Genomic DNA, 43,005 nt, shown 5'->3' with positions numbered 1-43,005 from the left:
GTGCCATCGCCTGTCGGCACCGCCGGCCCTGCGTTCCGCTCTGGCGCGGGCCGGCAGGACGCCGACAGGGAGCGGGGGCAGGCGGGTGCGTTCCCCGCATGTGGGGAAAAACGCCCCCCACCGGAAAGCCACGTGGCAGCGGCGAAGTTGTCCGTTGCACGCGTCATTCGCGCCAGCCCCCTTGCAGCGAGGGTCCGGACGTGGGAAGGTTCGAGCGCGAGGAGGGGGCGGGTAGTCAGTGGCTCGCCTGATGCTTGGACCTGCCCGGGAGGACTTCAATGCGTTCGATCAAGGCGCTGCGGCCGTTCGGTGGATGGTGGTCGACTGCGCGCGACGAGCAGCCTGCGCGCTCTGCCCGGGCGGGGGCCAGGCGGGTGCTTCGCGCGATGCAGGTCCGGTTCTTCCGCCTGTCGCTGTCGCAGCAGTTCCTGCTGTTGAGCTTCCCCATCCTGCTGGGCGGCACGCTGCTGATCGGCCACTGGATCGGCCTGCGGGTCCAGTCCAGCGTGGTCCACCGCATGGGTGCCGTGACGGCGCTGTACGTGGACAGCTTCATCGCCCCCCACTCGCAGACGCTGCTGCGCTCCGACGACCTCACCGAGACCGACCGGGCCGAGCTTGCCCGCCTGCTGGAGAGCACTCCACTGGGCCAGAAGGTGGTCAGCCTGAAGATCTGGCGTCCCGATGGCCGGGTGCTGTTCAGCACGACGCCGGAGGAGGTCGGGAAGACCTACCCGGTGGACGAGGGCCTGGCGGCGGCGCTGGCCGGCGGAATCTCGTCGGAGCTGAGCGTGCGCGAGGACGAGGAGCAGCAGGCGCACGGGCAGCCGCGTCCCCGCATCATCGAGACGTACACGCCGATCCATGCCGACAAGGTGGGCAAGATCATCGCGGCGGCTGAGTTCTACGAGGAGGCCGACGAGGTCGACCGCGAGGTCGCCGTGGCCCAGCGCCAGAGCTGGTTGCAGATGGCGGGGGCCATGGCCGCCATGTACCTGCTGCTGTTCGTGGTGGTGCGGCGCGGCAGCCAGACGATCGAGCGGCAGCAGCGCGAGCTGGGTGACAAGCTGGCGCAGCTCACGGTGCTGAACGCGCAGAACGCCGACCTCCACCATCGCGCCCGGCGCGCGGCGGTGCGGGCCACGGCCCTCAACGAGAACTTCCTGCAGCGCTTGTCGGCCGATTTGCACGACGGGCCGGGCCAGGACCTCGGGTTCGCCCTGATGCAGCTGACCACCGAGGACCCGGCCTGCACCGGAGCCGATGGCAGGAGCTGCCGCGTGACGGGCCAGCTGGCGCCCGTGCGCGCGGCCGTGCATGCTGCCCTGGCCGACCTGCGTGCGATCTCGGCCGACCTGCAGCTGCCGGATGTGCGCAACCTCACGCTGGCCGACCTGGTGGCGCGGGCCGTGCGCGACTACGAGGTCAAGACAAACTCGAGCGTGCTGGTCGAGTGCGACGTGCACGGGCTGGTGGTCCCGGCCCGCACCAAGATCACCGTCTGTCGCGTGCTGCAGGAGTCGCTGGCCAATGCCTACCGCCATGCCAAGGGCAGCGGCTGCCGGGTGAAGGTGCATGCCGACCGGGACAGCTTGACCGTCGAGGTCAGGGACGAGGGCCCGGGGCTTGCGGCCGACTACGCGCGCAAGGGCCGGCTCGGGCTGGTCGGCATGCGCGAGCGGGTGGAGATCGCGGGCGGCACCCTGGCCGTCGAATCGGCGCCGGGCCGGGGCGCCCTGGTGCGGGCCGTGCTGCCGCTGGGCGCGCAGGAGGAAGACAATGGTTGATCGCATCAGCGTCGTGGTGGTCGACGACCACCCCCTGTTCCGGCACGGGGTGGTCACCTCCCTGGCCGGCGAAGCCGACCTGGAGGTGGTCGGCGAGACCGATTCGGGCGAGCAGGCCCTCCAGCTGGCGCGCACCCTGATGCCGCGCCTCATGCTGCTCGACATCAGCATGGAGGGCTGGGACGGCATCGTCACGGCCGAGAAGGTCAGCACCGCCTGCCCCGCCACCACCATCGTCATGCTGACCATGTCCGACGACAAGGACCGTCTGCTCGCCGCCTTCAAGGCGGGCGCCCGGGCCTACGTGCTCAAGGGCGTGTCGGGGCAGGAGCTGGCCCGCGTGCTGCGCGCGGCCGCCGCGGGCGAGGTCTACGTCTCGCAGTCGCTGGCCGGCGAGATGCTCGTCTCGCTGACCCAGGGCAAGGCGCCCGACCCGCTGCAGGAGCTGACCCCGCGCGAGCGCGACATCCTGGCGCTGATCGGCGACGGCTACACCAACCGCGAGATCGGCGAGAAGATCTTCCTGTCCGAGCAGACCATCAAGCACTACGTGACCAACATCCTGCAGAAGCTGCAGGTGCGCAGCCGGGTCGAGGCGGCCCTGCTGGCGAGCCGGCACGGCAAGCCCTCGCGCTGAGGGGGCGCCCCGCTGGAGGGGCGCTTCCCCTACTTCTCCTTCTTCGGCTCCTTGTCGTCCTTCTTGTCCCCCTTGACGTCCGCCTGCTTCGCCTCGACGAAGGGCGTTCCCAGGTCGTCCTTCATGCAGGGGCGGGGCGCGACACCCTTGGCACCGACTTCCGGCAGGTCGATGAACTCGTCGACCGCCTTGATGTCGTTCCTGACCGCGGTCAGCTTGGTCGTGGTTCCGGAATGGCCGTTGGGAATGCGCAGCGCCGGGTGGTCGAACGGGGCCCGCTCGCAGGCCACGCGGCGGTCGGTCAGCGCATTGCGCAGGAAGGCCACCAGGTCGTTCTTCTCCGCCGGCGTGAGGCCCAGCGGGCGGATCGCGGGATGCACGTTCGAGCCGCCGCCGTTCGGTGCCGTGGCGCCGCCGAAGCCGGTGGTGTCGTTGCCGTCCGGCCCGCGGCGGTCGCCACCCCGGTTGTAGAACTCGACCACCTGTTCCAGGGTGAAGCGGCTGCCGTTGTGGAAGTACGGCTGGGTGAGGGCGATGTTGCGCAGGCTGGGCACCTTGAAGGCGCCGTCGACACCGACCCGCGAGAGCGCCGGCGAAGGCGGCAGCCAGCAGCTGAACGCATGGCTCTTGACCGAGAACAGGCAGGGGTCCACCAGGAAGCGGTCCGGCGCCGGCTGGCCGCCCAGCCGGGCGAGGTACTGGCGCGAGAACGACAGGGAGTTGCCGAACGGGTCGGTGCCGCCGACCCCGACGTCCTCGGCCGTCGGCCGCACGCCGATGTTGTAGAAGCCCGAGTCGTACAGGCCCAGCGTCCCGCGGCCCACGAACATCTGCTCCACCAGGTTGGTTTCGCCGCGGGTCTGCTGCAGCCCCGAGCCCGCCGAAGTGAACTCGGCGCCGCGGTGGCACGACACGCAGGTGGCCTTGCCGCCGCGGAAGATGGCCAGTCCGCGCCGTTCCTGCACCGACAGCGCATTCGGATCCGGCGGGCTGCCCGACCAGCCGACGAAGCGGTCGATCGGTGCCTCGTCGGAGACCAGCGTCGTCTCGTAGAGCATGATCGCCAGGCCCCACAGCATGGAGAAGTTCGACTCCATCTGGCTGAAACCGGCGTAGGTGCCCGGCGCGCTCCACCACTCGGGCAGGAAGGCCGCCTTGATCATCTGCTCGTAGGTCTGCGTCAGCCCCACGCCCGTGGAGTCGCGCAGGGGCGCGAGCACCGAGTCTTCCGCGTGGACCTTCTGCCCGGACAGGGCCCGCAGCGGGATCATCTTGCGGCCGAGGTAGGGGAAGGTCTTGTTGGCGCACGACATCTCGAAGTCGCTCAGCGCCGGCCCGACCGCCTGCGAGGCCAGGCTGGCGTTCGGCAGGTGGATCCGGACCCAGGCCGCCTGGCCCTGGCCCTGCCGCTGCAGCACCCGGGCATCGGGGTCGCGCTCGCCGAACGGGTTGTTGCCGTTGAAGGTGTTGTTGGCGCGGCCGTCCCAGAAGTTGCGGTAGTTGAAGACCGCGTTGATCACGGTCGGGGCGTTGCGCGGGGCCACCCGGCGCGTGAGGATGCCGTGCACGCTGAATTCGTCGACCGGGCGGTTGCCGCACTTCTCGGTGCCGCCGGAGGCCAGGCCCATGAAGTCGCCGGCGAAGGTGCCCTGCGAGGAGACGACGTCGTTGGTCTGGAACGTGATGGCGGAGTTGCGGTCGAGGGGATTGAGCAGCCGCAGGAACGGGAAGTCCTCGGGCTTGAGCACGTAGTTGGGCCCGCCCTCGCCGGTGAACGTGCGGTTGAAGAGGTTGTCGCTGCCCCGCTGCCCGGGGTTGAGCTGGTTCTTCAGGCGGTTGTCCGCGCCGGCCGAGAAGTGGCAGCTTGCGCAGGCCTGGCCATCACTGCCGACCTTGGCGTCCCAGAACAGGGCCTTGCCCAGCGCGATCGCGGCGGACCTGTCGCGCACGAACTGCTCGATCCCGGTGACGGGCGGAATGGGCGTGGCCTTCAGGGACACGAGCGGCGGCACCAGGTCGACCGTGCCGATGTGCGCGTTGACGGCGGGAATGGCGGGCCGGCCGCCCACCGTGGCAGTTGCCGCGACGCCCTGCAGCGGGACCATCAGCTCGCCGGAATCGGAGATGACGGTCTGCCCCATCGTCATGGTCTCGGGCGAGCCGCGGATGGCGTCGATGGAGACGGTGAGGGGCTGCTCGCCGGAGGCGTCCACGCTGGAGCCCGGCACGCTGGGGTTGCCCGGCAGGCGTTGCGTGGGATCGAGGCTGGCGGCCAGGTTGGCCGTCTTGCGGGTGATTCGTGCCGGAAGCACGTCGGGTTCTTCGACCAGGTCGGCAATGCCTGGACGCCCGGGTCCGCGGGCGGACACCGGCGAGACCACCATCGTCGTGGCCAGCACGAGCAGGAGGGCGCGCTGCCAGGGCGCGGCACCCCGGGCGCCCGCAGGGGAGCGCTTGGCGGGGCGGGGAGTGGCGGGCTGGATCGTGGTCATGATCGTCCACCGTCACAGGCAGGTCAGCCGGCGCGTGGGCACGCAGGCACGGGTGGTGATGGCTGTCGTCGTGGCCTTTCCGCCGTAGCTCGAGCGCACGGTGATCTGGGTGGGCGGCACCAGCGTCGGGATGCCGTTCCCGCCCGCGCCCTGCGGGTCGACGATGAACCCCGGAGCCAGCAGCTGCCAGCACGGTTCCGTCGTCGGGCAGACGGCCGGCGCCGCGGGCGAGTTGCCCGCGAGCACCATGCCGACGTTGATCGGGTTGTCGACGCTGCCGGGCACGCCGGGCTGCAGGCCGGCGTTCACCAGGCTGGCCGTCATGAACATGCCGGCCGGCGCGGGGCTCTTGCTGGAGGTCACGACCAGGTTCACCTTGCCCTTGCCGGCCCGGTTGTCCCAGCTGGCCGCGACGATGGTCAGGACATCCGGCGCACCGGCCACCGGCGGGAACTCGCGCGCAGCGACGCCGCGGGCGGTGGGACACAGGGAGCCGTGGAAGATGGGGTCGTCCATCGGCGGCGCCCAGGGCGCAGGATCGAGCTGGCCCACCACGGGGGAGAGGCTGCCCGGCCCGTCCACCGGCCCGGAGCCGCAGAACAGGAAGGGCAGGTCCTGGAAGTTGTTCGGCACCATCGCCTCGCCGAACAGCAGGTTCTCCGGGAAGATGAACTCGAAGTTGGGCAGCAGGTACTGGCCGGCGTTGAGGCCGTTCGCGAACGTCTCGGTCGAGCGCTGCTGGAGCGTGCAGGGGCTGTCGGGCCCCGAGCTGTTCGCGCACATCGTGCGGCTGACGGCCCGGTAGTTGCGGGTCGGCGGCAGGAACGCGCCGTTGTTGTTGGCCGGCGTGCGGAAGCGGCCCAGCAGCGGGGTGGACACGGGGCTGTGCGTGCCGAGCAGCCGTTCGGTCACCACGCCGCTGACCGGGTCCTGGTCCAGCGCGAACAGGTCGACGAGATTGGTGATGTCGGTCGTGAAGCCGACGAACTTGACGCGGCCGGTCGCTTCCTGGTTGATGCCTGCCACGGGGCGCGCATCGGTTCCCGCGAGGACCTCCTCGACGAAGGTGTAGGCCGGCGGCAGGTTGGGCTGCGTGTAGATGCCCAGGTTGGCCGTCATCGTGTGCGCCGAGACGTAGCTGCCGGCGCTGTCGGTCTTCAGCGTGCCGTTGAAGACGACGTTGTCGCCGATCTCGAAGGGCACCTGCCGGGTCGGGTCGGTGGGGCAGAGCGGGTCCGGCCCGGGGCACGAACCGGTGACGCCGGGCGGCGGCGAGGTGCGGGGCGCATCCATGACGTAGGTCATGCAGTAGCCCATGTTGGGCGTCGGGAACGGCGTGAGGCCCAGTTCGGCAGGAAAGCTCCTGCAGTACGGGGCGAGCGGCCGGTTCGACTGCGGGCATTCGGGATCGACGGCCCCGGCGATGAACGGGTTCACGCGCGGGATGCACATCGGGTAGCCGGTGGAGGCATGGACGGTGGGGTTGTCCGTGTCCGGCGTGAAGCGCGGATCGAAGCCGGGCTCCTCGACGCAGTCGGCGCGGCCGTAGCACCTGGCGGCGTGGCTCTTGCCATAGCGGCCGACGGCGTCATTGAGCCGCACGCGCGTGACGCCCGGCGGTGGCGGGCTGGGGCAGGCGTACGGGGCCACCGTCGGATCGACGGGCGTGCCGCCGACCTGCACCTCGCCGGTCGCGTAGTCGATGCAGCTGATGGTGCCCTGGCCGGCATTGGTCGACTGCTGCGAGATGAACACCAGGCCGGCGAGGTACTGGCCGTTGACCACGTTGCCGACGACGTGGATCTCGTACGAGGGCAGGGGGGCGCTGGCACGGACGGTTCCGTCGGGACCCGGCGCGGTGAGGAATCCGGGCCGCGTCGCCATCACCGTCGCCCCGCTGACCGGGCCGATCGCGTCCGCCAGCGCCAGTCCGGTCTGGCCGGCCGGCGTGATGTCCGTGGGGCCGCCCGAGAACAGGTCGGCCCACGTCAACGTGAACGCCGGCATCTGCAGGACAGTGTTGCAGGGGATGATCACCTTCTGGCCGTTCAGCGTGACGGTGCCGCCGGCCAGGCGGGGATGGGTCGGCCGGCAGATCGTGCCGTTCGCATCCAGCGTGGCTTCCTGGATGAACCCGGTGATGTCGAAGCCCGGTGGAACGCCGGGCACCGCGGGGATCACGGGGGCCATGAATGGCGTGCCCTGTGCCAGCGCGGGCCGGGCGACGGCGATCAGCAGGGCGAGCAGCAGCAGCCCGGCTGCCGGCCAGCGCAGCGCGGAACGGTGGGCCGTGGACGGTCGCAAGAGGGGCATGGCAACTCCTGGTGGCAGCGAGAACGTGCTCACTGCACAGGCTGTGCCATTGGCTCAGCGTGACGGCCGGACGGGAGGCTGGAAGCAGCTGCTGAGAGTAGAACTGGCGTCAGGCGCCGGCCCGACCCGTGCCACGCGACAAGGGTTCACCCTGGCTCGGCGGCGGGCGATTCTCCCCAACTTTGGGGCCGGGTGGGGAGCTGGTTCGCCGGGGCGAGGTGGCCCGGCTCAGAGTCGCCTGGAGAGGGGGTTTCGCACTGTCGAATCGTGCGGACGCGGCCTAGCGTCGCCCGTGCCCGTGGCCGCCATGGCCGCCATGTCCGTGTCCGCCATGACCGTGGCCGCCGCCGAAGAAAAAGCTCCCCGACAGGTAGAACGGCGAGTACCCGTAGTACGGGTAGGCGTAGTAGGGATAGCCGTAGTAGGGGTACGCATAGGGGTAGGCGTACGGATAGGGATAGGCGTAGGTCGTCGGCGCAGGCGTGTAGACCTGTGCGTTCGGGGCCGCCGTCCCGTCTGCCGGCACCTGGACCGAGCCGTTCGGTGCCTGCGTCCCGTTCTGCACCTGGGCCGTCGTGCCCGCAGTCCCGGCCGTCGAGCTGGTGGTTCCCGGCTGCTGGTAGTAGACCGTGGGGGAGCCGTAGGGATACCCGTAGCCATACGGCGCATACGAATAGCAGCCCCCCAGCGCGGCGCAGGCAGCCAGCGGAAGCAGCAGTGATCTCATGCGGACCTCCTGGCGGGAGATGACGTCCCCCTTCCTGTTCATACCCCCGGCGACCGGCGAGTGCAAGCAGGCGCGGCCGCATGTTGCAGAGCAGGAAGCGAAGCGACGACCGTTACCGGTTCCGGTGGCACTTTCGTTTCGCTGCACACCGCCGCCGGCTGCGAACTCATCGACAGCGACATGCGATGCCGGGACGGCCGCAGCGCGCGGTCGCCGCCATGGGCCCGACGTAGACTTCAGCAGTGAGCGACAACAACAGCGGAGGGGACGTTTCGACCCGCAGGACGGCCGTGCCCGACGGGCTGCCGGTTCCCGAGCGCTACTGGGCGATGGCAGCGAGCCTGCTGGGCATCTCCGTATCCGTGATCGACGGCAGCATCGTCAACCTGGCCCTGCCCGACATCACGCGCGACCTCGGCGCGTCGGCCTCGGCGTCGGTCTGGGTGGTCACGGCCTACCAGCTCGCCATCCTGGGCCTGTTGCTGCCGTTCGCGAGCCTGGGCGAGCGGCTCGGCTATCGCCGCGTCTACCTCTGGGGCCTGGGTCTGTTCACGGTGTCGTCCCTCGGCTGCATCGCCGCGGTCAACCTGCCGATGCTCGCCACGGCACGGGCCATCCAGGGGATCGGCGCGGCCGGCATGATGTCCGTCAACGCGGCGCTGGTGCGGCTGATCTATCCGTCCAGCATGCTGGGGCGCGGCATCGCCCTCAATTCCGTGACGGTGGCGACATCTTCCGTGGCCGGTCCCACCGTCGCTGCGGCCGTGCTGTCGATCGCGTCCTGGCAGTGGCTGTTCGCGGTCAACATTCCGCTCGGGGTGCTGGTGCTCTGGCTGGGCCGGCGGTCGCTGCCGCACAGTCCCCCCCAGCCGGCGTTGGGCCCGCTACGGCTGGTCGATGCCGGCCTCAACATCCTGATGTTCTCGCTGGTGTTCCTGGGCGCCGATGCGATCGGCGCGCGGGCCGGGACGGAACGCGCCGCAGCGCCGGCCGGCGTCGGCATCCTGCTGCTCGCAGCCGGCATCGTTGTCGGCATCTTCTATGTGCGCAGGCAGCTCGACCAGCCTCGTCCGTTGTTTCCGGTGGACCTGCTGCGCATCCCCGTCTTCGCGCTGTCGATGTGCACGTCGGTCACCGCCTTCGCGGCGCAGACCCTGGCCTTCGTGGCCTTGCCCTTCCTGTTGCTCGAAAGCGAGGGCCGCAGCTACTTCCAGGCCGGCCTGGTGATCACCGCCTGGCCGCTGGCCACCGTGTGCCTGGCGCCGATCGCCGGGCGGCTCATCGCCCGCCATCCCGGCGGCTTGCTGGGCGGCATCGGGCTGGGGTCGATGGCGCTGGGCCTGGCCGCACTGGCCGCGTTGCCGGCGCACGCGTCGGGGCTGGACATGGCCTGGCGGCTGGTGCTGTGCGGCGCGGGGTTCGGGCTGTTCCAGTCGCCCAACAACCACACCATCATCACCAGCGCCCCGCTCGCGCGCGCCGGCGCGGCCAGCGGCATGCTGGGCTCCGCGCGCCTGACGGGCCAGTCGGTCGGGGCGGTGCTGGTGGGCGTGATCTTCGGCCTGCTGGGCGTGCGCGATGGCCGCGGGCCGGTCGTCGCGCTCGCGGCGGCGGCCGTCCTGGCGGGCTGCGCGGCCGTGTTCAGCACGCTGCGCCTGCGCCACGGCGCCGCACGCCCGTCCTGATGGGGTGCCTGCAGCCGGCCGTGCGGATGGGCCGGTTGCCGTTGAAGACAGCGTGGGTGGCGAGTACATTGGCCAGCCCACCGTGACGAAGGCTTCTCCATGCGCTCGCAGCCATCCGATCACTGGCAAGTCGGCAGTGCGTACGAGCGCTATGTCGGCCGTTGGAGCCGGCACGTCGCGCCTGCATTCCTGGCCTGGCTGGATGAGCCACCCGGCCGGCGATGGGTGGACGTGGGCTGCGGCACCGGCGCGTTGTGCTCTGCCATCGTCGAGCGTTGCGCACCCGCGGCACTGACCGGGGTCGAACCGTCCGGGGGCTTCATTGCCGCGGCGCGCCAGGCGCTGGCCGATCGTGTCGACCTGCGCCAGGGCAGCGCCGCCGCCATTCCGCTGCCGGACGACTCGGTCGACGTGGTCGTCTCGGGCCTGGTCCTGAACTTCCTCCCGGACCTGCCGGCGGCCCTGCGGGAATCGGCCCGGGTGTGCACGCCGGGCGGGACCTTCGGCGCCTATGTCTGGGATTACGCGGGCCGGATGGAGCTCATGCGGCACTTCTGGGATGCGGCCGTCGCGCTCGATGCCGCCGCGGTGCAATGGGACGAAGGCCGGCGCTTCCCCATCTGCCGTCCGGATGCCTTGCTCGGCGCCTGCGCTGCCGCCGGCTTCGGCGCCGCGGAGACGACCGCCATCGAGATCGCCACCCCGTTCGCCAGCTTCGAGGACTTCTGGGAACCGTTCCTGGGCGGCCAGGGCCCGGCGCCCGCCTATGCCATGTCGCTCGACGAGCAGGCCCGCAACGAGCTGAGGCGCACGCTGCGCGAGCGGCTGCCGGCAGAGGACGACGGATCGATCCGGATGGTCGCCCGGGCCTGGGCGGTCCGGGCAACCGTGTGATTGCGGACGCAGGACGCGAGGGCCGCCGCCCGCTAGCGGCGATGCACTCACCGGCCCATTAGGGGCGTCGAGGCGCGCGGCGAAAGGGGGAACCGTGCGCGCCGGGATATGAAGCCTGTTCGCTCCTCATGGCCGTGCGGGCGGCGCCTGCAGCGAAGCAACGAAACCGTGGAGGAACTGCTGCAGCTGCGCCTTCACCTTCTCGTCGACCATCTCCCCGGCTTCATTGAACACCTGGCCCGCGCGCGAGACCATCAGCCGGCCGCCGAACCACGGCCGCGTGCCCAGCGTGCGCAGCACAGGCAGCCAGGCGTTCTGCGCGAGGATGGTGCCGAACCCTCCCGGCGACGCACCGATCACGGCGACCGCGCGGTTGCCGAACACCCGCGCGATATCGCCATTGGGCCGGCTCAGCCAATCGATGCCGTTCTTCAGCACGCCCGGCATGCCGTTGTTGTATTCGGGCGTGGCGAGCAGGAGACCGTCGCAGGCGACGATGCGTTCCTTGAGTGCCTGCACGGCCGCGGGGATGCCGTCACGTGCCTCCACGTCCCCGTCATACAGCGGGATGCCGTGCAGCGTGGCGATCTCCAGCGTCGAGCCCGCAGGCATGAGCGCCGCGGCCGTGTGCAGCAGGGCGGTGTTGTACGAGCCCGAGCGCAGGCTTCCCGAAAGTCCCAGGATGGCGGTCATGGCCTGCTTCCCCAGTCGTGGTGTCGAACTCACCATTCTGCGCCGCACGGGACCTCGCGTTCGCCGACCTCACGACCGCTCGTGGAACAGCTGAAACGCGCTGTCCTTCAGGTCGTGCCAAGCCCCACGCCGGCCGATGGTTCGGCTGCCGGTTGCGCGGATCGCAAACGGTGAACAATGGCCGCGATGGCCAACACCGACCTCGTCCTGACATGGTTCCACACGCTGGTGGAGGCAACCGCCAACGTCGCGTTCGCGCTGTCCGGCCTGCTGGCCGGCGTCCGCAAGCGGCTCGACGTGGTCGGTCTCTGCGTGGTCACGGGGCTGGCGGCGTTCGGCGGCGGCACATTGCGCGACGTGCTGCTGGATCGGCGCCCGTTCTTCTGGGTCGCGCAGCCCACCTGGCTGTGGATCCTCATCGGACTGGCCATCGCTGCCATCCTGTTCCTGCGCGCGGGCCACTTCGAGTTCACCGAGAAGGCCATCCAGTGGCCCGACGCGCTGGGGCTCGGGCTGTTCACGGCCAGCGGCACGCAGCTGGCACTGGCCCAGGACCTTCCAGCCATCGTCGCCGTGCTCATGGGCGTCGTCTCGGCCACGGCCGGCGGGGTCATGCGCGACGTGGTCTGCAACGAGATCCCGACGGCCCTGCGCGACCATCGTCCCTATGCCGTTTGCGCCTTCCTGGGTGGCTGGGCCTACGTGCTGGCTGTTCACTCCGCGCTGCCGCCCGGGCTGGCTTTCATCGTCGCCGCGGTGGTGGCGACGGGATTGAGGGCCTGGGCGCTGGTCACCGGCTACCAGCTCCCGGCAGGCCGCAGCGCCGCGCCCGGCGACTAGAACCCAGAGCGGGCGCAGGCGCCCCCTCACCTGGCGGCGCCGGTCCGGCGCCGGCCGGCGGGTTCTTCCGCCTGCGGCAGCCGGATGCCGTCGCCGAGGTGCTGGTACACCGCGGCAATCCGCCGCAGGTGGCGCGATTCGGGATGGGCGAGTAGCCAGAGGGAGGATTCGCAGCCCTCCAGCGGCGGCGTCAACGCCTTGAGTTGCGGTTCGACGGCCAGCATGAACAGGGGAACGATGCCCACGCCCAGCCCGGCCGTGATCGCGTCGGCAACCGAGACGATGCCGTCGACCAGGTGGCGCGGCGCGACCTTCTGCAGGTGCTGGCGCCGCCAGCGCACCGAGGGGTGGTCCGGCATGGCGTCGTCCGGCGCGATCCAGTCCAGTTGCTCCAAAGCCGGCGTCCTGGCCGTGGCGCGGGAGCGCAAGCCGCACACCGCGAACTGGATCCTGCCCAGCGACCGGCCCACCAGGTGTTCCGGCGGCTTGGCCGTCGCGCGCAGCGCAATGTCGGCGTCGCGCTTGCTCAGGCTCAGGAGTTCGTTGGTGGCGCGCAGCTCCAGCTGGAGCAGGGGATGGGCGCGCGCCAGCGCCGGCAGGCAGGGCAGGACCAGCCCCCGCAGGACGGAATCGGTCGTGCTGAGCCGCACCCGGCCGGACACCTGCGCGCCCGTCGCGAAGGCCGCTGCCCGCGCCGCTTCGAGTTCCGTTTCGATGCGTTCGGCGTGGCGCGCGACGTCGCTCGCGGTATCGGTCGGCAGGTAGCCCTGGCGGGTCCGCTCGAACAGGCGCTGGCCGAGCCGCTGCTCCAGCCGCTGCAGGGAACGGAACACGGTGGAGGCGTCGCTGCCGCACCGCTGCGCTGCCGCCGCCAGCGTGCCGCCGCGCACCAGGGACAGCACCATCGCCAGGTCGGCGGCCGTGAGGCTGTATTGCGTCGATGCAATCGGTGATTTCATGAACGCCTGTTCTCATTGCGTCGCTGCAATCCTACAGTGGCGTCCACCAACTACCGCGAGGACTTTTCCATGAAGCTCTATTTCGCCCCCGCCTACTGCTCCCTGGCCGTGCACATCGCCCTGCGCGAAGCCGGCATCGCCGCGGACCTGGTGCAGGTCGACACCGTCGCCGGGCGCACGGCCGCCGGGGCCGACTATCGCGCCATCAATCCGCGCGGCTATGTGCCGATGCTGGAGCTGGACGACGGCAGCCGCCACACCGAAGTGGCCGCCCTGCTGCAGTACGTGGGCGACCTGGCCCCGGCCAGCGGCTTGATGCCGCCCGCCGGCAGCCGGGAGCGCTTCGAGGTCCTGCAGTGGCTCACCTTCGTCTCCAGCGAGCTTCACAAGGGCTTCAGCCCCTGGCTGTTCCACAAGGAGACGGCGGACTCCACCCGCCAGGCGGTGCGCGCGAAGCTCAAGCAACGCATCGGCGACCTGGAGTCGCGGCTGGCCGGGCGTGAGTGGCTGGTGGGCGACCGCTTCACCGTGGCCGATGCCTACGGCTTCACGATCATGGGTTGGGCGCCCATGGTGGGCATGGGCCTGGCCAGCTGGCCCAGCGTGGTGGCCTGGCTCGATCGTGTCCGTGCGCGTCCCCAGGTGCGGGCCGCGCTGCAGGCCGAAGGCCTGCTGAAAGGCTGACCGTGGAACTCACGCTGGTCAGCCATGTCCTTTGCCCCTACGTCCAGCGCGCGGCGATCGTCCTGGCCGAGAAGGGCGTGCCGTTCTCCCGCCGCTGGGTCGACCTCGCCGCGAAGCCGGACTGGTTCACCGCGATCTCGCCGCTGGGCAAGGTGCCGGTGCTGCTGGCCGGCGGCGAGGCGATCTTCGAGTCGGCGGTGATCTGCGAATACCTCGACGACACCCGGCCGCCGCGCCTGCATCCCGAGGACGCGCTGCAGCGGGCGCGGCATCGCGCGTGGACGGAGTTCGGCTCCGGCGTGCTGGACACGATCGGCGCCTACTACCGAGCCGCCGACGCGAGGCAGCTTGAGACGCAGCGCGACCTGCTGCGCGCGCGCTTCGGGCAGCTTGAGCAGGCGCTGGACGCCGAAGGGCCGTTCTTCGCCGGCGCCTCGTTCAGCATCGTGGATGCGGTGTTCGCCCCCGTGTTCCGCTACTTCGACGCGTTCGAGTCGGTCGGTGAACCCGGCTGCTTCGACCACACGCCCCGCGTGCGGGCCTGGCGGGCCGCGCTGTCCGGCCGGCCTTCGGTCCGGGCCGCCGCCCTCCCGGACCATGCCGAGCGGCTGCAGGCCTTCCTGGCGGCACGCGGGAGCGAGTTGTCGCGCCGGATCGCTTCGTCCGGTCCGGCAGCCCGGCGCCGGTCGAACGATCAGTCGAGCGAAATCTTCTGATCGCGAATCAGCTTGTGCCAGCGCGCGACTTCGCTGCGGTTCAGGTCTGCGTAGTCCTGCGGCGTGCTGGCGACCGGCTCGATGCCGAAATCCACCAGCTTCTGGCGCACGGCCGGCGTGTTGATCGCGGCGGCCACCTGCTTCTGCAGGGCATTGACCACGTCGGCCGGCGTGCGGGCGGGCGCCACGATGCCCACCTGGGCGGCGGCCTCGACGTTCTTGAAGCCCAGTTCGGCGAACGTGGGCACGTCCGGCAGTTGCGGCAGGCGCGTGGGGTTGGCCACCGCCAGCGCGCGGATCTTGCCGCCCTTGATGAAGCCCGCGCCGGCGGCCAGGTCGACCATCATGGCGGGCACCTGCCCACCCGCCAGGTCGGCGAGGGCGGGCGCAGCGCCGCGGTACGGGATATGGACCATGTGCAGCCCGGCATGGACCTTCAGCAGTTCCATGGCCAGGTGGTGCGGGCTGCCGGCGCCGGCCGAACCGTAGTTGACGCTGCCGGGGCGGGCCTTGGCCTTGGCGATGAAGTCGCGCGCGTCCTTCGCGTCGGAGCCGGGGCCCACGACCAGGATCATGGGGAACTTGCCCATGAGCGTCACCGGCACCAGGTCGCTCTCGGGGTTGTAGGTGAGCTTGGAATACAGGGCCGGGTTGAACACCATGGTGCCGTTGTCGGCCGAGAGGATGGTGTAGCCGTCGGCCGGCGAGCGCGCTACGTCCACCGCGGCGATGGCCGTGTTGCCGCCCGGCTTGTTGTCCACCAGCACGGTCTGGCCGGCCTGCGTGGACAGCTGCTGGCCGATGGTGCGGGCCAGGAAGTCCGAGCCACCGCCGGCCGGGTAGGGGACCACCCAACGGATGCTCTTGGCGGGGTAGGTTTGCGCGTAGGCGGTGCCGGTGCCGCCGAACAGGGCGGAGACGGCCAGCAGGCTGGCGGCGCGTCGTCTGTTGATCACGGATGCTCCTAGGGATGGATGTCTCGGTAGCGTAATCGTACTACGCCAAGCGTAAAATGCGGTGCTCCGAATCGCCTACGCTCCGTCCATGCCCCGATCCGCCGCCGCCAAGCCCGCCGACCGCCGCCAGCGCGTGCAGTCGGCGGAGATGGGAATGGCCATCCTCAAGGCGCTGGCCGATCTCGGCGGCGCGGCCAGCCTGACCTCCCTTGCCAACTCCGTCGAGGAGAGCACGGCCAAGGTCCACCGCTACCTCGCGAGCCTCGCGCAGGAAGGCCTGGTGGCCCAGGACGCGGCGACCCAGCACTACTACCTCGGGCGCGAAGCCATCCGCATTGGCCTGGCCGCGCTGCGCCAGTGCGACCCGGTGCGCATGGGGGAGGGGGCATTGGTGCGGCTGCGCGAGCAGTTGCAGGTCACCTGCTTCATCGCCGTGATGGGCAACAAGGGCCCCACGGTCCTGCGCATGGAGGAGCCCGCCTTGCCGGTGACGGTGAACATGCGTCCGGGCTCGGTGCTGCCGCTGCTGTGGTCGGCGACCGGCCAGGCGTTCCTGGGCTTCTCGGACGAAGCCGCGGTGCTGCGCCAGGCGGAGGAGGAATTCGCCGCCGCCCCCGCCGAGCAGCGGGCCCTGCTGGCTGGGGCGCGGCCGATCGAGCGCCTGCGCCGCCAGGTGCGGGACCAGGGTTGCGCCATCGTCAACGACACCATGCTCAAGGGCATCAGCGCGGTCTCGGCGCCGATCTTCGACGCGACCGGCAAGGTCAGCGCCATGCTCACGGCGCTGGGGGCCAGCAGCGGGTTCGACGCGCGCCCGGGCGGCCGCATCTGCCCCGAGGTCATCCGCGAAGCACAGGCGATCAGCATCGCCTCGGGGCACGAGCCCGACCGTCGCGCCGCCGCCTGAGCGGTTTTTCCCTCATGTCGTAGCGGAAAAGCTGGACGCAGCACTTGGCGGGACAGCCGCCGTTCGCGTATTATGCGTAAACCGATTACGCAAAGCGTAGAACTCATGAACGCGCCACTTCCCCGCTCCGTCACCTCCGGCTGTCCCGTGGACCACGCTGCGCTGCGCGCGCCCAACGGCTGCCCCGTCAGCGCCCGCGCGGCCGCCTTCGACCCGTTCGAGGACGCCTACCTGCAGGATCCGCCGGAGTACCTGCGCTGGGCGCGCGAGCAGGAGCCGGTCTTCTACAACCCGACGCTGGGCTACTGGGTCGTCTCGCGCTACGACGACATCAAGGCCATCTTCCGCGACCACGGCAGCTTCAGTCCGTCGAACGCGCTGGAGAAGATCACCCCGCCCAGCGAGGCGGCGCAGCAGGTGCTCGCGTCGTACGGCTATGCGATGAGCCGCACGCTGGTCAACGAGGACGAGCCGGCCCACATGGCGCGGCGCAGGCTGTTGCTGGAGCCGTTCACGCCGGAGGCGCTGCGCCACCACGAGCCGCTGGTGCGCAAGCTGGCGCGCGAGTACGTGGACCGGTTCATCGACGACGGCCGCGCGGACCTGGTGGACCAGATGCTGTGGGAGGTGCCGCTGACCATCGCGCTGCACTTCCTGGGCGTGGACGAGGAGGACATGCCGCTGCTGCGCAAGTACTCGATCGCGCACACCGTCAACACCTGGGGGCGTCCCGACGAGCACGAGCAATTGCGGGTCGCGGACGCGGTGGGCAACTTCTGGCAGCTGGCCGGCAACATCCTGGAGAAGATGCGGCGCGATCCCTCCGGGACCGGCTGGATGAAGTTCGGCATCCGCATGCAGGCCGAGCATCCCGACGTCGTGACGGATTCGTACCTGCACTCGATGATGATGGCCGGCATCGTCGCCGCGCACGAGACCACGGCCAACGCCACGGCCAACGCGGTGCGCCTGCTGCTGCAGCACCCCACCGCGTGGCGCGAGCTGTGCGAGGACCCCTCGCTGATCCCGAACGCGGTGGAGGAGTGCCTGCGCTTTTCCGGATCGATCATCGCCTGGCGCCGCGTGGCCCTGCGCGACGTGGACGTCGCCGGCGTCACGCTGCCGGCCGGCTCCAGGGTGCTGATGGTGATGGCCTCGGGCAACCACGACGGCCGCCACTTCGCCGAGGCCGACCTGCTCGACATCCATCGCGACAACGCCGGCGACCACCTTTCCTTCGGTTACGGCGCGCACCAGTGCATGGGCAAGAACCTGGCGCGCATGGAGCTGCAGATCTTCCTGGAGGAGCTGTCGCGGCGCCTGCCGCACATGACGCTGGCGCCGCAGACCTTCCACTACCTGTCGAACACCTCGTTCCGCGGGCCGGAGCACCTGCTGGTGGAATGGGACCCGGCGCTCAACCCCGAGCGGCGCGACCCGGCCGTCCTGGGCCGGTCGCAACCGGTGCGCATCGGCGAGTCGTCCCGGGCCGCCGTCGCGCGGACGCTGCGGGTGGAGGGCGTGCGCACCGTCGCCGAGGACATCGTCGAGCTGCGGCTGGCGCCGGCCGACGGCCGTGCCCTCCCACGCTGGACGCCCGGCGCCCACATCGACCTCCTGTGCGGCGGGGAGGGGCTGTCGCGCCAGTACTCCCTGTGCGGCGATCCGGCCGACGCCGGCGCGCTGCAGGTGGCCGTGCTCAGGGATCCGGCCAGCCGCGGCGGCTCGGCGTGGATCCACGCGAACGCCAGGCCGGGCGACCTGCTCACGGTCCGCGGGCCGCGCAACCACTTCCGCTTCGAGGAGGAGGGCGCCCGCCGGGTGATCCTCGTGGCCGGCGGCATCGGCATCACCCCCATCGCTGCCATGGCCCGGCGCGCCCGCGAGCTGGGCATGGACTACGAGCTGCACTACAGCGGGCGGTCGCGTGCCACCATGGCCTACGTGCAGGAGCTGGCGGCGCTGCACGGCGACCGCCTGCACCTGCACGTCAGGGACGAGGGCACGCGCGCCGACTACCGCGCGTTGCTGGCCGAACCGCGGCCGGACACCCGCGTCTACGCTTGCGGTCCCGCACGGCTGCTGGACGAACTGGCCGCCTGCTGCGCCGCCTGGCCCGACGACGCGCTGCGCGTCGAGCACTTCCAGGCCGCGCCCGGCAAGCTCGACCCCAGCCGGGAGCTGGCGTTCGAGGTCGAGTGCAAGGACTCGGGCCTGGTCGTGTCCGTGCCCGCCGACCGCACGCTGCTGGAGGCGCTGCGCGCCGCGAACATCGACGTGCCGAGCGACTGCGGCGAGGGCCTGTGCGGCTCCTGCGAAGTGCACGTGCTGTCCGGCGAGGTGGACCACCGCGACGTGGTGCTCACCCGCGCCGAGCGACAGGCGGGCGACAAGATGATGGCCTGCTGTTCGCGCGCCTGCGCAGGCGGCCGGCTGGTCCTGGAAATCTGATGGCCCTGACTCCACAACCCATGAACATCCTCAAGATCCACCATGTCGCGTACCGCTGCAAGGACGCGAAGCAGACCGTCGAGTGGTACGCCAAGTACCTGGGCATGGACTTCCAGCTCGCCTTTGCCGAGGACCACGTGCCCTCGACCAAGGCGCCGGATCCGTACATGCACATCTTCCTGGATGCCGGCGGCGGCAACGTGCTCGCGTTCTTCGAGCTGCCGAACGCGCCCCAGATGGGCCGCGACGCCAACACGCCGGACTGGGTGCAGCACATCGCCTTCGAGGTCGGCTCCGTCGAGGAACTCGAACGCGTCAAGGCGCGGCTGCAGGCCGACGGCATCCCGGTGGTCGGCGTGACCGACCACACGCTGTTCAAGTCGATCTACTTCTTCGACCCGAACGGCCACCGGCTCGAGCTGGCCGCCGACACCAGCACGCCGGACCTCGCGGCCAAGGCGGCCGAGGTGAAGTGGGCGATGCTGGAGGAGTGGAGCCGCACCAAGCGCGCGCCCAAGCATGCAGCCTGGATGCACGAGAAGGCGCTGGGCGCATGACGGGCCTGAACGAGACCCATGATCCGGCGCTGCGCAGCTGGGTGGCCAGCGCCAACGAGCCGGCCGGGGACTTCCCCATCCAGAACCTTCCCTTCGGCATCTTCCGCCGGCGCGGGGCCGGCGAGCCATGGCGCGGCGGCGTAGCGATCGGCAACCAGGTGCTGGACCTGGCGGCCGTGGCCCGCATCGCCCCCTTCGAGGGGATGGCAGGCCGGGCGCTGCAGTCAGCTTCGGCGGACAGGCTCAACGGCTTGATGGCACTCGGGCCCGCGGCCTGGAGCCAGCTGCGGCTGGCCCTGTCGCGGGCGCTCCGCCAGGGCGCGAAGGAACAGCCGCTGCTCGAGAACTGCCTGGTGCCGCAGGCGCAGGCGGAGCACGAGGTTCCGGCGCTGGTGGGCGACTACACGGACTTCTACACGTCCATCCACCACGCCACCAACATCGGCCGCCAGTTCCGTCCGGACAACCCGCTGTTGCCCAACTACAAGTGGGTGCCGATCGGCTACCACGGCCGAAGCTCCAGCCTGGGCATCTCGGGCGAGGCCTTTGCGCGTCCGCAGGGCCAGACCATGGCGCCCGGCGCCGCACGGCCAGCCGTCGGCCCCTCCAGGCGGCTCGACATCGAACTGGAACTGGGCATCTGGATCGGCGCCGGCAACGCGCGCGGCGAGCCGATCCCGATCGACCGCGCCGAGGAGCACGTGTTCGGCATCAGCCTGCTCAACGACTGGTCCGCGCGCGACATCCAGGCCTGGGAATACCAGCCGCTCGGGCCCTTCCTGTCCAAGAGCTTCGCCACCACGCTGTCGCCGTGGATCGTGACGCTGGAGGCGCTGGAGCCGTTCCGCGCGCCGCTGGAGCGGCCCGATGGCGACCCGTCGCCGCTGCAGTACCTCGACTCGCCGCAGGTGCGCAGCCGGGGTGCCTTCGACATCGCACTCCAGGTGGAGCTGCAGACCGCCCGCATGGGCCAGGCCGGCATTCCTGCCGCCAGCATCAGCACGACGAACTACCGGCACGCCTACTGGACGGCGGCCCAGCTGGTGGCCCATCACACGGTCAACGGCTGCAACCTCCGGCCCGGCGACCTGTTCGGCAGCGGCACGCTGTCCGGCCCGACGCTGGCCCAGGCCGCGGCGCTGATCGAGCTCACCGAGGCCGGCAAGCACCCGGTGCAGCTGCCTGGTGGTGAAACCCGCACCTGGCTGGAAGACGGCGACACCGTCACCCTGCGTGGCCGGTGCGAGCGAGCGGGTGCCGCGCGCATCGGCTTCGGTCCCTGCACGGGCACGGTGCTACCAGCGCGCGGCTGAGCCAGGCGGCTGGCGGCCGCTTGCGGGAGCCAGCGGTCCTGGTCGGCGGCGCGACAATCCTGCGCATGTCGGAACCCCTGGACCTCCTGCTCAAGACCGAGATGCCCTATGGCAAGTACAAGGGCACGCTGATCGCCGACCTGCCGGGCAACTACCTGAACTGGTTCGCCCGGGAAGGCTTCCCGCCCGGGCAGTTGGGCCGCCTGCTTGCCTTGATGCACGAGATCGACCACAACGGGCTGCAGCACCTGCTCCGGCCCCTTCGCGCGGCCGGCAAGGGTGAGGGCGGGGCAAGCCCATGAGCACGGTCCGGATTGCCCTCGCGAACGTCCGCGCACCATCGACGCCGGAGGAATCCGTGCGACTGGCGACGGAGGCCGTCGGCGAGGCGGGCCGGCAAGGCGCGCTCGTGATCTGCTTTCCGGAGTGTTTCGTCCCGGGGTATCGGTGGCCCGGCAGCGTGGCGCCGCCGCCCGATCCGGTGTTCCTCGAGCGCGCCTGGGCCGAGGTCGCCGATGCCGCCAGGGCTGCCGGCGTGGCGGTCATCCTTGGAACCGAGCGAGTCACCGGGCGCGGCTTGCAGATCACCGCCTGCGTGATCGATGCGGACGGCTGCGTCCTGGGCTGGCAGGACAAGGGACAGATCGACCCCACCGAGGAGGCGACCTATCCCGCTCTGGCGACGGAACGCCGCGTCTTCAGGGTCGGCGCACTGACTTTCGGGGTGGTGATCTGCCACGAGGGCTGGCGCTACCCGGAGACCGTGCGCTGGGCCGTGCGTCGGGGTGCGCAGGTGGTCTTCCATCCGCATGCGAGCATCGCCCAGCCCGGGAGCTATCGCCCCGTCACATTCGCCGATCCCGCCAACACGTTCCACGAGAAGGCCATCCTTTGCCGGGCCGCGGAGAACACGTGCTACGTCGCGTCGGTGAACTGTGCGAGCGAGGGCTCCGGCACCACGTCGGCCATCGCGCGGCCGGACGGCACCCTGCAATGCTTCCAGCCCTACGGGCAGGAAGGCCTGCTGGTGGCGGACCTGGATCTCGGCGCGGCGACCGGGTTTCTCGCGGCACGGTGCCGCACGTCGTCGATCTAGCAAGCCACGCGACATCCGGCGCGTTCGTGATCCCGCTTGACGTCAGCGGATCGGCGCGCGCCCTGGTTCGTGCACGATCACGCCTTCGATCGCGTCTTCATGGCCCTCCCAGGGGCGCCGGTCGATCGCGCGCAGCGTGTCCGAGTAACCCGCCATCCAGCGCGAGCGGATCCCCTCGGCCGTGAAATCGATGTCCTTGGTGTGGTCCTCACCGTCCAGGCCCGGCGCCAGCAGGCGCACGACGTGCATCGTCGTGCCACAGCCCCACGCCATCAGGTCCTTGACCTCGGCCGACCGGAGCCTGGCCGGCGGCAGCTGCTTGCCCAGTTCGCGGATCACGTGCCTCAGGCGGTGCAGCTGCTTCTGCTTCTCGATGTGGCTGTCGGCGCGGCTCGCGTACTGGATGTCCTTCTGGCGACCGATCACCCGCCAGATCGTGTCCGGTTCGTCGCCTTGCGGACGCCACACGTTCACGCTGAAGATCACCGAGTCGCGGCGCGGCGTGTCTTCCAGCACGGCCTCGATCGGCGTGTTCGAGTAGATGCCGCCATCCCAGTACGGCTCGCCATCGATGCGGATCGCCGGAAACGCGGGCGGCAGCGCGCCCGACGCCATCACATGGTCAGGCGCCAGCGCCTCCTTGCGCGAATCGAAATAGCGCATCGCACCCGTTCGCACATTCACCGCGCCGACGGTCAGGCGTGGGCGGCAGGCCCGGACCAGCTCGAAATCGACCAGGGATGCGAGCGTGGAGCGCAGTTGCTCCGTGCTGTAGTACGCGGCTCCCTCCACCCCGAGCGGGAAGTGCATACCGACCCACGACGCGGGATTCGGGGCGAAGAACCCGGGGATTCCGTGGACGATGGTTTCCACGTTCCCGAAGTAGCCCGATGCCCCTGGCCACAGACGCAGGAAGGAGTCCAGGGGCGAGCTCTTCTGGACGCCGTCCCAGAACGCATGCAGGCGCGCGAGCCGATGCTCGGGCCGGTTGCCGGCGATGATCGCCGCGTTGATGGCACCGATCGAGGTGCCGATGACCCAGTCGGGCTCGATGCCGCGCTCATGCATCGCTTCATACACGCCGGCCTGGTAGGCGCCGAGGGCTCCGCCACCTTGAAAGACCAGGACCACCTGGCTGGACAGCGGGGGGTGTGCACGCGCTTTGGCGCGCACGCTGGCGGCTCGGCGGGCGGCGGGGCCGCTCACGCGGCCTCCTCACGGCGTCGGCCTGCGGTCCGTGCGGACGGGGTTGACATGTGGAGCGAGGGTTGGCGGGTCCGGACGATGCATCGTTCACGGGGATGCCGGTCAGGTTGTACCCGGCAAGTTGCCCGATTGCCAGCGTGCCGTCGACGTGGGGATGAGCTTGGGCATGCCTGCGTCCAGCGGCGCGCCAGCGCGATGGCGCTGCTTCGCCGGGTTGGAAGGAGCCCTCGATACCTCGGCAACGCTGCGTTTGGAACCGCTGACAACGCGATTGCGCGTTGTCCGACTGCTCGACCGGGCGGCAGCGCCAACAGTTCCCCGACCCCCGGGGATTGTCATGAAGCCAACCCACCTGCTCCTGATGGTGATGCTGTCCGCTTGCGGCGGTGGTGGTGGTGGTGGTGGTGGTGGTGGTGGTGGTGGTGGTGGTCCTGCTCCGCTTCCCCCGCAGCCCCTGCCCCTGGCCACATCGGTGGCAGTCTCGGGCCTGAGTACGCCCGTCTTCGCCACCGCACCCGACGGGGATGCACGTCTCTTCATCGTCGAGCGTGCTGGCCGCATCGTGGTCGCGCAGGGAGGCGCGAGATCGGCCACGCCCTTCCTGGACATCTCGGCGCGGGTCGGCACCACAGGCGAAGGCGGTCTCCTGTCGATGGCGTTCGACCCGCAATATGCCCTCAATGGGTTCTTCTATGTCTATTTCACGGAGACGAGCGGCGACATCGCGGTCGAGCGCTTCCGGGTCTCACCCGCCAATCCCGATGTCGCGGACCCGGCGCCGCTTCGCATCCTGACGATTCCCCACCGCGCGTTCTCCAATCACAAGGGCGGGCTGGTCAGGTTCGGACCCGATGGCTTCCTCTACCTCGGGACCGGCGATGGCGGAGGCAACGGCGATCCACCCGGGAACGCGCAGAACCTCGACTCGCTGCTGGGCAAGCTCCTGCGCATCGACGTGCGCCAGGCCAGCGCCGGCACCCCCTACACCATCCCCTCGACCAATCCATTCGTGGGCCTGCCGGGCCGGCGCGCCGAGATCTGGGCCTATGGGCTGCGCAACCCCTGGCGCTTCGCATTCGATCCGGCCAGCGACCGTCTCTACATCGGCGACGTCGGAGAGGGCCGCATCGAGGAAGTGGATGTGAGCGCCGCTGACAGCGCAGGGCTCAATTACGGCTGGAATGCCACCGAAGGGACGTCATGCTTCCGGACGGATCCCTGTGACAAGACCGGCTTCACCTTGCCGGTGCTGGAGTACGCGCACGATCCGGCTGGCGGATGTTCCATCATCGGCGGGTTCGTCTATCGCGGGAGCGCAGTCCCCGAGCTGCAGGGACGGTACTTCTATTCAGACCTCTGCAGCGGCTGGCTGCGCAGCTTCGTGTTCAGCGGCGGCGCTGCCACGGACCAGCGGCAATCCATCGCGAACATGGGGACGGTCCTCTCCTTCGGCGAAGACGGACAGAAGGAGCTGTACGTCCTCACGGCGGCGGGACAGGTGCTGCGGATCAACCGCGTGGCCCAGTAACGAGGGGCGCGCGGGCCGGTGCGTTCAGCCGCCTGCCCGTTGTCGGCTGACGAGGTGGAGGCAGTCTTCAAGAGCCCGGTCAGCAGCGGCCCGTGCGTCCAACAGCTGCTGCCGAAGGACACTGAAGGGAATCGTCATCGATCCAGCGCCTTCGCGGGCCTGCGCCATCATCGACCTCTTCTCGAGCTCCCTGACCACGCGCTCGGCGTCATGCCATCGTTGAAACTGCGCGTCCATCTACCGGGCCACCCCTCTGTGAGCAAAGCCCGCCAGCGTACTTGCGCCGTGTCATGACCCGCCCCCTCTTCGCGGGGGGGGGGGCTTGCTAGGGGGCTGTCCAGCGCAGGCGGCGTTGAACGAACAACCGCGCGCCGGGGGCCTGCACCCCTACCACAAGGCCGGACCTCGCATCTGCACAGAGCGCGTGGAGAACCCTGTGGAGAACTGACTGGCAACCGTGCGAGGCCCAGTCACGGAGCGCGTCCCAGCGGATCGCCCATTTCTTGAGCAGCACCAAGGGAGGCTGGCGAATTCCGGAGCCGGCGTGGCTGGGATGACACATTGGATGCCCGCATGACTGCTTTCCATCAGATTGCGCGACGCTTTCACCGTGGATCGTCTCGCCTCGGGCGCGCATCGCCGCCTTTTCGCTCCTCCGAGTGCACGGGCTCACGGCCGGTGACTTCAGCTGTTGGCTGAATCTCCAGGTAGCGACTCAAAGGTCTCGATCACGGCACCGAGATACTGCCGTATCTGCGCCTCGGAGGCGAAGCCCACCACCGGACATCCACCTTCCGATTCGAGCGTCGTGCGTACTTCTTGCAAGAGAGCTCGAATCTCGGCGCTTTCGGAATAATCGATCCACAACCTCCGGCCCGCGTGCTTCGCCTCGAGATCGTATCGCTCGTGCAGAAGGTAGAACAGCGCCAGGACTCGTGTCCTGGCGTCCTTGGCGGCGGAAATCATGCCTCGATTCAACCAATCCATGTCAGCGCCCGAAGTGACGTCAATCGCGCCAGAAGCCGGTTTCCGGGACGTGCGGAATCTGCTGGCGCTCGTACGCACGTAAGTGCCTTCCTGGCTTGCCGGCAAATCTGCCGGACTACACCAGTCCGACTGGCAAGCAGTTTGGCAGCAGGCCGTAGCGCGGGCAAGTTGAGCAGCTCAGCCGGCGCTGGGCACACTTTCTCAGACCAGGTTCATCAGGAAGGAGCCATCCAGGGGAGCTGGCACTCCTTCGACGGGCCGTCATTCCTGGTCGGGCGCTGAGGTACCTGCAGTTGGGCCGCCGGGACCCTGGACACTTGAGGTGACAGAACGCGCACGCTTGTTGGCGGTCTGCTCCCAAGAGTGCGGGGTCGCCGTGCAGAGATTTGCGGGCTAGGAGCCGGCTTGCCGAATAGGTCACGGCCCTGCCTTGCCCACCTACGCCATTGAACTTCTGCGTCCGGCGCCTCGGACAACAGTCGTCCTACATTGGCTAGAGGCTGGGGGAGCATAGAAAGGGACTGTCTCACTCTGGAGTTGCCATGAAATCGTTCCCTTTGATGATCGCTGCTGTTGCCTTTTCGACAATCGCAGCCGCACAGACGCCAACCGCCACGACCAATGCCGGCGCGGCGAAGGCGGACGCCAAGGCCATGAAGAAGCAGTCTGAGGCCGAATACAAGGAGGCCAAGAAGTCGTGCAGCGCGATGAAGGGCGATGAACGCGAGACCTGTCTGAAGGACGCCAAGGCCACGCATGAAAAGGCCGAAGCCGATGCACGCGGAAAGCACGAAATGGCCGAAGCGAAAACGGACAAGGAAAAGGCCGAAGTGTCCAGGAAGGTCGAAAAGGAAAAGGCGGAGGCCACCAAGAAGTCGGCCAATTGACTTCGTTGGCGCCGGCACTCGTGGGAGAGACCGGCGCTGACACGCCAGCGGTCAATCAGGCTCGGACGCACCGCCACACCGTCGACCAGGTGCCGACGCAGCCCAGCGGTGGCGGTTCGTCGCGAGTATGAAGCGACGGATGCCTACGCAGACTTCCCGCGCACACCGCCTGGTCACTTAGGTTCGCATGGACTTCTCACTCTCACTTCTCCTCGATCCGCAAGCGGTTCAGGAGCTGTTGAGATCGAACTGGACTTTGGGCTTGATCGTTGCTGCGGGGGTCATCTTTCTAGAGACCGGAGTCGTGGTGTTTCCGTTCCTGCCGGGTGACTCCCTGTTGTTTGCGCTTGGCGCATCTGCTGCAATTGCGAGCCGCTCACCTTGGCCTGTGTGGGCTACGGTCCTTGTTGCTGCGGTATTAGGCGACGCAGTCAACTACACAGTCGCGCGGACGGCCGTCGGACCGTGGGTGATTCGCCGGGGATGGATTCGTGCGAGCCATCTCAAGCGCACACGCGACTACTTTGCACGATTCGGCGGATCCGCTGTGACCATCGGGCGGTTCGTTCCTGTTGTCAGGACCATCGCCCCCTTCGTTGCGGGCTTTTCGGAGATGCCGGTTCGGCGCTTTCTTGCTTTCAATGCTTTGGGTGGTGTTCTTTGGTCAGCGCTCATGATCGGCCTCGGCTCCTTCACAGGTCGCATCCCATGGGTCCAGCAGCACTTCGGCTGGGTAACCCTCGGGATCGTCATCCTGTCGCTTGTTCCCCTTGCGATCCAGTTCATGCGCTCTCGATAGTGCGGTGCGGCGGGCGAGGCTCTTGGAGCTCGGGGCTGCCGAAGACGATGCAAGTCGAACCGGCTCAGAGGTCGCCGACGACGTTTGCGAAAGGGTGAGGGGCAAGAAGAAGCGCGAGCGTGCAGGCCCATCGAAGACTGGAGCCAGACACTCGGGGCGCTCTGCTGAGGCGGGCCGATCCGCGCGGGCTCGGCCGTGGCGCATCGCTTACCCTGTGCTTCGATCCGTGACCTCCCGCGGCCGCCGCCGTGCGGACATCCCGAGCTCTGCAACTCCACTACATCGCGAGGCCCCCTCATGAAGATCCTGATGGTTCTCACGTCGCACGACCGGCTCGGCGACACCGGAAAGAAGACCGGCTTCTGGCTCGAGGAGTTGGCCGCGCCCTATTACGTGTTCCAGGATGCCGACGCCGACATCACGCTCGCCTCGCCGCTGGGCGGCCAGCCTCCGCTCGACCCCAAGAGCGATGAACCCGATGCCCAGACCGACGCGACCCGGCGTTTCCGCGCCGACAAAGCGGCGATGCAGGCCCTGGCCTCCACCCGCACGCTCGCGTCGATGCGCGCCGATGACTTTGACGCGGTGTTCTACCCGGGCGGCCACGGCCCGCTGTGGGACCTGGCCGAAAGCCGCGATTCCGCCGCCCTGATCGAGGCTACGCTGGCTGCCGGCAAGCCGGTGGCGGCGGTGTGCCATGCGCCCGGCGTCCTGCGCGATGTCAAGACGCCCGACGGCGCACCGCTGGTGAGGGGCAAGCGCGTGACGGGCTTCTCCAACAGCGAGGAGGCGGCCGTCGGCCTGACCAAGGTGGTGCCGTTCCTGGTGGAGGACATGCTCAAGGCCGAAGGCGCCCTCTACAGCAAGGGCAGCGACTGGCAGTCCTATGTTGTCACCGACGGGCTGCTAGTCACCGGCCAGAACCCGGCCTCGTCGGGGGCGGGCGCCCAGGCGCTGTTGCAGGTCCTGCAAGCGACCTCGGCGGACGCCGCACGGTAGGCGCGCCACGGCCTGCAGCAGCTCCTAGGCCGTAGAACAGTCGACCCGGCGCGCTTTCAACGGTGCGCGCCCTGCACCAGCGTCCGGCCCTTGCCGTCCGGCGGCGAAGGGGGCGACGCAGGGTTCCGCGCCGCCCATGCGCTCGCCCCCGGGCGGTGCAAGAAGGAGGCTGGGCGCAATCATTACTGCAGGTCGCTTGGGGCGAGGCCCGCAAGGGCGATCTTGGCCTTGAGCTCGTCCGCTTCCGGGACAGTGGCGTACGCAAGCCAGCTGAAGGCCAGCTTTGCGCATTCCTGAGCCGTATCGGCGATCTGCGATTCTTCCGTCAGCACAGACACCTTCAGTCCGAAGACCTTGGCGATTTCGGGCGTCGGGTGGTCCTGAATGAGATTGACCTCGAATTCAAGTCCCTCGAGCTTGAAGCGAGCGATGCGAAAGTCACCGCCCTCCCTAGGGCTCAGCCGTACCTCGGTGTACATGACGTACGCATCGTGGCGGCTGCTCAATTCCGCCACGAAATGCTCCTCTGTCAGGGGGGAGAGTGCATTGCGCAGCTCCGAGGTGAAGACGGCAAGAAAGGTGATGGCGGGGTTTTGACGCAGGTCCATAGTCCATTCTCCTTTTGTTGCCTGCTCCGTGCAGTAGACCGCCCCCGGGCCTCAATCAAGGCCACGCAAGGCTATTGCGCTCCAGCAGAAGGTGCCAGCTTCAGCTACGCGGGCGTGCAGAAGCCGCCCGTGATGCCTTTCTCCGTCCCGATGCGGGGCGGCCCTGCACGCGAGTCGGGTTCCAGTCAGCCAACGTCGGTCGATCGCCGGCCGCGCGCTCCCAGGTTTCCTACCTGCAGCGCCGCTGCCCGCGCACATGGTCGGGTGCGGGCCGATGCCAGCATGGGCGCATCCAAACAATGTGGAGTGACTCCATGCGCAAGAACATCCTCGTCGCCGCTTCGGTGCTGGCTTTCGTCGCCGCCTCACCGATGGCCCAGGCCAAGGGCTGCCTGAAGGGTGCCGCCGTCGGGGGCGTGGCCGGCCATGTGGCCGGCAACCACGGAGCCGTCGGCGCTGCAGCCGGCTGCGCCGTGGGTGCCCATCACGCCAAGAAGAAGGACGAGGCGCAGCAGGCCGACCAGGCGGCGCAGAAGACCCAACAGTCGCAGCAGCCGCAACAGGCCGCGCCCGCGGCACCGGCCAACAAGTCCTGACGGTCCGCGGCACTCCAGAACGTGCTGGGTGCGCTGCGATGCATGTCCTTGCGCCGCTCGAGGCGGAAGGCGTGCGCGACCTCTCGTCGCGCACGCGTTGATCGCAAGCTGTGCACGGGCTGGCACGCCGGGGTGGACCGTTCTGCGATGAGCTGGCCGGGTCAGTGGTAGGTCAGGCGCCCGCCTCTGGATGCGCCCATACTTTAGCGGTCTCGCACGCTGGCGTGCGCTCACGAGGGCGTTGATGATCGAAGAGCGGCAGGTGGATCAGGCTCTCCTCGCGGTCCCGCGTCCTGAGACGCTCGATCCGAGGGAGCCGCCGCACACGGTGCTGCACGCGACCACAGACGTGCGCAGGGTTGGTGTCGCCATCCTGGCCACCGTTGCGGCCATGGCAATGCTGAAGTGGGCCAGTGCCTTCTTCATTCCCTTGTTGGTGAGCTTCGTCTTCTACTACGCGCTGTCGCCGATCGTGGATGCGATGGCCCGACTTCGCATTCCGCGCGCCGCGGGCGCCGCCCTGCTCGTCATTGGCATGCTCGTTAGCGGCGGCGGTGCCGCTTGGTGGCTCGCGGATGACGCCAACACCATCATCAACTCACTGCCTGTCGCGGCGCAGCGCCTGCGGCAATTGCTGAACGAGAAGTTGGGCCAGAGTCACGGGGCGCTGCAGCCGGTGCAACGTGCTGCGGACGAGCTGGCGCAGGTGGTGGAGGACGCCGCCGGGCGTAGCACTTCGAGGGCGCCGAGCGGCGTTCAGCGCGTGCGCGTCGAGAAGCCTCAGTTCGACATCCGTGAGCACCTATGGAGCGGTGCCATGGGGCTGACCACCGCCGTGGGCCAGATGGTGCTGGTGACCTTCCTCACCTACTTCCTGCTGGTGTCCGGCGACAGCTTCCGGCGCAAGCTTGTCAAGATCACTGGGCCGGGGCTGGCGCAGAAGAAGCTCACCGTACAAGCGCTCGACGAGATCAACGTCCAGATCCAACGCTACCTGCTGGTGCAGTTGCTCACCAGCCTCGGCGTTGGCATCGTCTCCGGTGCGGCGTTCGCCTGGATCGGACTGACGCACGCCGCCGCTTGGGGGGTGGCAGCCGGCCTCCTGAATCTGGTTCCCTACTTGGGCTCCATCCTCATTGCCGTCTGCAGCGGAGCCGCGGCTTTCCTGCAGACCGGCGATGCCGAACTGCCGACCATGGTAGTGGGCGCCTCACTCGTCATCCACACCATGACGGGTAACCTCATAGTCCCCTGGCTGACTAGCGCCGCAAGCAGCATCAACGCTGTATCGGTGTTTGTAGGCGTGCTGTTCTGGGCTTGGCTCTGGGGAGTGTGGGGCCTGCTGTTGGGCGTGCCAGTGATGATGATCATCAAGGCGGTGTGCGACCGTGTCGACAACTTGAAACCACTGGGCGAGTTGCTGGGCGATTGAGCAGTCGTTCCCTCTTGCCGACCAGCAGCCCCGATGCCGAGGCACTGCACGACCGGCTACGCTTTGTAGCTGTCTTCGATCCGCGTCCATTCGTCGATCCCGACGATGCGCTTGTAGTCGTCGAAACTGACCCCCGTGCCGCTCAGCCGCAACTCGCCAGACGCGATGTCGGCCAGCGTCTCGCGCATGGAGGCGGTGGCCCGCATCAGCAGCGAGATACCGTAGATCACGATGCGGAAGCCCAGCTCCTCGAGCTGCGCCGGCCGCAGGATGGGCGTGCGGCCGCCCTCGAGCATGTTGGCCAGCAACGGGACGTCGAACTCCCGGCCGATGCGGGCCATCTCCTCCACGCTCATCGGCGACTCGATGAACAGGCCGTCCGCGCCGGCGCGCAGGTACTGCTCGCCGCGGCGCAGCGCCTCGTCCAGGCCGACCACCTCGCGCGCGTCGGTGCGGGCGATCAGGAAGGTGTCGGGATTGCTGCGCTCGGACGCCGCCGCGCGGATCTTGGCCGCCATCTCCTGCGCCGGCACGATGGCCTTGCCCGCGATGTGGCCGCAACGCTTGGGACTGACCTGGTCCTCGAAGAACAGCGCCTGGGCGCCGAGCGCTTCCAGCGTACGCACCGTGTGCACGACGTTCTTCACGTCGCCGTAGCCGTTGTCGGCGTCCACCAGCGCCGGCAGGTCCGTGACCGCCAGGATGTCGCGGTAGGCATCGGCGAATTCGCGCAGGCCCAGCAGGCCCAGGTCGGGAAGGCCGTGGCGCACGCCCGCGACCGGGAAGCCACCGATGAAGAAGGCCTTGAATCCCGTCTGCCGGATGAGAAGCGCCGACAGCGCGTCATGCGCACCGGGCAGCACCAGGGGTCGCTCGGAGGCGACCAGTTCACGGAAACGGTTCATTCGAATTTCACTCCTGCGTCGCGCGCCACCTTGCCCCACCGGACGCGGTCCTCTCGCATCACGCGAGCCAGGTCGTCGGGGGTGCCGGGTGCCGGCTCGGCGCCCTGGGCGGCCAGCTTGTCCTGCACGTCGGTCGACTGCAGCGCCTTGTTCAGTTCGCCATTGAGGCGGGCGACCACGTCCCTGGGCGTGGTCGCGGGGGCGACCAGCGCGAACCAGGTCACGCCTTCGAAGCCGGCCAGGCCCGACTCGGCGACGGTCGGCAGGTCGGGCGCGAGCGCCGAGCGCTTGATGCCCGTGACCGCCAGCCCGCGGATCTTGCCGGCCCGCACCTGCGGCAGGGTCCAGACGATCGAGTCGAACTGGTAGTCGACCTGCCCCGACACCACGTCCGCCAGCGCCTGCACGCCGGTCTTGTACGGGATATGCACGGCCTGGATGCCGGCGGCGGCGTTGAACGCCTCGGCCACCAGGTGCGTGATGGTGCCGTTGCCGCTGGAGGCGAAGCTCAGCGCGCCCGGCTTGGACTTCGCCAGTTGCACCAGGTCCTTCATCGTCGCGGCCCCGGACTTCGGGCTGGCCACCAGGACGTTGGGCGCCCGTGCCACCAGGCCAACCGGCGCGAAGTCCGCAACCGCGTCGTACGCCAGCTTCGGGTTGGCCACCGGCAGGATGGAATGCGTGCTGGTGGTCGCCAGCAGCAGCGTGAGGCCGTCGCCGGGCGCCTTGGCGACCTGTTCGCTGGCGATGGCCCCGGCGGCGCCGGGCCGGTTCTCCACCACGACAGGCTGCCCGAGGCCTTCCCCGAGCTTCTGGCCGACCAGGCGCGCGATGGCGTCGGTGGAACCGCCCGCCGCGAACGGAACGACCAGCTTGATCGGGCGCGCGGCCGGGGCTTGCGCGTGGGCGACGCCGGTGGCCAGCAGGGCTCCGGCCATCAGCAGGCGGCGGCGGGCATTGCCCGCGCCGGTGAATATCGTCATCGTGTCTCCTCGTGTCTGGACGTCCACCACCTTAGCGGCGCCCGCCGCGGTTGGGAAATGCTGGTTTCCGATGCACCGGCCATGCACGCGATGGATGGATGATCTCGCCCCATGAGCTTGCGCCGCATCGACCTGAACCTGCTTGTCGTCTTCGAGGCCATCGTGGCCGAAGCCAGCGTCTCGCGCGCGGCGCGCCGGCTGCACCTGAGCCAGCCGGCCCTGTCGCACGCGCTGGGCCGGCTGCGCGAGGCGTTCGGCGATCCGATCCTGGTGCGGCAGGGCCGCGCGATGGAAGCGACGCCCGTCGCGCTGGCGGCCCTGCCCGAGGTGCGGTCCATCCTGGCGCAAGTGGGCCGCCTGCTGTCGCACGGCGGCCGCTTCGATCCGGCGACCTCCGAGCGCAGCGTGCACATCGGCGCGTCGGACCATGCCGCCATGCTGGTGCTGCCCCGGGTCCTGCCGCGCATCCGGCAGGAGGCACCGTCGCTGCGGCTGCGCGTCCTGCATGCCGGCCGGGCCGATGCACCGGCCATGTTGCGCTCGGGCCAGCTCGATCTCGCACTGGGCATCTTCAATACGCTCACGGCCGACCTGCAAAGCCAGCCGCTGCTGGAGGAGCGCTACCTCTGCGCCGTCGCACGCGACTCCGGCATCCGGCCGCCGCGGACCGTGGAGGCCTTCCTGGCCGCGGAGCACCTGAACGTGCTGGTGCAAGGCGACGCCCTGGGCTTGATCGACGAGGCGTTGGCCGTGCGTGGCCAGGCGCGTCGCATCGTCCTGACGGTGCCCCACTTCGCGACCGCGCCAGCGCTGCTGGCCGGATCGCGCATGGTCTACACCGGACCCGAGAGCCTGCTGCGAAGACCCGGTGTCGCGGCCACCTTGCATGTCGCGACGCCACCGGTCGAGCTGCCGCCGTTCCGCACGCAGATGGCCTGGTCGCAACGCACCGACCAGGACGAGGGGCTGCGCTGGCTCCGTGGCTGCATCAGCGACGCGCTGGCGAGACCCTAGGGGCTTCGGGCGGAAGGGTCCTTGGTGGACGGCCTGGCGTTCCGCCGCCATGAGCGGAGCTTGCGCATCTTCGAGGACAAGGTGCGCGACGCCATGAGCTTGTCTGGCTCGGAAGGGGGCGGCAACCAGCCACCAGGGCGACATGAGTGCCATGTGTAGGCGGGGCCTGCCACCGTTCTCAGGCCAGCAGATTCCTGAAGCGCTGGACCGGCCCGGGTTCCTTCCGTGCTGCCGGCAGCACCAGCACATCGGCTGACCCGGCACCCAGGACGCGCTGTGTCACGCTGCCGAGGAAAAAGTCGGCGAGCAGGCCGCGCCGCCGCTTGCCGATGACCACGAGGTCGGCACGCATCGCCTGCTCCTTGGCCAACACCATGCTGGAGGCATGGCCGAACGCGAGCGACGGGATGGCCGACGACCTCGCCCCGGACACCGTCCCGATCAGCTCGCGGATCCGAGCCCGGGCGTGGTCGGCGTTGCGCTGCCGGTCCTCACGGACAGCTGCCTCCGGCACGTCGGCCGTGCGCATCGTCACTTCATCCCGCACGGCCACCGAATGAAACACCTCGATCGCCGTGGAGCGCGACAAGCTGGCGGCGGCCGCGATGGCGGGCGCGGCAGCGGGCCCGAAGTCGACCGGCACCAGCACGCGCCGGTAACCCGCGATGGCCGGCCTCTTCACGACCAGCAGCGGACGGCCGCACAGGCGGATCAGGCGCTCGGCCGGCGTGCCGAACAACCACTCGCGCAGGACGTTGGAGCGCCGGGCGGCCAGCACCACCAGGTCCGCGCTCCCCGCCGCCTGCATAACGGCGCGCACGGGATCGCCATGGACCACCCGCACCTCGGCTTGCACGCCCAGGCGTGCGGCGAGGCCGCCGGCGACACGCTCCAGCGCGATGCGTGCGCTCTCAGCGGCGCCGGGCTCGCTCGCCGCATGCAGCAGGCAAAGGTCCGCGCCCTGGTCGCGGGCGATCACGCCAGCGCGCCATGCGGCGTGGCCGGCTTGCGGCGTGAGGTCGTGCAGCACCAGCAGGCTGCGCGGCGAATGCCATTCATGGATTCGTTCTTGCATCATGGCTGTCCTCACGAGGTGTAGTCGCCGGAGGCTTCCGGCTGGAACAGCATCTCGACGATGCGGACGGCATGCGACTCGCCGCCAGGTCCGGTCCATCGCGCGACGTCACCGATGCGCAGGCCCAGGAGCGCGGTGCCCATGGGCGCCAGGACGGAGATGAATCCTGCCGGCGGATCCGCGTCGGCGGGATAGCACAGGCAAATCATCCTGCGCGTGCTGCTCGCTTCGTCGGAGACGACGACCTGGCTGTACATCGTCACGACGTCGGGGCGGACTGCGGGCGAAGCGACCAGCTCGCTAAGTGCGAGCAGTTCGTCGAGCGCGTCCGCGCTGCCGGCGGCGCGCTCGGCATTCAGGAGCCGCGTGATGCGGACATAGTCGATCTGGGTAAGGATGCGCTCGGGCGCGAAAACGGCGGCCATGCAGGGCTCCTTGGCAAACAAGGCACGGCGTGCGCAGGGCACGCGCATGCGGGGACGTTGCGCTTGCGAGGCCCGGCGGTTGGAATTGCGCGAGAGGGGAAGGGTGAACCGCCGGGCTCAGGAATGTGCGAGCGCACGACCGCGCCGCAGGGTGTGCGGCAACGGTGGCGTCGGAATCAGCGGGCGGTTCATGGTGAGGAGTCTAGGCCAGCAGGGGCGGTCCGTCACAGCTGCGCGGCAATGCCCCCGCAAGTGTTGCCAGAATGCATGCGCGCCCGTTCGCCGCCGCTGGCTCAGGCCAGCGAGTTGGCCACCAATTCGCAACAACGGTGCTCCCCCGCTGGTGCGGAACAAACGCGGAGGTGGCCATGATTTCGAGGGTGTCACGCCATTGGCGCTCATCGTTGTCTACCTGACGTTGCTCGTTGCGTTGGAATGCGGTCTTTGGGGACTTGCTCACTTCGCCGTCACCTGGTTGCAGTAGGGAGCGTCGTGGAACGTCCTTCGGTGGCAGCTATTGGGCGGGAGCGGACGTGGAGCTTGGCCCAGGCTTCACGAAGGAGGAGCTCTGACTTCACGACTTCCGCTGGCGGCCAAGCGGCCGTCCATCAGATGGACCGCTTCGGTTCCTTGGTCGTGTAGCCCCTGGCCTCCACTTGGCGAGACGTCGCCGACTGACCGTCCTCAACGTTCGGGCCGCCGCCACAGCCAAAGCAGCACGCATCCCATGCAGGCGCCGGACAGCCCGGCGATCCAACGGTTGGGGACGGCAATCAGGATGAACAGGACACTGACGAGCATCGTCGTCGTCGCAGCCCATTTCGCGGAGCGGCCCACTATGCCGCCTTCACGCCAGTTCCGGATCATCGGTCCGTACCGCTGGTGTCCTTCCAGCCAGGCATTCAGCCTCGGCGAACTGCGGGACGCAGCCCAAGCTGCGGCCAGGATGAAGGGCACCGTGGGCATAACGGGCACGAACACGCCGATCACGCCCAGCACGAGGCAGGTGACGGCAACCACTTTCAGCAACAGCTGTTTGCCTTGACGCATGGCCCGCGGATTGTGCCGCGACGGCCGATCCGGTCGACCCCCTTGCCGAAGTGTGAACCGGGGGCTGCTTCCGGCCATGAGCAGCCGCCCCCCTGGTTTGGTCAGAGTTGAACTTAGCAGGACCAGTGATGGACACAATCAAGGCGTGACGGGTGGAGAGCGTCGGACTCTCGGGTGGAGGTGGTCTGATTGCGGGTTTGTCCCTAAGCCCGCCGCCTCGATGGTGATTTTTGGCGGGGGAGACAGGCGCAATGCCGGCCGGTTGCCTTCGCCTGCGCCAGACAGCGCGATTCGTAGCCTTGGGTCCTGGAGTTGGCGACACCCATTCACAGCCTCCAGGCGAGCAGGCCACAAGCTCGATCGCCGGCCGCTGAGCCGTCATTGACCCAACGTCCCATGGTGTGCCGCGCGCGGCTGCGCGAACATGCGGAGGGTAGCGGTTTGTGGCAGAGACAACGCGCATGACGACCAGACAGAACCACCGCCCTCCGCGCGCCCGCTGTTGCGCACCGAGGTTGTTGGCCGGCCGCTCAAGGTCTTCGACCCCGACTGAGCGAGACCGCCCCGTCGCTCCGTGAGCGTTGTCCCTCCTCCTGACGGGCATGAATCCAGGAATCTCTCTCCAGGATCCTTCTACGGCGGAGATCGCCGCGGTGATCTGCGCGCTCGACACCGACGTGGAGCAGGGACTCAGTGCCAGTGAGGCCGCCCGCCGACTAGCCGCTGACGGCCCCAACGAACTCCGTGCCGCGCCGGCTGTGCCGACCTGGCAGCGGATCCTGGCGCATTTCCAGAACCCGCTGGTGTACCTGCTGCTGGCCGCGATTGGAGTCTCGCTTGTCGCCTGGTGGATCGAGGGACGCGTCCACGCCCCAGTGGACTCCATCGTCATCGCGATGGTCGTGGTCGTGAACGCGACGCTCGGCTACTTGCAGGAAGCCAAGGCCCAGAGTGCGGTGGCCGCGCTCGCCCGGATGACCGCGGTGACCTCCGCAGTGATGCGCGATGGCCAACTGCACCGCATACCCAGCGCACAGATCGTCCGGGGGGACCTGCTGGTTCTCGGGGAAGGCGACGCGGTGGGCGCCGATGCGCGCTTGGTCCAGGTCGCGTCCCTGCGTGTGCAAGAAGCCTCGCTGACCGGCGAAAGCATGGCCGTACTCAAAGATGCGTCCACCCTATCCGCCCCGGCCGCGCTCGGGGACCGGCTCGACATGGTGTTCGGGGGAACAGCCATCGTGCAGGGCACCGGCCGCGCGGTCGTCACCGCGACGGGGATGCAGAGCGAAATGGGCCAGATCGCCCACCTGCTCGAGGCGACCGAAGAGGAGCGCACGCCGCTGCAGGACGAGGTGGCGCGCGTCGGGCGCATGCTCGGGGTCGCCGTTGTGGTGATCGCACTCGTGGTGATGGCCACCATCGTGCTCGTCTCCGGCGTTCGCGGCGCCTCCCTCATCACCGTGCTGCTGCTAGGAGTGTCGCTCGCGGTGGCGGCCGTTCCCGAAGGCCTGCCCGCGATCCTGTCGGTCGTGCTGGCACTGGGCGTGCAGCGCATGGCCGGGCGCAAGGCCATTGTGAAGGACCTCTCGTCAGTGGAGACCCTGGGATCGGCTTCGGTGATCTGCTCGGACAAGACGGGCACCCTGACCCGGTCAGAAATGACCATCGAGCGCGTGATGACCGCGTCGGGCGGCGCTCGCGTGAGCGGAGTGGGCTACACGCCGCAGGGCCGGGTCGAGCACGAGCACGGCGATGACGAGCGCGCACTGGCCGAGATGATCGTGGTGCTCAGCGGCGGCAGCCTGGCTGGCAACGCCGACCTGCGGCAGACGGATGCGAGGATCTGGGAGATCCAGGGCGATCCGACGGAGGCGGCGTTCCTGGTTGCGGAGCGCAAGCTCGGCGTGTCCGCGCGGCGAGCGCGGCGTTTTGACCGGGTCCGCGAAATTCCTTTCACCTCCGAACGCAAGATGATGTCCACGATCGAGGTGGACCACGAGCACGGCGACGCGCTGGTGCTCATCAGCAAGGGGGCACCCGACGTCCTGCTCGGTCGCTGCTCGCGGGTGAGGAGCGGCATGGACGTGATCGCCATGGACGATTTGTGGCGCGATCGAATCCTGGCCGGCGTAGACAGGCTCTCAGATGCGGCATTGCGTACGCTGGCCGTCGCCTATCGGCCGCTCAAGCCGGGCGAGGACGGCGGAGACGACGCGGCGCTGGAGCGCGACCTCATCTTTGCCGGCACGGTGGGCATCATCGATCCTCCTCGCGAAGAGGCCGCCGTTGCGATCCGGGAGGCGCGTCGTGCGGGACTGCGGGTGATCATGATCACGGGGGATCATCCGCGCACCGCCGCGCGCATCGCATCGGACCTCGGTATCGTCGAGCCGGGGGCGCAGGCGCTCACCGGGCTGGAGCTCGACAAGTTGGATGACAAGGGCTTCGCGCAGGCCGTGCGCTCTACGTCGGTCTACGCGCGCGTCGCGCCCCAGCACAAGCTGCGCATCGTGGATGCGCTGCAGGCCGACGGGCACGTCGTTGCAATGACCGGCGACGGCGTGAACGACGCGCCGGCGCTGAAGTCGGCCGACATAGGTGTCGCGATGGGCGTCACGGGCACTGAGGTCACCAAGCAGGCGGCGAGGATGATCCTCGCCGACGACAACTTCGCAACGATCGTCGATGCGGTGCGCGAAGGGCGCGTCATCTTCGACAACATCCGCAAGTTCCTGCGTTACTTGCTCTCGTCGAACATGGGCGAGGTGCTGACCGTGTTCCTCGGGGTGGTGCTCGCCGGCTCGATCGGCTTGGCTGATGCCAGCGCGGATGCGGTCGTCCTTCCGCTGCTCGCCACGCAGATCCTGTGGATCAACCTCATCACCGACTCCGGGCCTGCGCTCGCAATGGGCATCGATCCGCCGACCCATGACGTCATGGCGCGTCAGCCGCGTCGCCTGACCGACCGGATCATCGATACCCGCATGTGGGCTGAGGTGATGATCGCCGGGGTGGTGATGGCCTCCGTCACGCTGCTGGCGCTCGACCTATACCTGCCCGGTGGCCTGATCGAAGGCACCCGCGATCTCGACAACGCGCGCACCGCGGCGTTCACCGTGCTCGTGCTGGCGCAGCTCTTCAACTGCTTCGCGGCCCGTTCGGAGACGACAAGCGCCTTCGAGCATCTGTTTGTGAACCCCTGGCTCTGGTGCACGGTGGGCCTGTCAGTGCTGCTGCAGGTCGCCGTCGTCCATGTAGATTTTCTCAACATCGCCTTCGGCACCGTGGCGCTCACGGCCGATCAGTGGCTGACCTGCGTCGCGTTGGCCAGCGTCGTCCTGTGGGAAAGCGAGCTACGCAAGCGGGTGTTGCAAGCCACGCGCAAGTGAGGCTGCCCGACTTCATGGACTCTGGACGGGCCTGAGTGGCGACGCACAAGCTCCGTGAGGATCGACGGCGACACGCGCGAGACCCGCGCCGGCGGCGCCGCACTTTGCGCTGGCTCAATCCGGGTTCCCAGCCGAGCTATTGACCCAAGGTCCCATGGGCCAACACATGCCGCCGTCTTAGGCTTGGACACGTGGCAGTCCGAGCGCAGGAGACCGACGCGGGCCAAGATCGGGGTGGCGGTCGTGTGGGAGCGGGAGGCCCTGCGATCGGGGATGCGAAGGAGTGGTGCCAGTGCCCTGCATTTCTTCCACCGCCGCGGGCGATCCTCGCCGCATGTCCATCGAACCGATGGCGCCAGTTCCGAAGGGAGTCGCACGATGCTAGCCAAACTGATTGCCATGCTCCGCTACTTCGAAGAGGCGGTGCCCTTCCGGCTGGTGCCGGCGCTGGTCACGACGGCAGTACTGGTCATCCTGCTGCTGGTGCCCACGCCGGAGGGACTCAAGCCCAACGCCTGGACGCTGGTCGCGATCTTCCTGACCACGATCGTGGCGATCATCCTGAAGGTGATGCCCATCGGGGTGATGGCCTTGATGGCCATCGTGATCGTCTCGCTGGCGCAGGTGACGTCGAATTCTTCCAAGGACGCGGTCGCCGATGCGCTCAGCAGTTTCGACAGTCCGCTCATCTGGCTGATCGTCGCCGCGGTGCTGATCTCGCGCGGGCTGAAGAAGACCGGCCTGGGCAGTCGCCTAGGCCTGATCTTCATCTCGATGCTGGGCAAGCGCACCATCGGCATCGGTTACGGCCTGGCCATCTGCGACCTGCTGCTGGCCCCGTTCACGCCGAGCAACACCGCGCGGGGCGGCGGCATCGTGCACCCGATCATGAAATCCATCTCCAGTTCCTTCCAGTCGGATCCGGAGACGGGCACCGAGGGCAAGGTCGGCACCTACTTGGCGCTGGTCAACTACCACGCCAACACGATCTCGTCCGGGATGTTCATCACCGCCACCGCGCCGAATCCCCTGGTCGTGGACTACGTGGCCAAGGCCACCAACATGAAGCTGCAACTGTCGTGGACGGACTGGGCGCTGTGCATGCTGGTGCCCGGGCTCCTGTGCATGCTCCTGATGCCTGCGCTCATCTACTTGCTGTCCCCGCCGCAGTTAAAGGCGACGCCAGATGCGATAGGCTATGCGCGCAGCGCACTGGAGCGCATGGGCCCGGTGTCCCCGAAGGAGAAAGTCATGATCGGGACGTTCGCGCTGCTGCTGCTGCTGTGGGCCAACGTACCGGCGATGATCTTCGGGAATGCGTTGACACTGGATCCAACGGTGGTCGCCTTCGTCGGCTTGTTCATCCTGATCATCACCGGCACGATCGACTGGGACGACGTGCTGTCGGAAAAGAGCGCCTGGGATACGCTGATCTGGTTCGGCGCCCTGGTGATGCTGGCCGAACAGCTGAACAAGCTCGGGGTCATCAAGTGGTTCTCCGAAGGCATGAAGGACATGATCGTCGCGAGCGGAATGGGCTGGGGCGCCATCGCCGCGGTGCTGGCGCTGGCCTTGGTCTATTCGCACTACCTGTTCGCCAGCACGACGGCGCACATCAGCGCCATGTTCCTCGCTTTTGTGACGGTCGGTGCCCAGCTGATTCCACCCGAGTACCTGGCGCCCTTCATGCTCATGATGGTGGCCAGTTCGACCATCATGATGACGCTGACGCACTATGCGACCGGGACCTCGCCTATCGTCTTCGGCAGTGGCTATGTCACGCTGGGCAACTGGTGGCGCGTGGGCTTCGTGATGAGCGTGGTCGAGCTGATCATCTATGCCGTGGTCGGAGTCGCCTGGTGGAAAGTGCTGGGTTACTGGTGAACGGACCGGGTGCCACGAGCTCTTCGCATGCGTAACCAGCGCACATATGAGGGACCTATGGGGGTTCGGCGTGGATACCGTCACTGTGCGACGGCTGCTATGGGTCTACAGGGACTTCCCGCCAAAGCAAGCGCTTTGATGGTGTCGAACTCACTTCCGACGTGTTCGTAGAGACGACACCGGGCAGGGCAGACTGCACATCTACAGGCGGTCTTGTGCCGGCTGAATTGCCGGGGCCCCAGATACGAACCGCGCAGCAGGGCTCCATTCGAAAGAAGTGGTCAGGCGAGCCTGCCACGGACCCAAAGCCGAGTTCGCCTGCTGCCGGTCTGACCTGTGGTGAGCATCTTCAATCGCACGTCCGAGGTGAAAGAAGGAAGTAGTTCGCCGCTGCAGCTACGCCGCTGCTGGCGCGGGTAGGTGCGCAACCGGTATCTGCGGCACGTGATCTGCATCAAAGGTGGTCCCGCGCGTCATGATCGTCCATAGGGAAGCCGGCATCCCACTCGCGCTGAAAAGCCTTCCACTCGCGAATGCGAGCCTCGCGGCCTGCCCGTTACCACCACCGGATCGGCCGAGAGTCTGTCACTTGGCACAAGGGGCGGCAAGCCGAGCAGGCGTCCGCTGGCCTGCGGTGGGGAAGGAGCCTCCCCCTCGGCAGGCCAGCGGGAGACTGCGATCCAATTGTTCCGCTTTGGCGGACTGGTTAGGGCGGGTACGCGGCGGAAGTGAGCCTCGAAGGCGCGGACATAACAGCAATGCCTCAGCCGCCGCCCACGCTTACGTCCGCCCCCATCTGCACTTCCAAAGACGGTGTCTGATATCCCCGCAGATATCACTCGGCTCGGATTCCCGAGTCCCGCCGCGAACACATCTAACGCGAATGCGTCAGGAGTATTCGAGCGAATGTGCGGTGGCTGCTTGTGGCCGATTGCTTGCCGTCGTATGTTGCGTTGCCGGTTCAAGGAAGCTGAAGGTGCGGCATACGCCAGAGTGTGAGTCTGGTGAGTGCCTCATGCGGCCGACACTTGGACTACAAGCAAAGCAGCCGCTCGGTCCTGCCTGCCCATCCTCGCTTGTTGAGCTCTGCCGACCATCGAGGCGCCTTAGGGACAAACCCGCGATCAGGCCAACTCCACCCGAGAGTCCGACGCATCATCGACAGTGGCAGGCGTTCTTTGCAAGTTTCTTCAGCCTGACCGTTGAGCCCTCTGGCAGAAAGCCAGAGGGCTCATTTTTGGGACCTTGACCGGCAGTGCAAGGACATTCCCGGCATCCCCTGAAGTTCGACAGAACGTCGAATCCATCCAGCGCAATGGGATGAGATGGACCACCCGACGCTCGGTGGCTGCATTCCGGACTGGAAGCCCGGCGAGGCCTGAGGAAGCCGGAAGGGGGTGTCAATCAACTGCCGGCTCACTGCGCGCCGATGCCGGGCGTCATGCGCACCCGAAACGCGGGAATCGGATGCGCAATGTTCTTGACCGCGTGAACGCCGGCGTCGACAAGGGCTGCCTTCATGTCGCCGCGA

At 68.6% G+C, this 43,005-nt stretch carries 37 protein-coding genes (1 of these 37 only partly in view); 22 read left to right on the top strand and 15 right to left on the bottom strand.

Annotated features, from left to right (window positions below; genetic code table 11):
- Positions 1-278: 278 nt before the first annotated feature.
- Positions 279-1,787: a sensor histidine kinase gene (locus GON04_RS20210; protein ID WP_157399796.1), complete on the top strand. Its 1,509-nt coding sequence runs from the start codon at positions 279-281 to the stop codon at positions 1,785-1,787.
- A complete protein-coding gene (locus GON04_RS20205) occupies positions 1,780-2,424 on the top strand; it encodes a response regulator (RefSeq protein WP_157399795.1) in 645 nt (214 codons plus the stop codon). The genes GON04_RS20210 and GON04_RS20205 overlap by 8 nt, the downstream gene beginning before the upstream one ends.
- Positions 2,425-2,453: 29 nt before the next feature.
- On the opposite strand, the gene GON04_RS27125 is transcribed toward GON04_RS20205, so the two are convergent.
- From GON04_RS27125 to GON04_RS20190, 3 genes are all read right to left on the bottom strand, one after another.
- Complete coding sequence (locus GON04_RS27125) at positions 2,454-4,916, bottom strand: cytochrome-c peroxidase (protein ID WP_157399794.1); 2,463 nt, start codon at positions 4,914-4,916, stop codon at positions 2,454-2,456.
- A gap of 12 nt (positions 4,917-4,928) precedes the next feature.
- Positions 4,929-7,229: a hypothetical protein gene (locus GON04_RS20195; RefSeq protein WP_157399793.1), complete on the bottom strand. Its 2,301-nt coding sequence runs from the start codon at positions 7,227-7,229 to the stop codon at positions 4,929-4,931.
- Between the two features lie 280 nt (positions 7,230-7,509).
- On the bottom strand, positions 7,510-7,956 hold the full coding sequence (locus tag GON04_RS20190; RefSeq protein WP_181653682.1) for a hypothetical protein: 447 nt from the start codon (positions 7,954-7,956) through the stop codon (positions 7,510-7,512).
- 329 nt (positions 7,957-8,285) lie between these two features.
- Between GON04_RS20190 and GON04_RS20185 the strand changes: the two genes are divergently transcribed.
- A complete protein-coding gene (locus GON04_RS20185) occupies positions 8,286-9,641 on the top strand; it encodes an MFS transporter (RefSeq protein ID WP_157400797.1) in 1,356 nt (451 codons plus the stop codon).
- Positions 9,642-9,740: 99 nt separating this feature from the next.
- Positions 9,741-10,535, top strand: a complete 795-nt coding sequence (locus GON04_RS20180; RefSeq protein WP_157399792.1) for a class I SAM-dependent methyltransferase — start codon at positions 9,741-9,743, stop codon at positions 10,533-10,535.
- A 126-nt stretch (positions 10,536-10,661) separates the two neighbouring features.
- Here the strand turns inward: GON04_RS20180 and GON04_RS20175 are convergent, their stop codons facing one another.
- Positions 10,662-11,228: an NADPH-dependent FMN reductase gene (locus GON04_RS20175; RefSeq protein WP_157399791.1), complete on the bottom strand. Its 567-nt coding sequence runs from the start codon at positions 11,226-11,228 to the stop codon at positions 10,662-10,664.
- Between the two features lie 186 nt (positions 11,229-11,414).
- On the opposite strand from GON04_RS20175, the gene GON04_RS20170 reads away from it, so the two are divergent.
- Positions 11,415-12,068, top strand: a complete 654-nt coding sequence (locus tag GON04_RS20170) for a trimeric intracellular cation channel family protein (RefSeq protein ID WP_157399790.1) — start codon at positions 11,415-11,417, stop codon at positions 12,066-12,068.
- A 26-nt stretch (positions 12,069-12,094) separates the two neighbouring features.
- On the opposite strand, the gene GON04_RS20165 is transcribed toward GON04_RS20170, so the two are convergent.
- Complete coding sequence (locus GON04_RS20165; protein WP_157399789.1) at positions 12,095-13,027, bottom strand: LysR family transcriptional regulator; 933 nt, start codon at positions 13,025-13,027, stop codon at positions 12,095-12,097.
- 69 nt (positions 13,028-13,096) lie between these two features.
- Between GON04_RS20165 and gstA the strand changes: the two genes are divergently transcribed.
- Both gstA and GON04_RS20155 read left to right on the top strand, forming a co-directional pair.
- Positions 13,097-13,711, top strand: a complete 615-nt coding sequence (gene gstA, locus GON04_RS20160) for a glutathione transferase GstA (protein ID WP_157399788.1) — start codon at positions 13,097-13,099, stop codon at positions 13,709-13,711.
- Positions 13,708-14,427 carry a glutathione S-transferase family protein gene (locus GON04_RS20155; RefSeq protein WP_157400796.1) on the top strand — a complete coding sequence of 240 codons (720 nt, stop codon included), beginning with the start codon at positions 13,708-13,710 and terminating at the stop codon, positions 14,425-14,427. Before gstA ends, GON04_RS20155 begins: the two co-directional genes overlap by 4 nt.
- Here GON04_RS20155 and GON04_RS20150 read toward each other — a convergent pair.
- Positions 14,406-15,383, bottom strand: coding sequence for a Bug family tripartite tricarboxylate transporter substrate binding protein (locus GON04_RS20150; RefSeq protein WP_181653681.1), 978 nt, complete (start codon positions 15,381-15,383; stop codon positions 14,406-14,408). The two genes, GON04_RS20155 and GON04_RS20150, sit on opposite strands and share 22 nt — an antisense overlap.
- 88 nt (positions 15,384-15,471) lie before the next feature.
- Here GON04_RS20150 and GON04_RS20145 point away from each other — a divergent pair, with 88 nt between their 5' ends.
- The 6 genes from GON04_RS20145 to GON04_RS20120 all read left to right on the top strand — a co-directional run bounded on the left by GON04_RS20145 (position 15,472) and on the right by GON04_RS20120 (position 21,707).
- The gene (locus GON04_RS20145) at positions 15,472-16,290 is read left to right on the top strand and encodes an IclR family transcriptional regulator (RefSeq protein ID WP_157399787.1); all 819 of its coding nucleotides are present in this window, start codon (positions 15,472-15,474) and stop codon (positions 16,288-16,290) included.
- Between the two features lie 105 nt (positions 16,291-16,395).
- On the top strand, positions 16,396-18,741 hold the full coding sequence (locus tag GON04_RS20140; RefSeq protein WP_198349363.1) for a cytochrome P450/oxidoreductase: 2,346 nt from the start codon (positions 16,396-16,398) through the stop codon (positions 18,739-18,741).
- A 20-nt stretch (positions 18,742-18,761) separates the two neighbouring features.
- Positions 18,762-19,298: a VOC family protein gene (locus GON04_RS20135; protein ID WP_157399785.1), complete on the top strand. Its 537-nt coding sequence runs from the start codon at positions 18,762-18,764 to the stop codon at positions 19,296-19,298.
- The gene (gene fahA / locus GON04_RS20130; RefSeq protein WP_157399784.1) at positions 19,295-20,611 is read left to right on the top strand and encodes a fumarylacetoacetase; all 1,317 of its coding nucleotides are present in this window, start codon (positions 19,295-19,297) and stop codon (positions 20,609-20,611) included. The genes GON04_RS20135 and fahA overlap by 4 nt, the downstream gene beginning before the upstream one ends.
- Before the next feature lie 65 nt (positions 20,612-20,676).
- Positions 20,677-20,913, top strand: a complete 237-nt coding sequence (locus GON04_RS20125; protein WP_157399783.1) for a DUF3820 family protein — start codon at positions 20,677-20,679, stop codon at positions 20,911-20,913.
- Entirely contained in the window at positions 20,910-21,707 is a 798-nt protein-coding gene (locus GON04_RS20120; protein ID WP_157399782.1) for a carbon-nitrogen hydrolase family protein, read from the top strand. Before GON04_RS20125 ends, GON04_RS20120 begins: the two co-directional genes overlap by 4 nt.
- Positions 21,708-21,749: 42 nt before the next feature.
- Here GON04_RS20120 and GON04_RS20115 read toward each other — a convergent pair whose 3' ends face one another.
- Positions 21,750-22,913, bottom strand: coding sequence for a patatin-like phospholipase family protein (locus GON04_RS20115; protein ID WP_338051024.1), 1,164 nt, complete (start codon positions 22,911-22,913; stop codon positions 21,750-21,752).
- A 337-nt stretch (positions 22,914-23,250) separates the two neighbouring features.
- Between GON04_RS20115 and GON04_RS20110 the strand changes: the two genes are divergently transcribed.
- Entirely contained in the window at positions 23,251-24,441 is a 1,191-nt protein-coding gene (locus tag GON04_RS20110) for a PQQ-dependent sugar dehydrogenase (protein WP_157399781.1), read from the top strand.
- A gap of 684 nt (positions 24,442-25,125) precedes the next feature.
- Here the strand turns inward: GON04_RS20110 and GON04_RS20105 are convergent.
- Entirely contained in the window at positions 25,126-25,407 is a 282-nt protein-coding gene (locus tag GON04_RS20105) for a hypothetical protein (RefSeq protein ID WP_157399780.1), read from the bottom strand.
- 563 nt (positions 25,408-25,970) lie between these two features.
- Between GON04_RS20105 and GON04_RS20100 the strand changes: the two genes are divergently transcribed.
- The 3 genes from GON04_RS20100 to GON04_RS20090 all read left to right on the top strand — a co-directional run bounded on the left by GON04_RS20100 (position 25,971) and on the right by GON04_RS20090 (position 28,113).
- Positions 25,971-26,315, top strand: coding sequence for a hypothetical protein (locus GON04_RS20100; RefSeq protein WP_157399779.1), 345 nt, complete (start codon positions 25,971-25,973; stop codon positions 26,313-26,315).
- 187 nt (positions 26,316-26,502) lie between these two features.
- Entirely contained in the window at positions 26,503-27,114 is a 612-nt protein-coding gene (locus tag GON04_RS20095) for a DedA family protein (protein WP_157399778.1), read from the top strand.
- Positions 27,115-27,411: 297 nt separating this feature from the next.
- The gene (locus GON04_RS20090) at positions 27,412-28,113 is read left to right on the top strand and encodes a type 1 glutamine amidotransferase domain-containing protein (protein ID WP_157399777.1); all 702 of its coding nucleotides are present in this window, start codon (positions 27,412-27,414) and stop codon (positions 28,111-28,113) included.
- A gap of 182 nt (positions 28,114-28,295) precedes the next feature.
- Here GON04_RS20090 and GON04_RS20085 read toward each other — a convergent pair whose 3' ends face one another.
- Positions 28,296-28,721: a hypothetical protein gene (locus GON04_RS20085; protein WP_157399776.1), complete on the bottom strand. Its 426-nt coding sequence runs from the start codon at positions 28,719-28,721 to the stop codon at positions 28,296-28,298.
- Between the two features lie 314 nt (positions 28,722-29,035).
- Here GON04_RS20085 and GON04_RS20080 point away from each other — a divergent pair, with 314 nt between their 5' ends.
- Complete coding sequence (locus GON04_RS20080; RefSeq protein WP_157399775.1) at positions 29,036-29,317, top strand: hypothetical protein; 282 nt, start codon at positions 29,036-29,038, stop codon at positions 29,315-29,317.
- A 244-nt stretch (positions 29,318-29,561) separates the two neighbouring features.
- Positions 29,562-30,749: an AI-2E family transporter gene (locus GON04_RS20075; RefSeq protein ID WP_157399774.1), complete on the top strand. Its 1,188-nt coding sequence runs from the start codon at positions 29,562-29,564 to the stop codon at positions 30,747-30,749.
- Between the two features lie 56 nt (positions 30,750-30,805).
- Here the strand turns inward: GON04_RS20075 and GON04_RS20070 are convergent, their stop codons facing one another.
- A complete protein-coding gene (locus tag GON04_RS20070) occupies positions 30,806-31,654 on the bottom strand; it encodes an isocitrate lyase/PEP mutase family protein (protein WP_157399773.1) in 849 nt (282 codons plus the stop codon).
- Positions 31,651-32,637 (bottom strand): Bug family tripartite tricarboxylate transporter substrate binding protein, encoded by a 987-nt coding sequence (locus GON04_RS20065; RefSeq protein ID WP_157399772.1) that lies wholly within the window; start codon positions 32,635-32,637, stop codon positions 31,651-31,653. Before GON04_RS20065 ends, GON04_RS20070 begins: the two co-directional genes overlap by 4 nt.
- A 111-nt stretch (positions 32,638-32,748) precedes the next feature.
- Between GON04_RS20065 and GON04_RS20060 the strand changes: the two genes are divergently transcribed.
- Positions 32,749-33,651 (top strand): LysR family transcriptional regulator, encoded by a 903-nt coding sequence (locus GON04_RS20060; RefSeq protein ID WP_157399771.1) that lies wholly within the window; start codon positions 32,749-32,751, stop codon positions 33,649-33,651.
- 178 nt (positions 33,652-33,829) lie between these two features.
- Here the strand turns inward: GON04_RS20060 and GON04_RS20055 are convergent, their stop codons facing one another.
- From GON04_RS20055 to GON04_RS20045, 3 genes are all read right to left on the bottom strand, one after another.
- Positions 33,830-34,681 carry a universal stress protein gene (locus GON04_RS20055; protein WP_181653679.1) on the bottom strand — a complete coding sequence of 284 codons (852 nt, stop codon included), beginning with the start codon at positions 34,679-34,681 and terminating at the stop codon, positions 33,830-33,832.
- Positions 34,682-34,737: 56 nt separating this feature from the next.
- On the bottom strand, positions 34,738-35,151 hold the full coding sequence (locus GON04_RS20050; protein ID WP_157399769.1) for a GreA/GreB family elongation factor: 414 nt from the start codon (positions 35,149-35,151) through the stop codon (positions 34,738-34,740).
- Between the two features lie 684 nt (positions 35,152-35,835).
- Positions 35,836-36,201 (bottom strand): YbaN family protein, encoded by a 366-nt coding sequence (locus tag GON04_RS20045; protein WP_157399768.1) that lies wholly within the window; start codon positions 36,199-36,201, stop codon positions 35,836-35,838.
- Between the two features lie 602 nt (positions 36,202-36,803).
- On the opposite strand from GON04_RS20045, the gene GON04_RS20040 reads away from it, so the two are divergent.
- Positions 36,804-39,590 (top strand): cation-translocating P-type ATPase, encoded by a 2,787-nt coding sequence (locus GON04_RS20040; RefSeq protein ID WP_157399767.1) that lies wholly within the window; start codon positions 36,804-36,806, stop codon positions 39,588-39,590.
- Positions 39,591-39,968: 378 nt separating this feature from the next.
- Positions 39,969-41,474: a DASS family sodium-coupled anion symporter gene (locus tag GON04_RS20035; protein WP_157400793.1), complete on the top strand. Its 1,506-nt coding sequence runs from the start codon at positions 39,969-39,971 to the stop codon at positions 41,472-41,474.
- Between the two features lie 1,416 nt (positions 41,475-42,890).
- Here the strand turns inward: GON04_RS20035 and GON04_RS20030 are convergent.
- On the bottom strand, positions 42,891-43,005 hold the 3' end of the coding sequence (locus GON04_RS20030) for an adenylate/guanylate cyclase domain-containing protein (RefSeq protein WP_157399766.1). Its footprint extends 1,307 nt past the window's final position; 115 of the gene's 1,422 nt are visible here — the last part of the coding sequence; its start codon lies beyond the right edge, outside the window — the gene reads right to left on this strand; it ends in the stop codon at positions 42,891-42,893.

The sequence above is a fragment of the Ramlibacter pinisoli genome, from assembly GCF_009758015.1.
GTDB lineage: Bacteria > Pseudomonadota > Gammaproteobacteria > Burkholderiales > Burkholderiaceae_C > Ramlibacter > Ramlibacter pinisoli.
Note: the sequence above shows the minus strand (reverse complement) of the source record. Positions and strands in the feature narration are given on the sequence as shown.

Excerpts from the sequence above, each read along its gene's own strand:
- GON04_RS20205 (WP_157399795.1), top strand. The coding sequence starts at position 1,780 with ATGGTTGATCGCATCAGCGTCGTGGTGGTCGACGACCACCCCCTGTTC.
- GON04_RS20135 (WP_157399785.1), top strand. The coding sequence starts at position 18,762 with ATGAACATCCTCAAGATCCACCATGTCGCGTACCGCTGCAAGGACGCG.
- GON04_RS20125 (WP_157399783.1), top strand. The coding sequence starts at position 20,677 with ATGTCGGAACCCCTGGACCTCCTGCTCAAGACCGAGATGCCCTATGGC.
- GON04_RS20165 (WP_157399789.1), bottom strand. The coding sequence starts at position 13,027 with ATGAAATCACCGATTGCATCGACGCAATACAGCCTCACGGCCGCCGAC.
- GON04_RS20175 (WP_157399791.1), bottom strand. The coding sequence starts at position 11,228 with ATGACCGCCATCCTGGGACTTTCGGGAAGCCTGCGCTCGGGCTCGTAC.
- GON04_RS20120 (WP_157399782.1), top strand. The coding sequence starts at position 20,910 with ATGAGCACGGTCCGGATTGCCCTCGCGAACGTCCGCGCACCATCGACG.
- GON04_RS20075 (WP_157399774.1), top strand. The coding sequence starts at position 29,562 with ATGATCGAAGAGCGGCAGGTGGATCAGGCTCTCCTCGCGGTCCCGCGT.
- GON04_RS20065 (WP_157399772.1), bottom strand. The coding sequence starts at position 32,637 with ATGACGATATTCACCGGCGCGGGCAATGCCCGCCGCCGCCTGCTGATG.
- GON04_RS20185 (WP_157400797.1), top strand. The coding sequence starts at position 8,286 with ATGGCAGCGAGCCTGCTGGGCATCTCCGTATCCGTGATCGACGGCAGC.
- GON04_RS20090 (WP_157399777.1), top strand. The coding sequence starts at position 27,412 with ATGAAGATCCTGATGGTTCTCACGTCGCACGACCGGCTCGGCGACACC.
- GON04_RS20080 (WP_157399775.1), top strand. The coding sequence starts at position 29,036 with ATGCGCAAGAACATCCTCGTCGCCGCTTCGGTGCTGGCTTTCGTCGCC.
- fahA (WP_157399784.1), top strand. The coding sequence starts at position 19,295 with ATGACGGGCCTGAACGAGACCCATGATCCGGCGCTGCGCAGCTGGGTG.
- GON04_RS20035 (WP_157400793.1), top strand. The coding sequence starts at position 39,969 with ATGCTAGCCAAACTGATTGCCATGCTCCGCTACTTCGAAGAGGCGGTG.
- GON04_RS20210 (WP_157399796.1), top strand. The coding sequence starts at position 279 with ATGCGTTCGATCAAGGCGCTGCGGCCGTTCGGTGGATGGTGGTCGACT.
- GON04_RS20040 (WP_157399767.1), top strand. The coding sequence starts at position 36,804 with ATGAATCCAGGAATCTCTCTCCAGGATCCTTCTACGGCGGAGATCGCC.
- GON04_RS20070 (WP_157399773.1), bottom strand. The coding sequence starts at position 31,654 with ATGAACCGTTTCCGTGAACTGGTCGCCTCCGAGCGACCCCTGGTGCTG.
- GON04_RS20060 (WP_157399771.1), top strand. The coding sequence starts at position 32,749 with ATGAGCTTGCGCCGCATCGACCTGAACCTGCTTGTCGTCTTCGAGGCC.
- GON04_RS20050 (WP_157399769.1), bottom strand. The coding sequence starts at position 35,151 with ATGGCCGCCGTTTTCGCGCCCGAGCGCATCCTTACCCAGATCGACTAT.
- GON04_RS20145 (WP_157399787.1), top strand. The coding sequence starts at position 15,472 with ATGCCCCGATCCGCCGCCGCCAAGCCCGCCGACCGCCGCCAGCGCGTG.
- GON04_RS20170 (WP_157399790.1), top strand. The coding sequence starts at position 11,415 with ATGGCCAACACCGACCTCGTCCTGACATGGTTCCACACGCTGGTGGAG.
- GON04_RS20095 (WP_157399778.1), top strand. The coding sequence starts at position 26,503 with ATGGACTTCTCACTCTCACTTCTCCTCGATCCGCAAGCGGTTCAGGAG.
- GON04_RS20140 (WP_198349363.1), top strand. The coding sequence starts at position 16,396 with ATGAACGCGCCACTTCCCCGCTCCGTCACCTCCGGCTGTCCCGTGGAC.
- GON04_RS27125 (WP_157399794.1), bottom strand. The coding sequence starts at position 4,916 with ATGACCACGATCCAGCCCGCCACTCCCCGCCCCGCCAAGCGCTCCCCT.
- GON04_RS20105 (WP_157399780.1), bottom strand. The coding sequence starts at position 25,407 with ATGATTTCCGCCGCCAAGGACGCCAGGACACGAGTCCTGGCGCTGTTC.
- GON04_RS20180 (WP_157399792.1), top strand. The coding sequence starts at position 9,741 with ATGCGCTCGCAGCCATCCGATCACTGGCAAGTCGGCAGTGCGTACGAG.
- GON04_RS20100 (WP_157399779.1), top strand. The coding sequence starts at position 25,971 with ATGAAATCGTTCCCTTTGATGATCGCTGCTGTTGCCTTTTCGACAATC.
- GON04_RS20085 (WP_157399776.1), bottom strand. The coding sequence starts at position 28,721 with ATGGACCTGCGTCAAAACCCCGCCATCACCTTTCTTGCCGTCTTCACC.
- GON04_RS20045 (WP_157399768.1), bottom strand. The coding sequence starts at position 36,201 with ATGCGTCAAGGCAAACAGCTGTTGCTGAAAGTGGTTGCCGTCACCTGC.
- GON04_RS20195 (WP_157399793.1), bottom strand. The coding sequence starts at position 7,229 with ATGCCCCTCTTGCGACCGTCCACGGCCCACCGTTCCGCGCTGCGCTGG.
- GON04_RS20190 (WP_181653682.1), bottom strand. The coding sequence starts at position 7,956 with ATGAGATCACTGCTGCTTCCGCTGGCTGCCTGCGCCGCGCTGGGGGGC.
- GON04_RS20110 (WP_157399781.1), top strand. The coding sequence starts at position 23,251 with ATGAAGCCAACCCACCTGCTCCTGATGGTGATGCTGTCCGCTTGCGGC.
- gstA (WP_157399788.1), top strand. The coding sequence starts at position 13,097 with ATGAAGCTCTATTTCGCCCCCGCCTACTGCTCCCTGGCCGTGCACATC.